Consider the following 53,040-nt stretch of genomic DNA (forward strand, 5'->3'; position numbering starts at 1 on the left):
TTTTCTTTTTAAACTTTTGTATGGATCTTAAACCTTCGCGACTTCTGCAGGAGCGTAATGCTCCTTCAGGTAACCAAGCGCCAACTCCGGCGGCAAAGGCTTGCTGAAATAGAATCCCTGAATCAGGCGGCAGCCTTCATCCTTCAGGAAGTTCAACTGCTCTTCGGTTTCAACACCTTCAGCAATCAAATCCAGATTCAAGGACTTGGCAATACCGATCACCATTCGGGCAAAGGCCGCATCTTCTTCATCCTCAGCCACGTGGTCCACAAAGGACTTGTCCATCTTCAAGGTATGAATCGGATAACGCTTCAGATAAGACAAGGAACTATAACCGGTGCCAAAGTCATCGATGGAAATCTGGAGACCCATGTTGGACAAAGCCTTCATGATTTCAATGGTCTTTTCAGCTTCGCACACAGCAGTGTATTCCGTAATTTCCAGTTTCAAATTTCTGGGATTCAGGTTTGTTTCCAGCAAAACCTTCTTGATGTCGTCGACCATGCTGTCCATGGCAAACTGCTTTGCAGAGAAGTTTACAGCCACCTGGATATCTTCAAAACCAAGATCCACCCACTGCTTTGCCTGAATGCAGGCCATACGCAAAATCAGTGCACCCATGGGAATGATCAAGCCAGTATCTTCGGCAATAGGAATAAATTCCGCCGGAGAAATATAACCCTGTTCAGACTGTTTCCAACGGACCAATGCCTCAAAGCCAGCAATACGGTTGCCCTTGGTAATATCGACAATGGGCTGGTACATCAGCACAAATTCCTGGGCCTGGATCGCACGGCGAATTTCAAATTCAAGCTTGTAAAGCTTCATGGCCTTTTCACGGATGCCACCGCTAAAGAACTGAATGCCACCATGGTTCACGCTCTTCTTCATTTCGCGAAGACTTGCAGTAGCGTTCGCCATAACATCTTCAACGCAGTCCACATCTCGATTCAAGGCCACAGCCATGGACACGCTGATGTAAAGATCACGGCCCTCAATCTGCACGGGCATCTTGACCGCATTGTGAATGCGGCGGACCAGCGGCAAGACTTCAGAGTCTGAATCCTTGCTTTGAAGGTTGTGAAGGACTACAGCAAAAACATCAGGTCCGATTCGTGCGATGGTATCGGTAGGACGGCACTGGGCCTTAATGCGGTCAGCCACAATACGCAACACGGAGTCGCCAACATTGATGGAGTAGGACGTATTGATTGCGCCGAAACTATCAATATCCAGGAGGGCTACGGCAAAAACATAATCCGGGCGCTGCAAGGCAACATCTACATCAATCTTCAGTTTTTCCAGGAAGAACTTTCGATTGTACACACCCGTGAGAGCATCCCTATAAGCATAGAAGTTCTGCTTTTCAGAAGTCGTATGATCGATACATTCATTGATAGCACCCACAATACGAACCGGGCGGCCATCTTCACTCTTCTGGACGTTACCAGTAATCTGAACGCGCTGTTCATTTGCGGAAGCACTCTGCAACAAGGAAACACGAACAGAGAAGTATTCACCATTCTCAAGAGACGTATTCAAGGCATCCTTGAAACGGAGCCAGTCACTTTCAAGAATATGGGTCTTCAGGAAATCAAACGAGTCGTCCACCTTCAAGGGATCAGCAAGCAAAAGTTTGGCAGCTCTTTGAGACCAGTACACCTTTCCTGTCGCCACATCAAAAGTCCAGAAACCGCTGGATGAAACATCAACCATCATCTGGAACAGTTCGTCCTTTTCCACCAGGTCCTTCTGGAAATCGCGGATCGGCAAGGCGCTGGTAGGCGGAGGCGGGACAAGGTCCACATCGTCACGCATCTTGCGGCGACTGCCAATAATCGGGAAGCGATATGTAATGGCGACAATAATCAGGAAAACATCCGCCATGGCATAAGGAACCACAAAGGCGACGTTATGGGAACTCTGGATAATTTCGGGGATGAATGCGGCAAAGAAAACCCCTGCAAACAAGAGCAGGAACCTCAAAATTTTCTTTTCGTCAAATAAACGCATGTATAAACCAATCCCTATCCAATCAATAATATATGATATATCTCACTTAATGCAACAAAAAATTTTCATTTCCTAAAAAAAATTGTAGATTGTCATACTTTTACGACGAACAAACGGAACAAAGAACCACAAAAAAAAGGAAATTATGACCACGATCCTTTTTCAGGGAAAAACACCCTAGACAAAAAAAAGCCCCAGGCCGTATGGCTTGGAGCTTTTTTATAGTGCCAGAGGGACTCTAGCTGCTACAATGTAATTAAACAAACACACGTACATCAAAGTTTAATTTTTACCGCGTTTTTATCGGCTTTTATTTCTCTTTTGATGTTGTTAGATTAATTACAATCTATTTTTAGTCACAATATTGTCACACACGTTTTGGTCACACAAGAGGTAGCGCCATTGAGTAAGGTCACAAAAACCCATCGCGTCACAGTGTACAAAAGACCCATGCCAACGGGAAACATATTGTTATACTACAACTATACCGTAGATGGCAAGCGTTTTCGCGAAGCCAGTGGGCTTTGGCTGATACCAGTCAAGACGTCCGCGGACAAGGCTAAAAATACAAACACAATGCGACTAGCGGAGGAAGTCGCCAGGCAAAAATCTGCCGATTTGGACGCCGCCGACAACGGGATCCAGCAACAAATTGAGAACACCCACATCCTTCTGATCGACTACATCCAGAAGACCATCGATGGCTACGACAATTACGAGTTCGTCAACAGCCGAACCAGCCTAATTTCACTCATCAGGGAATTCAAGGAATTCACCCGCGTTGTCGACATCAACAGGACTTGGTACGCCGAGTTCATTCAATTTCTATTCAACAAGGGGCACAAGACTAACACGGTCTGCGGTCGCTGCAACATTATCAAAGCTATCCTGCACAAGGCTCAGCTTGACGGCATAATCAAGCAACGACCAGACTTTTCTGGGCTCACCCCGACGCCGGAGCCCGGACAGCGCTGTTTTTTGACCATTGAAGAGCTAAGAAAGATGGCCGCAGCCGACTTCCCCTCCAGACTGAAAAATCCATTCTTATTCGCCTGTTTCACGGGTCTACGATTGAACGACGTAAGGTGCCTGAAATGGTCCGACATCCAAGACGGAATCATTTACCTGAGACAGCACAAGACAAAGCAACTTGTACAGGTACCCATCAGCAAGAACGCCGCTCAATTCATGAACGCAAGGACTTCAGATGAGCGAGTTTTTTACGACTTCCCCACTTGTGAAACCTGGTACGGGTCCAAAATCAAGCAATGGGCAAAGCTGGCTGGCATCGAAAAGAACGTCAGTTTCCATGTCAGCAGGCATACGTTTGCGACCCTGACACTAGGTAACGGGGCTGACCTTTTTACGGTCAGCAAGTTGCTCGGACACACCAAGATCACCACCACACAGATTTACGCCAAGGTTCTGGATGAGGGGCGTCGCAAGGCCGTCGACGCAATTCCTGAACTTTAAGGAGCGTTGTTTAGGCGCGTGAAATTATCTGGATCCACGGGTAACGAACGTGATTTAAATTTTGATTTATTGAAGCAACCAACGCAAATCCGGCAAAAGGCATGTACACACCTTTTGCATTCAGGCCATTCAGGTTCCATCAGACCTCGCTGGTTATTTCCAGGACCGTTCCGCAATTCTTGACTAGCTGCTTGAACGCCTCGGTGCTGTTTGATAGTTTGTTGGTCACAAGGCTGCAACCGTTCCCAACCAAAATGCACCCGGCGGACTCAGTGGACGCGTTATTCCCAGGATGAATACGGATTCCCCTAGAAGGCGGAACCTTGGCATTGTACAGGAGTGGCACATTGCTGTTCAGTTTCGGGGTAAACTTCGGGGAATAGCCAACCTCCACGTCATAGGCTCCTTCCGGAATCAAGGTCTTTGCGTTCTCAGCCGTAAAGTAAGTACCCCCGACGCAGTCCAACAAAACGCCAAGAACAACCTTGGACGTTTTCTTAAATCGAATAAGCTTCATCGTTTTTCCCTTTCAATGATGGCACCCACATAGTATCTATGCGGCCAACGTTCGCATAGCACCACTCGGTCTTCTTTGGAGGACCGTACCAGCTGTGAGACGATCCTACGGCAAATTCAACGAGCCAGGATTTCACTGGGCTGTACTTGCAGACGTCACGCAGGAAATAACGCAGTATTCGGTTTGTCGGCTTGAAGGTGAGCGACTGGCCGTAGCCGAGTGCGTCGTGCATCAGCCAGGCCACCCTTTCGTCAATGGAGCCCAGGTTCGGTACATAGCGGTCCACGATTTCAGGGCCGCTGCGTCCGTCAAATATGAAGCCGGCCAGGGTCTTCACGTGGAGGGTGCCGACGTCGGTCTTGACGACAAGGTGGATAGGCTCGTCCAGGTTATAGCGGCGGGCCTCCTTGCGGGTGGTCTCCAGCCCGGCGAGGCACTCGCGACCGGGTTCGCTGTCCACGAATTCGTAGGACAGGACCATCTTCATCTTCATAGGTTCAATCAGCGCGTTCTTCATGAGTCCCTCCGCGTAATGTCCTTTAAGGTCTCGCAAGGATGGACGATTTCCTCCGCATCCTTGTTAATAACATGGAAGAGCCGACAAGAAATCCAGCCCATAACGTAGGCCACAACGCCAAGGATGACCATAAGGATGAGCAAGCCCACGTCAATCATTTAGTTCCTCCCACTTGCAACTTGCCGTCAACGAGCAACTTGATTTGCGTTGTAAGTTCAATGAGTGTCTTGTCCACACGTTGAAGGTTTGCACTCAATTCCTTGGTGTTTGCGTCAAGTTTGGAATCGGTGCGGGCTTGCTCAATGGCAAGCTGCTGAATTTGGCGTTCATTGTCCTTTGCTTGGTAGCAACCATAGCCTCCAAGCAAGAGAGCGAGGAGTGCTATGGCAGGGAACAAGCCATATTTCGAAGCGATCTTTGAAAGTGTTTCAAGCATATTGTACATCCGTTTTTGAGTACCGTTGTTTAACACCAAATGAATAAAATTTTAAGCTTGCCGTATCTGGAAGAAAAAAGTTTGTAATTTTGAACTACCTTGCAATCTTTTCTGCAACAAGCAGCACTACCACGGCCACGGAGCCACCTATCATTATGTAAGGCACGAGCTTGTTCAAATCAGTACGCCATTTCCCGAAAGTTGTCATACTGGGCGATGATGGCTGCAGTGACATGGGACAGCTTGTTCTTGTCGGCGAACGCAACCATAGGGGCTACAAGACCATTCCTATCTACCGAGTTACCATGGCAAGTCACCCAATGCTTCACCCCTACGTACCATACGCTCAGTGTCTCGTTGTTAATTACGACAGTCTTGCCAGTCAACCGCATAGAAAACTCGGCAGAGTCATTGTATGTCGGGGTCCAGTACCCACAAAGGCCGAGCTTGTTTTCGTCATCATATTTTTCCACCAGGAAGACGCCCACAGGTTCGCACCCGTATGATGTAGCCACGAGAAACTCGCCATTCCACTGTACTGGGTTGTCGCGCTGTGAACCTGGTGTGAAGTAGTCAAAATATGTACCACCAAGGTAGCCTCCCGTGACTGGCACGGCAATGCCTGCGCTTTTGTCTGCCTGGGATGGCGTATACGAACGCCGATGAACCTTCTTGTCCCAGGCATCGTATACAATACCTTTGCCAAGTTTATCAGTCCTATAGTTATTGTTTGCCAATGCAAACGAGACTGCGCTCCAGTCCTTTGGTGCGAAAGCCCCTGTGAACTGGTTGACAACCCACACGCTTGATGCACCAATGCAGTTTTTTATCAAGTTGTTGCTGGAGTTGTTTTTGTCAAGGTAGTAGTATGGGTAATAGTCGAAATATCGGTTTCCACCGGGTACTACGTCCATATAGTCGACATAGCAGCATATACTCTTGTCTTTCTTGTAGAAGAAAGACTCACTTCGCTTGCTATAGGTATATCCAGGACGACCCCCACCTACATATACGATTTCACCATTGCTCGCTGACATTCCAGTGTTAGGGTCGATGACTCCGTTGCCAACAACTTTGTACTTGTGACCTGGGACAAGGTCCGTGTTGTTTCTCACCATATTGGCAAGTTTTGTGTAGGTCGCGTTCCCCTTGTCTACAACCGAAGGACTCTCCCATTCATCCGAAGATATATTTCCCGAATGCAGTATTTCGGGTTCATAGGTCACAATAGATGGAGTCGTGGACGTGGATTGGACACTCCTCAATGCCCATCCCGTATCGCTCCACAGGTTTGTACACTGTCTCAGGATACAGCCTCGGTCCCCGTTAGTCTTCCAAATCATATTACACCACCACAAAGCCGCAAGGCTTGAATTGCCCGTTTTCTTGGTATATGGGTGTATTTCCTGCACCGACGTCGCCTCCACTCCATTCTGACCATCCGTCAGTATCGTGAAGATGACGCACTCTAATTACGCTACTTTCATCCTCAAAAGCAATCTGCATACCGTAATTTCGAGTCCACGGGATACTTATGACAAACCCGTCTGTAAACGGAGACTTTGTTTTGTCAAAATTTGAACTTTTATCTTCGAAACGATATGCAGCAATATAAGCGGGGCCTACACCTCCAGATGTATCGGACGAAACATTTAGATTAAACTGTTCTGCATGCTTATCTGTAGTAGCGCCAGTAAAAACAAGCTTATCCTTAATTTGAAGCTTGTTCGAACTTCCTCCAATATCGACATCAGTGCTAGTGAGTTTTCCTTTGATGTAATTATCAAAGAACTCTTGCAACGTGTAGTACCATCCATTGCTGAAGTCTCCGTTGGCAACGAACATCTGCTCACCATCTTCGGGTTTGGTGCCATTTATGAGTCCGCGTGCAAGGTTGAGGAACGCCTCCTTCGTAGTAGCCTTGCCTGTTCCGCCTCTTGCGATTGGCAACGTGCCTGCGTTGATGTCGCTGGCATCGTGGTTGTGACTCTTTAGAGCAAACGTGTCCTTCAATTTGGCCCACAAGGTCTGCAGGCCATCAAGGTTGAGGTATTTAGCCATCTTGTAAAACCTCCGCTACGTGGTTAGGTCAATGCGCCGATTTCTTCGTCGGTGATCGCAGTCATCTTCGGCTCGTAGGTGTTGCCCGTGAACTCCTCGGTTGCCACCTTCTTGGAGCCACTATACAGGCATCCGTCAGTACCGACGTAGGCGGTGTCGTGGGAGTAGGTCTGCGGGTTCGCTGCCTGGCTTGTCGCGCCGACCAGGAAAATCTTGGAGCTGGTATCGGTAGAGCCTGCGGTGTTCTTGGTGTCGTGGTCGTTGTCCTGCTGGGTGAACGTGAAGGAGGTGCCGTCAAGACGGGTGGCCGTGAAGGTGGTTCCGTTACGGCTGATGTCCACGATGGGATTGTTGGCCGCACGGTCAGTTCCAAGGAGCTGGTACTGTGTTCCATCGTACATGAGGTACGCGATGTCGCCTGCGCCGATTACGCCAGCCGCGATGGCCGCACCCTTGTTGAAGATTGCCTTCGCGCCCTTGGAGTTGATGTTCAGGGTTGCGTTGGCGTCCACTGCATTGGTGAACTTGACCGCAACCACACCGCCCTTCACAAGTTCGTAGTTGGTGAGGGAGCCAACCTTTGCAGCCGTGCCGGTTGCGGTGCTGCAGGTTGCATAGCCCTGGCCGAGTTTCTCGTTCGTGTATGTGGTGTTGGAGTCGGGTGACCACAGGCCAGCGGAGGTTACGCCGACGATATGGCCCTTGGCGTCACGTTTCAGTCCGGTCACAACCTGGATGAGGCTTCCGCTGGATGCAGTGGGAAGCTGGGTAGCGGAGCCACCGGACGCGTTGATTGCAGCGCTTGTGTCCTCGGCGGGGGTGTAATGGTTGCCGACGCTAGTAACCTTGGTGTCGGTGTTGGGGTTGGCGGGGATCTTGCCGGAGGTTACGGACACCCCTACAACGTGGCCCTTTGCGTCCCTCTTGAGCTGGACACCCTTGACGACGTCGATGGACCATGCAGCGGTCGCTCCAGTGGCACTTGCGGAGAGCTGCGCGTCGGAGTCCTCTGCCGGGGTGTAGTGGTTGCCTACGGATGTCACCTTGGTATCGGTATCGGTGAACACGGCGTTGGACGGGACGCTCTTGCCGATGGTGAGCCCGCTGTCCTTGATCTTCTTGCCGGTGGTGCCGTCGAACACAGCGACGCGTGCATCGGTTGCACTTGCAGGGCCGATGACTACGCCGTCGAGGTTGCCCTGGATGAAGTCCCAGCTTGCGGCGATGGTTGCGTAGTTGTTGGCGGTTGCAGCGGCGGTGTTGTCGGTGTTACAGATGAGCATGTCGCCGATTTCGACGGCCACGCCATCGATGAAGCCCTTGGTGGTGACCTTGTATGTCCATCCCTTGCTTGCCGCAGGGGTCAACGAGCCGTAGCCTCCCGTACCCTTGGCTGCGCCAGCGAGGGTGCCCTTGTAGACCATGGCGTCAGCCTCCGCCATCTTGTCGGAGATGGCCGTGTTGACCCACGCGGTCGTAGCAATCTGCGTGGTGTTCGTGCCAGCGGCGGCTGTGGGAGCGGTAGGCGTGCCAGTCAAGGCAGGGCTTGCAAGGGGGGCCTTTTGGCCAAGGTGAGTGGTAAGGTTTGTGACCTGGCTCTCGCTGATTGCGATGTTGCCATAGGTAACCTTGCCGTCCTGATATCCGGTCACGGTCTTGCTTGCGCTCGGGCTGTTAGCCGTCACTCCGTTGCTGATGAATGTCTTTACTTTGGACCAGAAGGTCTGCAAGCCGGAAAGGTCTAGGTATTTTGCCATGGTTTGTTTTTCCTTTTGTGTTTAAAATTCTACGAGAACAGGGCCTCTATGTCGATGTCAGAGATTGGCTGCGGGTGGTTGGCGAGATATGCCATGGAACCCTCGTCGGTTTCGTTCCAGTCGGTCTGCGGAATCAAGTCGATACGGGCGTTGAGCGCGATGTCCTCCTGGATTCTCGCGTCTGCCTCGGCAGAAATCGCTTCGCTCACTTCCTCGCCTGTAACGAAATCGCCGGTCTTTGCCTCCAGGGCCTCGATAGCCTCGCGAAGCTGGTCGTCGTACAGCTCCCTTGCGTCGGACTCCTTCTTGATCTCGGCGTCCACCTCGTCCTTGGTGTATGCGCCCACCTGGGCTGCGGTCACATTGTGGGGGTTGTCCCGGTCGTTTACGTGGGCGGCGAGTTCTTCGGCAACCTTGGCCACGGACGCGGAGACCTTCTCCACGTCCTGCTTGGTGGCGTAGTCGCCGAGTTCAAGGTGCAGGAAAAGCTCCCATTCGGAGCCGTTGTAGCGGACAAAGTCCCCGGCGACAACATCAAGCCAGTCGGCGTTCTCGTTCCGGATTGTTCCTGAATCAAGGCAGGTCCAAATGTCACCTTCCTTCATATCGTCCATCGCATTGATTTCCGCGATGGTTGCGGAGCCCTTGAATACAATAGCCGATCCCTTGTCAATCGCGGCTGCGATGACCTCTGCGACGTTCTTTAGCGCCTCGTCGCGCGTGACGGGAGGGTCCACCTTGGCGTTTTCATTGCCAACGCGGATAAGCCCCTCGGTCAAGAATTCAACTAAAGATTCGGACATTTATCGCTTTGCTCATTAGGGGTTGAGTTCGGTCCAGCCGCTACCGGTGTACACGTAGAGTTTGAGTACATTGTAGGAGTTATTTGCAAATGCAAAAGAGCCGGTTTGGACGCCGTCTGTCGGAAGCTGGCTTGCGCTGGAGTAAAGGCCGGTAGACCAGCATCCTCTTACCTCTCCGGCTTCTATGACGTCAAACGAGGCGCCGCCTGCGTGCAGCTGGTCAGTCACTTTAAGGGAGTTCTGAATTTCCATTCTACCGGTAACGGCCATATCGTTCTGAACGATGGTCTTGACCTTGGAACGGACCTCTCCGTCCTTGACCACGAATTTTCCGTTAATAACATTAAGAAGGTCGGACACCTTTACAGAAGCTGCTTCAATCTGTGCCGTCTTCACGTGTCCGGAGCCGATTTCCGTGTTTACGGAAGTTCCGTCGGAATTTTCAAAAGCAATACCATTGTCGGAAATTTTAAGACCGTTTCCTTCGGAATCCTTGACTATTACGGACTTGTCTACATTGACGTTTCCCATCACGGACGCGTCGCCTTCAAATGTCACTGAATCGGTAAACGAGAACTTGTTTCCTTCGTTGAAACCAAAGGAAATGCCTGCGGAGCCTTCCGGGTCGTAGATACTGAAGGTTCCTTCGCGGCTATCAATTTCAATGGTATAGCCACCCTTCATCTTGATCTGTCGCAGCAAACCACTAGACATCGCCTGCAGCACAAGTTCCAGGACAGCTCGCAGCACTTGTCCATCATCATTTTCAGACAGAGCCATTCCAGCCTGTTCAACGATGTTGCAAAGCTCTCTCTGGATGGTATTGAACCAGGCAGCATTCAAACGGGTAGCTGGCAGGCCCGATTCCGGGACACCATCAGTAAATTCAGAATTAACAGCAGTATCTGTATCAATTTTATGCATAAGTTACCCCTTTTCTCCATAGGCATACAAACATCTTGTATGAGACGGAATCGATGCATTGATTAACTTTTCAAAAGCAGCCTTTTCCCACCAGCGAAGTGGCTTATTACACTCCGTTTGACAGTTAAAAAATCCCACATCACTCAACGGGATATTCTGCTTAATCATCCAATAAAAGTTGAGGCGTTCCGGAGTATCTTGAACGCCACCAAAACGTTCTGGATTTTTCCAATACTCATAGATTTCAACATCCATACCGAATAGCGCAGCGACCGACTTAAAATACGGAATAGTACAGTCACCCTTTTTACAGGCTTTTCTATAAACTTCAAGTAACCTCTTCTTCGATTGTTCGCTGTCGCTCCCTTCGTATTCAACGCCTTCTTCCGGCAAGCGGTACTCCGATTCAAAAACAGCAACCGAGTCTGTATGTGTAGGCGAAACATTTTTCCTATAAGCCGCTATCAAGCGATAAAGTTCTACAACTGTCCCCGCAATCCCAAGCATCAGACGACTAAATAAACCATCCGAACCTTTGTACCAAGAAAAGCCACGTGGCAAAAGTCCCAACAAAGACTGGCAGACATTCTGTTTAAAATCACTTTCCGGATGGTCAGCCACATTATCCAGAGCCAATCTTTTCGTATCATCCGTCACATCAACTTTTCCAACAAACTCACGATTTGCACCGGAGCCGCCCACATAAAGTTTCAAAATTCCCACTGTTTTGGGGGCCATCACCTGAATAAAACCATCGTCATAGTCATAGACAACAGCTTCGGAATCACCAAACCACGCTTTAGTACTGCCCGAGAAACCAGCTCCGTACACATACACAGAACCGCCCTGCACAACAACTTTACCAGCGTAATTACGAATCAGCATAAGAACTCCAAGTCACTTCGCCATCTACAACAGGCTGTTCATAACCGGACTCTTCAGATTTCGCAAGAGAAAAACCTTGCGTCGAACCGTTAACTTTATACACGGCCACTTCTTCCGCACTGGAGGAAGATTTTAGCTCCGCCGTCAAGGACGAATTTGTGACAAATTCTCCAGGTTTATAATTTCTTAATGCAATGCGCAAAGAATCCATAACAGATTTCTGCACATCGGAATTATTCGGTCTGATCTTGATTTCAAAATTCAAACGTTTTTCCGTACAGGAAACGACTCGAACATCGGCGGTAACAGGCCTTCGGACATCAGCGGTAACATAATCACGAACATCATCAACAACAGTTTCGTTGACCGCAATATGGTCATCATCGCCATAATGAGCCAAAACACAAGTTACAGCGCCGACATGAGGGCAGTTCCGCAGAGGAATGCAACGGGACACTCCTTCAAATCTTTCTGCCCAGTTCTTGTAATCATTATCAGAACCACCGCACGGCTGGTTTCGCTTGAAATTCAAAAGCCGTTCTCGATACTGTTCAACAGTTTCGCCCCAATACTCAACATTTCCGTTGACAAGGACTTCAATCCTAACACCACCAACAAACCCTTGATCATCGACAAAAACGGATTTTTCAACGCCATCGGGCACAATATCCCTAAAATTCAATTCAGTTCCTGCGGAAAGATTCCCGTTTTCGCCAGGTTCAACGGCAACAACACCAATAGGCGTTCCGCCTATCCCTCCGGAAAGAACAACATCGGCAACAACTTCAAATTCTTCGCCAGACGGAGTCGAGAAAATAGTTCCTTGCAAAACTCGTGCAGATACATTTTCCGATCTAACAATCACGCGGCCGCGAGCGTAACCTTCAGGCTTATTGGGCAAATCAAAATCCGCACCATTACTCTGGAGTGTCTCAACATCACAACTTGTCACAAAAGAATTTCGCCACATTTTCTGCAACATAAGCACAACGAGGTATGCCACCGCCGCAAATACACGGGCAATTACCTTCGTTACGCTTTTACGAAGAACAGAACTTTCGCCACCAAAAGCAGACGACATCTTATTTTCGGAAATACGAACAAATTCGTTAAGAGTCGGAACGGAAAAAGCCATCACAAAACCTCATTCCACAACATATTGAACCTGTAGTCTTTAACCTCTTCACCCTTAAGCACGGAAACATCTATATCGAGAGATTCGGCATCACAATGAACATCAACATTGACATCAGAAGCCACACCGTCATCAATCAGCCACTGTAGCGAATTTTTGACATACTGACGGGCAAGCAAGACCGCATTCGCATCACCACGCTTTTGAAAAAGAGTATGAACTAGAGAGCCCCATTTATCACCCTCAAAAGTCGGTTCACCCCACCATCCATCATCCTGAAGTTTTCCGGAGAAACCAGAGACTTTGCGGGCCATGGAACCGATAGACAGAAGCACAGCATTCTTGAGAGACTCACCCATCAGTAAGTCACCATTTTCAAAGCACAGGTCAAAAAAGCCGTCTTTTCTTCGTTCCAGCAGCAAGTCGCTCATAGGAACGAATATAGACAGCAACCATTATGAATTAAATATTTTCGTCACATTAAAATTAAGGACCTTTCGATGGTGATGTCGGGCCAACAGCCGACGGATGAACATGAAGCTGAAGATGTACTGCACCAGTATCAACCACAGTTCCTTCGACATCGGCGCAACCTGCAGCAACATCCTCGCAAGCCAAGACGCCTCCGGTCACATTCAAATTCCCTTCAACACGCACCTTGCCGGAACCGTCTTTCGACCGAAGTAATATAGACCCATCCTTTTTCAAGATAATTTCCGAACCGAACGGAGAATGCACGGCAACTTCACCTTCTTCAAGGTCAACATTCATTTCGGAATCTTCACCTCGACAAGCAACAACAGCACCGTTATCTCGAGAACCGCCAACGAACAACGCAATGGCTTTAACATTGCCCTTGGGCTTACTTGTAAAACCATACTGCTGATAAAAGTCAACATCTTCCCTGGATTCACCCGCAAGAAGGTCAATGTCAACGGAGGACCCTTTACAGGCACTTATGACAGCACGGGCTATCATAAGCCTAATCCTTGACTTGATTGGATTAAGAAGTCGATCCATCATTTCTTGGCCTCATACAATGCAGTCTTTTTACGAATGTCGGCCCACGGGTCTGCTTTTCTCTTGACTTTCTTTTTCGGAGGTTGCGAGTAATAATCCTTGCGGACTAATTCCAAATCAACTACGGAACCCGACGAATCGTAGGAGAGTTCAACAGAATTCACCAGAAGAGTCTGCACATTCTTTCCAAAGAAGGCGGGAATCAACACGTCCACAAGAACACCTGGACGCCACAATTTACCATTAGAACGTTTCCACCCAACCATACTGACATTCAGCGTGGTCGAACGGGCAGAACGACTAAGCGCCTCAAACGAAGCTTTCTGATTTGCGGAATCAACAGTGCCGTAACTTTCGTCAACCACCACCAGACAACGATTGCGAGTAATCTCGCCATCAAAGCCTTCGCCACGTCTCTTTGTTTTAGGGTCGCTTGAACAAAGAACAACATAATCGGAATAACGTTCCGAATTGTCAAATGTCACATTCGCAGAAACAACATTCACTCCCTGACGAATAAAATCTTCGGCATAGTCAAAATCATCGTTTACAAGTTTGACAATTCCGTCGCCGGCAGAAGTACAAACGACACATTTCTGTCTGCACACGTCGGAAATAATATCAGCTCCAGTACATCCAGGATCCGGACAAAACTTGGCGATGGTCCCATCCGTCTTAACGCCATTAGACTGAAACAATAGACCAAAGCAATCACACACGGACTTGATGATTTGCTCTGCAGTCTTGTTTTTCCAAGACAGTCCAAATTCCTTCAGAGAACAGTCAACAAGGTCACAAGTCTTTTCACGGCCGCTGATAGAAATGTCATGACTTCCAGAAGAAAACGACGATTCCATCTTGTCTACGAAACCTTCAATAAGCAGCTCCCCGTCAACTTCAATACGGACCTCATCGCCAGGAAACAACACTGGAGAATCAAAGTTATCCGCAACAAACTGACTCAGGTTGAATCCGTTGCACAGCGTCGAAAGCGACAAGCCGACACTTACGGATTTCCACCCTTGAATAGCCACACCATTTCTGATAATTTTAATCATTGCAAAGAACCAAACATCCGTCAGAAGGTTTAATCATTAAAGGGTCGCGATAGCCATTCCGTTCAAAGACTGATTCAACAAGGTCCAGACTCCCATAGACCCCATAAACAATGGACAGAAGATTATTCGTCTCAGGGATGTCAACATCAACTTCATAAGGAATATTGCTCAATCCATCACGAAGGTACTTGAGAGCCGAAGCTTCAAGTTCCTGGGCAACCACATAAAGTTCCGGATCATCCGTTTCGGATAGCATCTTTTCAAACGCATCATACACATCATCCTGGACTTGTTCTGCCTCATCAACACTTGAGAATTCGCATTCAACAAGATTTTCCGCTACAGAAGAAGCTGCCGTCATTCGAACAAGAGAGACCATCGCCATCTTATTCGCAGCGATTTGCGGATGATATCCGTCCACGAACGGAAGCGAAAAAGACATAAGATCAAGGGCGTTCTTTAGAGATTCTTTTTTATCGGCATCAATGCCGAGAATTTCAGCCGACATCGTCACCAGATTCTGAAAGCGAGCTACAAAATCACCCGGAGCAAGAATTATAGCCTGGATGTTAGACTTTATACGGCCAACCATACGAACGTATTCAGCAGCTCGCTGAACAACCTTACGGCAAGAATATGCGGCATCAACCGCCTTATTTGACATTTCGACAGCCTTGTCGAGAATCGACTTTTTCTTTCCAGATGTCTTAAAAGAATCCTGAAATTTCGCTGCAGAAACTTTGCGAAGTTCCCCGGCCTTTTGTCTTGTCTTTCCGGAAAGACTAACCTCGACATTTCTTATCTCGAAATCATTTTCCGGAACAAATGTGACGGATCCAGAAATGTATTCCTGAAGATTGTTGTAAGATAGGTTTACGCCACCTTCGCAACGTGCATTGAACACCCCGAAATACGGATGGACTAATTCGCCTGGACCAGCTTCATTACAAGCCTTCAGGAAATCATTCTTTTTGCTTTCGGCGTCTTCACCAAGAAAGTATATGTTGAAAGAATACTTGGCGACTCCCTTACCGGTATCCTCGTTTACATGATTGTCAGAAAACGGTATGCTGTTGGTCTGGACATTTCGACCACCGCCAGAATAACTGGCCTCTTCAAAGAAAAACGGCACCCCCTTGTAGGATGCAGCGACACACTCAACGGTAGAACCGTTTACCTGGATAGATACTTTCTGTAGAGAGTCGATATAAGCCAAAACAAGCCGCCATGTTTAACGATTTCTTCGTCAAACATACGATTTGCCGTGGCAAAATGCTAGTAAAACGTCACATTTAAAAATGGAATAATGTCTCGAGCAAACCAATCGCCATCCATTGAGGCAGGAAAGCACAAAGACCACTTAAACGACATATAAAAGAAAACAGCCGACGCCATCGCAAAAACAAACAAGAGCACAGTATTTCTTGAAAAGAAATGCACGATTGATGCAAAAACTGCAGACACAATGCTAACAACCATCGGCAACACCAACGGAAGAATCATCATCAAGGCAATTTCAATCAACGTTTTCATATATACCCTATGACAATATATACAAAAACACAAAAGATTGCAATATTTTTAAAAAGAGGGCATGATCATATTTCCATAAAGAACGTCTTTATAACCTTGACGTCTTACTTCAATTGAATCTTGCGGAAACCCCTTAAACAAAACTTCCATTGTTTGCTTGGTATTATTATTGACCGTTTTAGTGGTGCTAGTTTGAAACAAACTTGATTTACCAACACTTTTTTCAGGATTCGCCGCTTCAAACACCATAGAGCCCAAATCATCTTTGCCTATATCCGAAAAATCCGGACCGCCCAAAAATGCGTCAAAAATCTTATTTCCAACCGTACCTATTCCCTTAATAATGTCTCCGACTAGCCCAAGAGAATCCAGCCATTCATTGGTACATTCAACAACAATTTCGAGAGAGTGTATCAAACCATCAAAACTTGTAAAGCTCATTTCAGACCATCTTTCAGATATTTTATCCAACAAAGGTTCAAGAGCTTCGAAGGCAAACAAAACCCATCCTAACGGACCAAGAGCGGTTTTAAACGCCATACCAAACATTTTTACAGCAGGAGTCAAAAACTTGAACGATTTTGTAATCTTAGGAATAAAAGACAAAACTTTTCCTAAAAAATTCAAAACACGAACGCCAACAGGCTTCAGCTTACCAATCAAACGAAATACAAAATTAACAGCAGAAAAAATCAACTTTACCGGCATCCACAAAATTTTGCATATACTCGTAATTATGCCTAACAAAGGCATAACAATTCCGCCAAAAGCAACAGTAATAGTTGGTGCCGCAACTCCAAATCTATCAATCAGTCCACCAATAAAATCTAAAAATCCACCCAAAAAGTCAATTATTTTAGGCATATTTTTCACAAGTGAATCTACGAATCTAGGCACCGACTCCTTAAGCTTATCAAAAGCTTCCAAATACTTTCCACTATTCTTCTGAAATTCTTCAGTCAACGATTCGACCAGTTTAAGAAGCTCAGGAAGAAATTTCATCCCGACACTATTAACAAGAAGATCAAACGTAGCTTTCAATCTTGCCAACGATTGGGCATATTTTTTCGCTTGATCAGCTTGCTCTTTATCCATTAAACCAAATCTTTCACTTTCTTTCATCCATTTTTGAATTGCATCACCACCCTCATTAAGAAGAGCAATCATTTCCACACCAGATTTTCCAAAAATTGATGTAGCTATTTGAATTTTCTGAGACGATGTATACCCAGCATTCTTAAACTTATCAGCCAAATCAACAATCGCCTTTTGAGGAGACATCAAATCTGCTTTTATTTTTTTCGCACTAAGTCCAACTTTAGCAAACGCAACAGAACCTGCAACTGCATTTAATTTCATTTTTTTCAAACTATTGCCAACAGAATCCATTGACACACCAGCAATTTTAGACGCGTACTCTAGTTGTTGATAAACTTTTACGTCTATTCCAAATAAATCAGAATTTCCTTCAATTTCATTTAGTTTCAAAACAGCCTTGTTAAGTTTTGCAACTGCAAAGCCTGCGGCACCAAACACAATGCCAATACTCGTACCAAAATTCGTGAACGATTGCAAAGCATTTTTTGAATTTCTACCAAATTCTCTTACGCCATCTTTCAATGCATTAAAACCACTGACTCGGGCAAGCCTTTTCAGTGAATGTTCAAGTTTATGAACAGGTCTTAAGGCCTGTTCAACGCGCTTGTTAAAAAGCACAAAAGGAGCCGCCGTTTTATCGACAACAGAAATAACAGTCTCAAGAACTTTAGTAGCCATCACTTAATTCCTTTACTTTCAGCTTTGATATAGGCGTCAGCACACTTCGACCAAAAAGAAAGTTCGGCAGCATTCATCCGATAGATTTCAGATGGTTGCATACCGAACTTGAGAGCAAGAACCGCTACATCTCCGGCCCATCCGTTTCGCCAATCCCGAAAAAAGGCGTAATAGCCTCGGCAATGGCAAGAGCATCCGCAATAGGAATGCATGCCACCTTCGGAAGCGGCCAGCCGGTAGCAGCCACAAGCATGGCTCCGGTACGGTCACCATTACCGTTGGCGTTGGCAATACGGATCAAATCGCCTGCATTGTATTCTTCCTTGAGTTCCACGGAATCGACATTTTCGTTGCCGTAGCGGAAAGTTTTCTTAAAGTTGTATTTCATTTTTTCCTCGATTGTGGTTGGTTAAAAAAAAATGGATGAGGAACGTGCCGCAGCTAGATCAATCCTCAAGACTTCGCCACGACACGCTACCCCAACCAAGGAGAATTCTAGGACTTGATTTCGGTTGCGACGTCGCCAGAGAATTCAAAGCTGACTTCGCCTTCGGCACCACTCACACTCAGGTCGCCGGTAAACACGCAGTGAGGGAAACTCACCACCTTGCCATTCGGACAGTTGAGAGTGATTGTAGCATCCTTGGTAGAACGGAGTGCTGCAAGGTCCAGTTCAGAAGTATTGGTAGTAGTTCCAGAAATCTTACTGCCAACAATTTCCAAAGTGGTACCGTGCATCTTGCCATCCTTGCCGCGGATTACAGTACGCTTTTCGCCTCCGATATCATATTCCGGATCGCCTTTCAGCGGGAATTCAATGCCATCGACGTACATGGTGTAAAGACCACCGACATCGTCAAACTGTTCAGCCATCTTTCACCTCCTTACTTGAACTGAATCTTGCTCTTGCAAATCAAGAGCTGATCGATAAGGTCTGCAGGAATGAGGAAGTTCATTGCGGTATCGTCATCAGAATCACGTTCCACGACAACGTTTGCAGCGAACTCTTCGTAGTTCTGGACAAGACCCTTGCTCATCCAATACTTGTAACGGGTAAGAATTTCAGCCTTGCCCAAAGAAGGAGTCATCACAACCTGGCCAGGACCATATTCGTTGCCATCGTCAGCAAGCTTTGCATGGGGGTACTTACCGCCAAGGTAAGCATTCCAATCCCAGCGCAAGAAGCTCAAGGTATGAACCTTTTCGAGCTGCTGATAGCTGGTATCAGAAACATCTGCAGCATTCCGCTTGTAGGTGGTAACGCAGCGCTTGAGGTACACGGTACCGTCATCGCCTGCAGCAAGAAGAGCCACGCCAGACTTGAGCAAGGTATTCGCTTCAGCCATAATCAGACGGTCGTCTGCCTTCGGAGCGACAACTCCATAGACAGGCCAGTTGCTGAGCGGTACAGCAGGGTCATTGAGAGCGCACTGAGCGATGCAGCCAGCAGAAGCAGCCGCAACGACGCAGGGCTGAGACGGAGTCTTCACGAGACCCGGAATGCAAATCAACTGGGAATTGCGTGCGTTACCTGCAGTGGTATACGCAGAGAGGGTACCTGCCACGGAATAGTAAAGAACGCCATCACGCTGGACGGTAGCACCCCAAAGATCATCCAGGAGTTCCTTGATATAGGCAACGCCGCCTGTTTCAGTATTGTCACCACAGCCAACTACAACGGCCTTGAACCATTCGCCGGCGATTTTCGCACCAACGGAAGTTTCGTTGTAAGCAGCGTCCTTTGCGCCTCCGGAAAGTTTTCCGGATTCAGGGAGAGTAACCGTCAAGCCGCCCGGCGTCTTTTCTCCAGCATTGAAGTTCGCGAGAACACTGATGTCGTTACCTGCGGTACCCTTGTTCTTTGCGGTAATAGTTACAACGCCGTTAGACGCAGAAGCCGTTACAGGGAGATTCTTGACTTCATTGATTGCTGTTGCGATGTTGGAAGCCACACCAGGAGTCCCATCAGCATCCTTAGCCTCATCACCGGAGACAACAGTCACGGTCACGGCCTGGCCACCAATCAAAAGGTAAATCGGGGCGGATTCTGTTGCAGTACCGGTTACGGTAATGGAACCAGTTGCAGCGGCACCATCAGACGCATCCTGCAGAGCAAGGCAGTAAAGTTCCATGTTCTTTGCATTCTTGCGGAACGCACGAGCCATAAGAGCAATCTGGGAACCTTCGCCAAACAGGGAATCGGCTTCGGCATCAGAAAAAATCTGGGTCACACCTGTAGGAGCGCCAGCTTTCGTTGCCTGACCAATCAAAAGGTTTTTCCAAGGCATCGGGCCCGCCTTGGCTGCGCGGGAATTGTCAAATTCCGTAGCAAAAATCGGCACGAGATTATTTGCCGGAATTTTCTGGAACTGAATAGACATCAGTCACCCTCCGTATTCTTGTTGATTTTAACCTCAGACACCTTGGCAGTTTTAACTTCTACCAATTCGCCATCAGCAATTCTGCGAGCCACATAGGCGTCAACAGCAATGTTTTCGCCATCGGGCAGAACATTACGACCACGAGCAGGCAGATAAACTGCCAGGCCTACGGCCGGTTTCAAAAAAAGTTTGTTAGCCATTCATCGCCTCACTCTCGTAGTAAACTTTTGCTTGTTTCCGGAACCCTCGCCCATGGAGATTTCGTTATTAGCAGAAATAAATTCATCTGCAGGTCCACCAACAGATATCGTCACATTAAATTCCGTAGAGAACGTAATTCGCTGACAACCTCTGTTCATTTCGCCAAGAGCGGTCAAGTTGTTTTCAATCCCAGTCAGTACAAACCGCTTAGTAAGCCCTCCGAAAAAGCCTTCCTTAGGCATTAGCGGTTGGAGTGCAGCGATAACGGAGTGAGTCATGTCATCGAGCATATCATTGACAGAATCACATTCATCCTGGCAAACAACATCAACAACAACGCTACCAGAGCACTTGTAAGCTTTCGGACTTGTGCGCTGATCATCAAAACTAAAGGAATCTGTATACACAACGGCAAAGGAACCTTCCTCAGGCCAGGCATCATCCTTGCGAGCCTCAAACACATTCTCACCAATGCCATCGATATTGGCATTGATAATCGTATCGATTACCGCATGGCGAAGCTGCTTAATTGCTGACAAAGTTCTTAGAGCCACTTGCACGATCCTTCAGGTAGTAAACCACTACACCGTCTTTCGGGAATTCAACATCCTTAGCCACAACGCGTTTTGCTTCGTGGAATTCATTTTCACCCAAAACAAAAACATCGCCCTTGCAGGGTTTTCCACCTGGCAAAGAGGACGCAGAAACAAAAAGGCGAGGATTATGGGAAATGGCATCCACGCCACCACCCATATTCTCACCTTGCAAAGGAAGTTCATCATACAAGCCGTTCAAGGAATATTCCTTACCGTCTCTCACGAGGGTAACAATCTCCCCGAACTCGTCTTCATTAAAAAACGAGCCGGAAAGATCATCGATGAGGTCATCCTTGAAAGACATTGTTTACACAACCTTACGAGAAATGATTGCGGCACCGTTCATCGGGACAAACAACGGGCTGGATTCTTCTTCAAGAATCTTGGACTTGCCGTTCTTAATCCAGGTGTAAACGTAGGACTGGCAAACATTCAGGGTGCCGTCGGTACCATCTGCGATAGCGCCGTAATGCATCTTGAAGCCAGCACCATTACCAATCATGATAATGGAATCCTTGGGAATCAAGTTCAGATCCTTCTTCTGCTTTTCGTCATAGAAGAATTCATCGTAGGTAACGATGTCCATGCCAAGGATGTGAGCGGCACGAGTAATGCCTTCCGGATCGGTGTCCTTCGGGTCAATTTCGCCGAACATCATGTGACGCTTGTCCATGTATTCCTTGACTGCATCATTCTGAATGAAAGCGTCGAAAGCGTCGTTACCCATGATGGTCAAACCGACATTGCCACCACCATTCTGCGCGACCAGACGTTTCTGGTTCAGAAGATAGAGAATCGGATTGGAACCATTCGCATCAAACTTATCACCAGAAGCTGCGGGAGAAAGGTTTGCAGAAGGGATGTTCAGGTTGATGGTTCGCATCAGATTGTTATCAACCTTAACATCAACCTTACCAGTAGTGATCGCTTCAACAATCTGCTGTTCTTCACGACGTTCGATAGACTGACGAAGTTCGAGAGCGTCATTCATCAAGCTCTGGAACTTAATCTTTTCAGAACTTTCCTGGCCACCATAGGTAACAATACCGTCTGCCTTAGCAGCAGTTTCGACATCGCGCTTGGAAAGATCGCGCCACGGATGCACGGTAGGAGCAGTCACCACAAGGCGTTCAAAGCCATCACGGGCAAGAGCCTTGCCATTTTCGTCATCATCGGCAACATAGGAAGCAATGAGACGGGTCTTCTTATTCTGCTGAAGAATAAGAGTCTTAGTCTTGTGCAGTTCAACAGCGCACATACGGCGAAGGAACTGAGAAGGCTTAAAGTTTTCGCTGGTAAGCTTAGTCAGCTCGTAGCGAGAATCAATATTGAGTTCACCAGACATTCTGTTCTCCTTTCATTAGTCCTTTACGCCGTCAACAGCCTTAAAGAAAAGGCAACGTGCGGCAAGTTCATCCTTAACGGTCTGCACATTGGCACCTTCGCCAATCACAATAGAACCGTCAGCAAAGCAACCTGTGCGGGCAACGAGAGCATAGCCGCCATTAGCACCAGTATTTACATCCGCCATAAGGCGAGCAACCGGTTTAGCATCACCGGCAACAAGCACAAGGCCCTTGTCGGCACCAGCGGAATTCACCGCAAGGATTGCTCCGCGCTTAAGGTTCTGATTGGCCCCGATCTTTACAACTTCGCTGTGAATCGGGAAATCACCTGCGATATCGTTGTCGAAATTGATCTTAGTCGACATTGTTTACCCCTTTTTGTAGAATTTGTTTGCAGCTTCCTTGGCCCAATCGGAATGCTTAGAAGCAGAAGTTTCTTCCTTTTCGCCATCCGGAGTCACGCTGTTTGCGGCAGAGGCACTCTTTTCAAGTGCGGAAATAGCACGATCCTTTTCAGATGCGGCAGACGGAACTGTTTCAGCCTTAGCCTTGAATTCGTCACGTTCAGCAGAAACCTTCTTCAGTTCTTCTGCCTGGGCAACGATCTGCTCCTTAGCTTTGGAGAGAGCGAACTCATTCGCGTCAGCGACGGTCTTAGATTCGTCTTCCATAAAGTTTTTCTTGTCTTCTGCAGAGATTTCAACACCCGCAAAAGCATCTTCGAAGGAAGCAACACGGGCCTTGTAATCGGCAATAGCCTGAGCCTTGACAGCTTCCAGATCAACTTCAGCAGAACCTGCTTCAGTCTTCTTAACGGTAGTGGCCATGACGGCACCTCCATTGTAGTTGCTTCCCTTAGTCATATTTTCACACAAGGCGTCAAGGGAAATAACGCCATCTGCGAGACCAGCCTTTACAGCATCGGCACCGATAAACACGGCACCCTTACCGTAATTGTTGAGTACATCCTGGTAAGTCGTTCCACGGTTACGTGCAACAGTTTCAATGAAAACGCTGGCAAGATCGTTCAGTTCTTTTTTGACAAGAGCCAATCCTTCCGGAGTGTCGGGCGTTGCAGCTTTGTCTGGAGACAGGTCAGAAACAACTACCTGCGTCTTGACCAAATCCTCGCTCCACTTCGAGAAGCAGCACAGTACACCAATAGAACCAAGAGTGCCGTTATCGGCGCAATAAACTTTTTCACAACTGGATCCCAACCAATAGGCAGCAGAACACATCATTCCACCGGTGCGAGCAACAATGCCATACGGCTTTTTACCGCGGGCTTCAAAAATCTTGTTTCCAAGGTCAGCGCATCCGTTCACTTCGCCGCCAGGAGAATTGATGTCGAAGACGATACCTTTGATATCATCATCAGCCATGCACTCTTCAAATGCGGCACGAATGGAATCGTAAGTATCTTCTTCAAACCATTCTGTCAAAGAATCAGAACGATAGCTCAAAGCACCATCAACATGAATAACAGCAATACCATCTTCACGAATTGTCACGCAGTTCTTTTGAGAGCTTTCACCATCAGGTTTGCGATTAGTCCATCCGTTTTCTTCGGAATATTTCCAACCATTAGTTTTAGTAGATGCCAGGATAGAAGCATCTTCGGAGCGCATAGCCCACTTTGTACCGATAAACTTCGCCAAAAAATTCATTCCTATTTTCCTAGTTCAAAGAACTTTCGTTCGTATCATCAGTCGATACAGAGAAACTTTCAGTCTTAGTTACGCTACCAGGTTCGCCAAGACCCTTTGCCTTGCGCATATTCAGTTCCTTTGCAAGTTGGTCTGTAATCACATCGTATTCGCCGCCATTGACCATGGCGCAAGCAGTATCACGGTCCATAAGCTGTTCGTCAATCTGCATCTTGATTGCCTGAGTTTCACGAAGCGGGTCAAGCAAGAATGCTGCATCAGAAATCCAACGGCAGCCACACCACAGCGCACGCTTCATCGGATCATCAAAGAAACCTGGAGCTTCAATTTCACCAACAAGTACAGCCTGGGCCAACCACTTTTCGTATATGGGCTGACAGAAGTCGCTGATAAAATCCTCACGCATACGATTGAATGTCTTACGGCTTTCAAGAACAGCTGCACGAACAGAGTTATAGTTTGATGTATGGAAATTTTTCAGGATAACTTCATAGCTGGCACCAGTAGCGGCACCTGCTTCGCTGAAAATCGATTCCACAAACGGCTGATAGTTTACGTTCGGTCGAGCCGGGTTCAGCAAGTCCGCCTTAAACTTGTTCGGCAAAGACCAAATTCCACCAGGCTTCATGGAAAGTTCAAGTTCGTTCCTTCTTGCAGGAACTTCATTTCCATAGGAATCCACCTGCTGTTCCTCATTGCCACCGCCACCAATACCAGTCATTCCGCTAAGGTCATCAGCTTCTTCGTCATCATTGCTGGTAACAACGGCTGTTACACAGGCACTGACAACAGCGGCCATGAGTTCTGCATCCTGGTATCGTTCCAGTTGCTTCAACTGCATAATCAACGGGGCCAACAAAGGCACACCGCGACGCTGATCTGTGCGATCCACAGAAAGAATGTGGATTACATTCGGATTACCTAAAGCGTCAAATGCAGGAACCCTTACAGTATCCACGTTATCGGTATAACTATCAATACTCCAAGCCGGTCTCGATGTAAAATAATAGGCGGCAGGGGTTCCGTTCTTGTTTGTTTCAACGCCATGTAAAAGAGCGTCGGAATCCATCACTCCAAACGGATTCTGGCAGCGTTCGCTTTCAAGAATCTTAATGCAAAGGCCAAAAGGACTATTCTTGTCGTAGCAAGCCAAACCAAAACTATCACCGCCAATTTTCGCAGACTTGAAAGCAAGATGCTGAAGCTGGGCGAAGGTATTCTTCTTTTCGGCATCACAATTCTTGGAATTTGCCCAAAGTTCAAAAAGGCTCTGGGTATTTTTTGCCCACTTTTCAGCTTCTTCCTGAGTCATTCCAAGACGGTCCGGCATTCTGATATTCGGACGGCACTTGCATCCAGTACCAACAACATTCGTCGTAAAACTTTCAATCATTGCCCGACTGAATGTGTTGTTCTGGAAAAGCTGACGGCTACGGAGCCTTAAAATATCAAGGTCAAGAGCAAGGTCTCTATCCGCAGAACTCGGAAGCGCAACAAAGTTACGCAAAGCCTCGGTAATAACCGAAGCCGCTTTCCAGGCAGTACCTCTAGGACCCATCATACGAGACATTCAAAACCTATACAGGAACGGCAGTAAAAATTTTGGACTTACCCTTCCGAACACCTTTGGCAGCGGCCAAGCGGCTCATCCACAAGTCATAAGTCTTTTGGCAAGACTCAACGGACGCGCGACTCAGGGAACGGCCGCCAATGGAATAGCTCTGGGCTTCCATAGCCTTGAGCAACGCCTTTTCAGCGGCGTCAACCATCTTCTGACAAAGTTCGACGGAGTAAATCTTTTCCACGCCAACAAAATAGACGAAGTACGATGCGATTCAAATAAAATCGTCACATCATTTTTTGCGGACTAAAGAGAATGGTTAAACTTTTAACCTTGATTAACTTTTAGTTTAACCATTTGGTTAAAAAGAGTGTATATTTAGAGCATGAAAAAGCAGAAAAATAAAATCCTCGACATCGTACTGAAGCAGATCACATTCTTCTGCTTGTACTGGGGATTTTACGCCATCGGCTGGCACTACTGCACGACAATTAAAATTGGCAGCGTATCAACTCTATTTTACGACGCTTCTTTTTTCGTACCAGTTTTTTCAACTTTATTCTACTTCGTTTCGGCTATAGCTTTTCAACTGAATATCACTTCGCCGTCTTCACAGCCTTCTGATAAGCAGTCATAAAGTCGCTTTCGATATACTTCTTATAGAAAAATTCTACAATTTTCTGCCAGTTCCAACGAGCTGGCACTTCTACTTTCGGGTACATGGCGTACATCCATTCCAACTTCCTGGATCCCGCAATGTGACGGGCGATAAATTTCACGCCATCGGCACGCTCCATTTCAAATGGTTTGTACTTTGAAATCTTTCTGGCGGTAGGTCTACTTTCGGAGTATTCGCGTCCCTTACGGATTCGCGACTTTTTACCACCATTCTTGGCATCAGCAAGCAAAGCCGATACATAATAACCAGGCTTGATAGCACCCTTCACTGTCATACCTTTGGAGGTAACGCCTTCGCGAGGAACAGGAACAGACTTCCCGGGCTTTGCTACCTTTTCGCCGCCATATTCCTGACGGACCATGAATAGCTTGTCCAGATAAATCCTTGCTGCAGGAACATTCTTATCAGCCTTGTCAATGCGAATCAAGTTCGGAAGCCCCTTGTTTCGCATGGTGAACTTTCGCGGATAATCCTTAATGAGCGCTCGGCGGGAACGGAACGCATTCATGTTCACCGCTTCCTTCATAGCGAACGGCAACTGCTTTTCACGCACATCATCAATTTCCTTTAGGAACTTATTGATGTTGCAAGACACATGGAAATCCATCATAGACTCAACCCCTGATTGATAACTCTGGCAGGCTTCCGCACCATTCTTTGCGCCGGATTCCTGGTAAAAGACATTCCAAGACTAGCCAACTTATCTACATCAAGGCCGGTCAAGTTGATTGCCGCACGGGCGTACACACGACAGTCCAGCGGCTCATTTCGTTCGTAAACCTTCTCATAGGCATAGGTCAAGAAACCGCGGCTCATACGTGACTTTTTCACTTCTGCAGTCAGTTGCCTAAAATGTTCGCCATCGTAATTTTCGCTAATGGGAAAATGGCAAAATCCTGGACCAGGCTTGTCATAGTTCAACACATTGAAGAACCAATCCTTTACGGTATCGGTTCCGACGGTAATGAGTTTTGCATTTTCGGCGCTTGATTTTTTCGTGGATCCCGGACGGCTAATCACCGGACGGTTAGGACCTCGGGCACCTATACTCGCGTAAATTTTTCGCCATTCTCTCTTGGAGCAGTATTTATACACGGCAGAAGTTTTATGGCCACCAGAGTCCACAAGCCCTGCAGCAACATAAAGCTGCTGCCCGTCCGCCTTGCTGTATGGCGCATTCAGGATTCCATCAAGAGTCTCCCAGACTTCTTCCAAGTCAGGGTCTCCGGGAATCATCCAATAGCCAATACTCCAGCTTTCAAGTCCCTTGCCCCATCCTACAATCTCGCATTCAAGACGATCATCCTGAGTGTCGACGCCAGCCGTCAACAGAACAACATCGTCAGGAACCTCACAACCATAATCTTCACATCGAAGTTCAAGGTCCGAATAGTCACGCTTCACCTGGTTGTCTTCATCCCACGCTTCACCCGCAACGTTGTTGGTCCACACCTTCATCTTTTGCGGGTCGCCCTTTGCTTCAAGGAACTCGGAGACAGCTTCTTCCCAGGAATACCACCCCAGCGGACTATAGAACGCACTCAGATGATAACTAGGATACGCCCCGTTTTCGTTTGTCGGGACCCACTGGCCAAGAGCCATCAGTTCAGTCTTACGCCATTCCTGATACTCACCGCCACAATGAGGGCACTTCATGCGAACTGTCCATGGCAAATGATTACCGTTTTCGTCACGGTCCCACACCATGTACCCAAACTTCCACACATGAAGTTCACCGCAATGCGGGCAGGGAACATTGTAATAACGCTGGTCGCCAACTTCAAATTTCTTTGTGATACGGCACTTGCCACGAACCGTAGGGGTACTGTTCCAAAATCTCTTCTTTCTCGGGAAGTTCGTCGTTCGGCGCTTCACCAGGTCGCACGGATCACCTTCGCCATTGCAGTCAAGGGGCCATCCTGAAATTTCATCACAAAGAACAACTTGCAACGGCTTTGAACGCAACTGAGAAGCGGATCCACCTGATCCAAGGAAAAATATACCGCCCGGATATTCCTTGCAGCCAGCAGTATCGTTGGTAAAATACTTATCCATCTTCATGGCCGTAAATGTCGGGGCAAGGCGCTGCCGCTCAAAATCAGCAGCAGCGTCATCCGTAGTCTGATAAAGTCCAATCGGGCACGGACTTTGAAGCATATAATAAAGTGCCGTATTTATCATGCATTCCGTACCGCCAATCTGGGAGCCTTTCATGAAGGCCACATCGGCGCATGGATTCTGCGGGGAAAGCATATCCATGATTTCCACAAGGTAAGGCGTCCTGTCGTTAGTCCACTTACCCTTGGATGCAGAAGCTTCACCGGCAAGCAGGCGCGTTTCAGCAGCCCACTGGCTAATGGTCAAATCCTTTGGTGGCGTAAGCCCTTGAATAATTCCAGCAAGACAAAAAGACACGTTCTCATGCAACACCTGGGAACGTTCCGCCTTTTGTGCCACGGCGCGAGGTTCTGTCAATTCTTCAATCGCCATCAGACAAAGAAATTGTCAACAGTTCTTTCGCTAAGGTCTTTCAGTACGATAATGGATTCCTTGCGGATAATTTCTCCAATCTCATGGTTGGAATCCTTCATGGCCAAACGGAGTTTTTCCGGTTCAATACCGGCATTCGCCAGCTGTTCCTGAAGATGGCCACAAATCTTTGGAGCCAGCTGCACATACATGTTCATGACCTTTTCCTGGATCATGGCGCCCATCTGGTAACCCTTCAGGAATACGGTCTGCTTATCCACAAGACTACCTTCTTTTTCGTCAGCCTTAAGCTTCGCAAGGCGCGCCATGTGGTATTCCTTTTCAGCCCTGGAAACTTCCAGTTCCTGGCGTTCCTGCATGACCGCACCAAAATCCATTCCCTGGATAGGAGCCGAAATAGGTTGAGGGGCCTGCGGATTTTCGCCACCAATCACATGGGCCACGGCCTGGGCATCCATGTTATCGTAACCAGCGGCCATCTGGCCACGAGTTGGAGTAGTAACCTTGCTGCGATCCTTCTTCAGATAGAACTGCTGCGGACTTACAACCTTGTGGTAACATTTCTCGCCGCGTGAATTCCGGAAAGTATCCATTCGCCCAGTCGAAGTGGCCTTAGAAACGGCAGCGCCGGAAACACCCAACTGCTGCGCAATTTGACGCCCATTTACAAGATCATCGTCGCTGTAAGAATGTTGGTGACGCGCATAGTCCATTTTTTAAACCTCGTTTAACCAAAGTTAAACGGAATTAGTTAAAACGAGTTAATAAACGTCACAACAAAAAAGCCAGGCAAACCCGGCTGTAAAATTATTTCTTTGAACCTTTTATAACGGATATTGCAGGAATAATCAAACCTACAATAGTCGACACCCAGCCATAACTATCTTTTTCTGTAAAAATTATGACAAGAGCTCCACAAATAATCAGAGCAAAGCTTATCAAAAAAGAAAAACAAGACGGAAGTATTGATGCAATTCCCCTCAGCCAAACCTCGGTCTTAGCATTTTTCAAATTCATCTCATGAAGCTCTGCATTTCTTTTGTTGTCTTCATGAATATAATCTAGCTGCTTCGACTGATTTTGAGCAGCAATCTTTGAATTTTCACTAGCAACATCACCCCATCTAAGAAAATGAGTTTTGATGTCTTCATCCTTTGAAACGGCTTCAATTATTTCTGGAGTAACAAGGGATTTGTCAGCATACAGATTAGCCTGGTTAAACTGTATAGTGGCCTGCATTGTAGCAGGCTGTTCTTGTTCAGATCCATTTAAAGGAATATTATCACCCATGAACAAGTTCCTTATTGGCATTACAAAGGACCGCGCCAACAGAACCAAAATTCACATCTAGGCTTTCTGAAAAAGTTGGGATTCGAACCAAATCAACATTGCTCTTACCAACGTATCTTTTTTTCAAATCAACATGAACTGTTGGATTACCAGAAACAACATTCAAAGATCCAATGGAGAATACGCTTGAAAGAGCAATCTTTGCAAGATCTTTCTTATTCATAAGACAACCTCCGTTTGAATTCGTTGCCAAATCTACAAAGAAAATACCTAATTGACTTTAGTAAAGCAAATAAAAGTATTCCAAATCATAGCATTTTTTACCATTTCATTGCAGTTTATATCGTTTTACTGCATTTTATATCATTTTCGTTCAATTAGCGTCATCTACACTCTTTTATCGTTTTTCAGCTGCGATTTGTCAAACGAACCGCCCATCGTGGTCCACCCAGGAACCCGTTAACCCACCCGAAAATCTCAAAAATTTGCGGACGAAGTCGCGCGCGCCACCCCATGAGCCGATTCCGGAGAGCAACAAACCTTTTTGACAGGGGGCCTACCCTACCCCTCCACGCCCGTTAACACAGGTTTAACCGATTAACCAACGTTAACCAACGAGACCGAACCGGTACCCACAGCCCCCTGCACATCGCCCGTAATCAAGCGGTAAACAACGATTAACTAGCATTAACCTAAAAACATTCAAGTTAAACGAATTAAGCGATTGTGGAGCGAATGTGAAGCGAATCTAACAGGCGTTAACCCAACACCAGACATACCGCCCCACCATCCAAATTAACCAAAACATTCAACATTTAGACGCAAAAAGCCAGAGAGAATCACTCCCCTCCGGCTTGGTGTTGCCTAACCACTAAGGTCTAGACAACGGATTTTTTCTGCATGCACTGAATCTCGTGCATATCGCGAACACTCTGGAGCAAGTCCTTCATGTCGTCAATCTGCTGAGAACTGGCAAAGCCATTGGCATCGTCAGACTCGTTGCAGATGACTTCGAGATGAGTCATGCAGCGTTTTTCCAATTTAGCGAACAGTTCGCCCATATTAGCCTCCCATGCGAGCCATCAGCTTGGCAGCATCATCGGCGGAAAAGGTGAATCCCATCCAGGAAACCTTAGGCATATTGCTGAAGGCCTCGTTCAAGGCGGCACGAACATTATCCTCATGAACCATGGAGCCGTCTTCAGACAGCACCCCAAAAGACTTAAGGACAGATTCGTAAGGCTTAATGAATGATGCAGGATTGTTCCGCATCGCACCAACAGCCATAAGAGCAATGAACTTGCTCATGGAATTAGGCATAGCGGCAATCACATCCTGAGTGGCGAACATAGTCAATCCGTCAAGTGCCTGCTGTAAAGTGATCATAGCTCAGCTCCTTGTTATGCCGCCGGAGTTTCAGGGGCGATAGCCACAGGGCCCCAACCAGGACAAACGCTGGAATTCGGGACAACAGTCTTTGTAATGCCCGCAAGAGTTGCCTTAAGATTGTCGATAGCGGCGTTTGCGGCGTTGCAGCAGCAAGTCATCGTATCGGCGACGCGAGCAATCTTCTGATCCACAATCTGTTCCTTCAGAGGAGCAGCAGTTTCCAGAGCCAGAACACGACCGTCAATGCCAGCAATCTTAGCATTCATTTCCTTGTCGTTGCGGAACAGAGCATTGTAGACTTCCACCAGCTTCTTGTCAGTTTCCTGACCGGCCTTAAGAAGTGCAATCTCCGAATCCTTCTGGGCGAGAGCCAAGGTAGTCTGTTGATTGCCGCCGCCAAAGAGCGAACCAAGACCACCGTTCTGCATGAGGGCAAGTGCAGTACCTGCAATGCCAAGACCAAGACCAGCTTTAGCGGTGCTGGAAGAACCTTCGTTAGTGTAAGTAGCCATCGGATTACCCAATTACCCTTTACTGTTCGCCGGGCGGAATTGCCCGACAAGCAAAATCTATGAAGGAAAAACGGCAAATACAATGGCAAGTGTCCAACGGCTCCAATCAGTCCGAACTGTCCACAAAACACGTCCGTGTTTGTCCAAGTTGTCCAGATAAGCCTAATTAGTCCGTCAAGCAATCTATACAAAATACAAAACAATTATAATTTTATTACAAGAATTTAGGAGAAACCGCATGAGGCACCTAACCGTACCCCCGAAGACGGTCGCCTTCTACTGTGAAAGATCCGACAGGACCATTCGAAGAATGTGCGAGCGTGGAGAACTGGAAGCCGACCTGGTCGGCAACGAATGGATAATCAGCTCTGCCGGAGTCAAGCGACGATTCTGGAAACTCGGAAGAGCTTTATGGCAGAAGGTTCTGCACGACATCTACTCCGACCCGAAGGATTATGAGGAAGCCTATCAGGAATTCCTAGAAATCGAAGCCGAAGAATCGGCTAAAGAAAAAGCTCTGAAAAAGAAGCGGAAGTAAACCCACCAAACATCCACCAAACAAAAACGAGCCCGCGAACGCAGGCCCGGTTATCTACTCATCATCCTCAATCAGGAACTTTTCATGATATTTCAAGATCCTATAGGCAACGACACGGTCTCCGGCCCTTTCAACCTCGATGTCGACAATGTACCCATAATCAAAGAAGTTTTCCTTGGAATCAAGAACTTCCTTCTTGAAAGAGTCATCCAGGGAAATAAGCTTTTTAGGACTCTTGGAAACAGAAGTCACAATTCCCCTATCCCCAGGATTTCCAGACTTGCCGTCATTACGGACCTGGTTAAGATACAAGATTTCCTTTTCAAGCAAAGCTCTGCCAGGCATCATCATACGCTCGGAAACATTGACAGCCCTGTTAGAAATTCCGGAGCATTCTGCAGAAGTCTTGTCGACATAAACGCTGATATTATTGTTGTCACCAATGACAGAGAAAGCGACACTGCCATCGGAATCCTTTACGCAGGGATTCAGAACACGACCGACATTTCTAAGAGTTTTCGCATCGGCCCCATCAGGGAGATTTTCTACAGAGACAGGCTTGGAAAGAGACTCAACGACCGACTTGAAAAACTGGGCAAACTGAATAATTGAACTTGCATTTTCCACGATAGGCATAAGTGCGCCGGCAGTAGAAGCCAGGTCGATGATTACGCTACCCTTGCGCACCTCCTTGACATACAACTCTGCTCCATGGCCCGGATCTGTACGTTCACAAAACGAAGAGTACATCTCGGCCAGCGCGTTCATTGAATCGGCAAGATCAACAAGCCGGACCATCTTGGAATTTTTCAAATGAACTTCAAAAATATCTTCAGTCATACCCCCAAAGATACACAAAAGTTTGGCCAGGGTCAAGGCGGGGCCCGCGCGGGTCTTGAAAGGCTCAGAAGGGGCGTGGTGGTGGCGCTTGGGGGCCGGGGAATAAGAGACCATCCTAATTATGCCACAAGGACTTGGTGTGCGCCTGGAGCCGGTTCAGGGAGCAGGGGGCTGTGTGCGCTTGGACGGGCGGAAGCCCGCGGCGGTGCCTTGCGACGGACTCTCCCGAGTTAGCAGCACGCTGCACAGGCGTGGCGTTGGCGTTGTTTTGGGGTTGGGGCTAGTATTGGCACCTTTGCCCATAAAAAGGGCCGTGACGGCTGTTTATGGCGGGGTTTTGGCTATTGACAGGCGGGAATCAAGAATGTGTGTTTGTTCTGAAGGACTGAAAAAGATTTAAGATGTCTTATAAGCGTACTTATAAGAATGATTGTAAGACATCTTACCTTAACATATATGTATACATAAAAAGGATGTTTACACGTAAGAAGGATGTATAGTGTAGAACTTTTTCTTTCTTGGTTCTTCTTTCTTTTTAACCAACGAGGAAAATATGATTAAATCCGTTATGCAGGCCGTAGGGTACTGCTTTGCCATCATCGAGCACGAACACGACGCAAAAAAGGCCAAGGACCTTATCTACAGGAGGATCCTTGACCTTAAAAAGGAGCTGGGGTTCTAGAAAAAAGATGGGGCAATTTTGCCCCGTCAGTAAAAACATTGGTTTAAATTAAACCCATGAGTCTAAAGAGTGAATTCAGCAAGGCGATTGAAGCGAACTACAAAGGCGAAGCTTCTATCAAGTTTCCATACAGGTTTCTAAAAAGGACCATCGGTCAAGAAGGCGTTGACCAGGTAATCAACGCAGCCATTGAATCCGCTGTTAGACGGCTCCGAAGCTTGTCACCACAGTGCCACTACCAGTTTTCGGCAAGGACTTCAAACCGCAAGCACGCTGATACTCTGCTACTGCTAAGAGAACCTCCTGACGAGTCAGCGGACGGTAAGAAATAACGTGAAGAACGAATTTCCCGGACTTGACTAAAGTTTCAATCTTTTTCATAAGACCTACTTTTGAGGGGGCTTGGGGCCGTCGGACTTGAGCTTCTCCAATGTCTGGCTCATGCTGTCTATCAGCATTTGGCGGGCTATGTCACGAACATCAGCTGAATTTACCGAATCATTAGAAGATTCATTTTTCCGAAGCGCTTTTGCGGCGACTTCCTCACCAAAAATTTCTTCCAAGAACATTCCCGCACTCAGGAGTTTACCAATATTCTCACGAGTGACATCGCTTCTACCGGTATTCCAGGCAGCAACAAGTTCCCTTTTCACCCCTAAAGCATTCGCAAGAGACTGCTGTTTATACCCCTTACGATCCATAAATTCCTGAAGTCTAATTCTATCCATGGCAAGGAATATAAAAAAGAATAAAAAAAAGTGAAAAATTTTACCACAACCTATTGACAATGGTAAAATTTTTATCTGTTTATGGTAATATGATTAACAATAGTGGTAAAAATATCAACAATACGGCTAGTGGTTACAATGTTCGCGTAACCCCTAAAACCAAAGAACTTCTTGATTCCATCCAAAGTCAAATCAGCAACACCACCGGATCAAACAAGCCTTTAAGCGCTATCGTCGGTGACCTGGTTTATGACAAGGCAGTAGAACTCGGAGTCAATGGTTAAAAAATGGCTCGCCCCAAAAACGACATTCCAAGATTCATCTCTTTTGATATGCAAGAAATGGACGCAATTCAATCAACAATGACCAACGAAGAACTCGGTTCTTGGTGGAGAAAAGCCATTAGAGATGTTCGCTCTGGATGTCGTTCAAACGATGTTGACGATTTCATTAAAGAACAGTACAAAGTTACTGAATCAAGGATGCAAAAGCGCCAGCAAACCAACCAGGCATATTACAACAAGCATAACGACCAAGTGACCGTTCCCAGCGCAAGTGTAAACGCAAACGGATCACAGCAGGAAGCCGCGAACGGCAACACAGCGGACGATTGTAAAGCACAACCTTCCTGCACGAATTTTGCAGATGGCGACACCCGCGAGGGCTCGCTGAACATCGCTAACACGGGCAACCGTGCGCATCTGGAATCTGGTACATCTGCAAAAACCTCTGGCTCCAAAGTGGACGCCCCTACCGGTAACGCTGGGGAGAACAACCACAGCCCGCAAGGGTCGATTCTGGAATCCGCAACGTCCACCGCGGTAGCCAAGCCCTTGAAAAAGCCCTATGGCGAAAACAAGCACGTGCTCCTCACCGACGAAGAGGGGGCCAAGCTCAGGGAACTGTACGGCCACGATCTCGCCGTCGCCATCAACATCCTTGACGGCTACATCGAGAACAACGGCAAGGCAGCCAAGCGCTACAAGAGCCACTACATGGTGCTTCGCCGCGGCAACTGGGTGTGGGACAAGGTCCAGAACATGAAGCTCACCGAGAAACGCCTGGAGAACGCGGGCGGCAAGGCAAAGAACTTCAAGGCGGAGGAGCGCGAGGCCATGGCCCGATTCATCCGCGGGGAATCGGTCAATCACGATTCCAAGGTCAACGATTCGGAACTTTCAATGGAGGAGCTGAAGCAGCTGTATGGATGATATGCAGAAAAAAGTGAACCATCTGTGCCTATTGCTCAGGCTCCAGGTCATCGAGTACCTACTGAAGGTGGACCGCATCGAGTACGGCGCCCCGGCGCTCTCCGACGAGGAGATGGTGGTGACCAAGGCCATGATAAACGCATTGCCCTGCTGCACCAAGCGCCTGAAGGGCCTGTTCGAGGACGCACACCAGGCTCAGCGCGAAATGGGAATGTTCCCCCACGCCGTGAATCCGGGCGAACTCAAGTGGTGCCTCAAGAACCGCCACATCGGCTACAACTGCATCCAGCAGGTAAAGCATTCGTGGCTCCCCTTCAAGGAAGACAAGGACCTGCGTTCGCTCCCCGCCTTCAGGGCCCTCACCGAAGTCTACCGCCCCCTCATCGCATCGGGCAAGGGCATCATCCCGCCCATCGACGAAGACAAGGTCCAGGAAGAAGCCCTCGCCATCGTCAACCAAGTCACAGAAAAACTCATGGAGGAAAAGTGATGTCCTGGCTTATCAGAAAAGCAAAGAAAAAAGTCCTTGTCGATTTAGGCTCATGGCTCATCGCTCAATTCGTCACAAGAAGCATTCTCATGAGCAGAAACTTGTCGGACCATGGAAGTACCTACTGCAAGCTGAAAAACGGTTACAACGTTTTCGCCGTAGTGTCCAAGAAAGACATCACACTTTCCGACTTTTGTGATTGCACAAAATCTTCAGGCACGTATCATGATCTCGATCCCGATAAAGCTCAAGCCATTCCTCGCGAGTCACATCGTAAACCTGAACCGCACCAGTGAACGCCCCATAAAATTCAAGGTACGGATCAAACCACTTAGCTTCAAAGTAAACTGGGCTATCAAGATCTGTAATCGTGTCATCAATAATCATAGAAACCTCATGTTTTAAAGGGAACTTAGCAAATATGAACTTCAACGAATTCAAGAGCGCAGCCTTCTGGCAGCAGGAACGCAACCGCAAGGAAGCCGAAGAGCGTCGCGACAACTTCGCGGGAGCACTGGTCGCAACAGCCATGTTCGCCCTGTTCCCGTTCCTCTACTGCATCGCATCTATTCTCGACGGGTAGCTTATGAACGTACACGAAGCAGTCAGACGAAACAACTACAAGAACGCCCTGCACATGCTCTGCATCAAGATGGGATGGACCAAGGAATACTCCTGGTACATCATGCGCAGGGAACCGGATATGTGCAGGAACGGCGGTAGAGAAGCCTTCATCAAGAAGGCCACCAGATTGCTTGCGTTCAACTACGATGGCATCCACACCGGGGCCGAGCCGTCACTTTCGCCAAGGCTTTTGCCAAGCGAACATCCATTGAGTCAACCGATCCGTTTTCCACCTGAATTTGAAGAGAAGTCTAAATGAGTTTGAATCACGCTATTTTTCACGGTCGCCTGGGCAACAATCCAGAGATTACCACAATGCCCAACGGCAAGGAACGAGTCCGTTTCAGCATCGCCGTTGACCGCAACTACAAGGACCAGGACGGCAACCGCCCTACCGACTGGATTTCGGTCGTCATCTGGGGCAGTGCAAATTACGTCCGCAAGGTAAACCTCGCCAAGGGCGACAGCGTTATCGTCAGCGGCCGCATGGAGAACCACACCTGGACCGACAACAATGGTGTCCAGCACAACGCCAACTACCTGAACTGCAGCGAGATTCACTTGACAGCAAAGAAGGGTGACCGCAAGAGCGACAAGGACCAGGCTGCCGAAGCTGCGTTCCAGAACACTACACCGCAAGACGATGACGACTTGCCGTTCTAGGGGGATGATATGACCAACGCAGTAATCAGGCTCCAGGGAAAGACCCACAACGAAACGAATTATGTGGTATCCATATTCATCGATGGCGAAGGCAAAATCAGCCATACCGAAGTATGCGGAAAACCTTGCCGCGCCGTAAAAGAAACCATCGACAACCTCGGCGCAATCAAGTCCAGCAATGTCAACGGAATTTGCGACGCAATCCGACTCAAAATGGCAACGCACAACGAATATGTCAAAGGATAAGAATCATACACCGTGGACCACTTCTGAAGTCGCCATTCTAAAGGCTGGCGTGATTCCGGAAGGGCGTACAATGCGAGCCTGCAGGACCTTCTGCTGGAGGCACGGAATCTTTTGGGCCGGCAAGAAAACTTACGACAACAACATGAACCTCTTACAAAGGATAAAGAAAAATGCGAAACATCCTCATGATTGATATCGAGACCACCGGCACCAAGCCTGGCTGCAAGGTGCTTTCCATCGGAGCCTTCGGCTTCAACGAAGACGGCCAGCAGGTAAGTTTCTATGAACGAATCAATCCGGAACAGCTTGCCAAGGAAATGTTCTTTGACGAACCCTCCACCATGGAATGGTGGCGCAAGCAGGACGAATCCGTAATGCTGGAAGCCTTCGGCGGCGAGAAGGGCCCTGCAGAAGTCCTGAGCGAATTCAAGCAGTTTTTCTACAAGAACTTCAACCCCGGCCGCGGCAGCTGCAAGTTCACTGTGTGGAGCTGCGGCATTGATTTCGACTTCCCGATCCTTGGCGAACTTTTCGCAAGAACCGGCGTCTCTCCCCTGTGGAAGCTCTGGCAGCAGCGCGACTACCGCACCATCAAGGAACTGTTCCCCGAAGTAAAGGCCAACGAAGGCAACGTCGAGAAGCACAATGCCCTGGAAGACGCCAAGGCACAGATGCGCGGACTCCGTCATTTCTTTGGTCTGCAGCTCGCTCCCGCAAAGAGCATCCAGTAGAATATAGCCCTGGCGGGCACAACACAACAACAAAACAAAAACACACTAGATGTCGGCGCCCTGCAACTCAGGCCCCAGCATTGAATTACACACCCCGCCAGGGTTTCAATTTAGCCCGATGGACGCATCTGATCTAAGTCATTGAGTCCTCCTATTGGTTGTGTTGTACCGCGTCCGGAGGGCAATTTTTTCAACAAAAGGAACCCAATCATGAACAGTGCAAAAGAAAAGCACATGAACGAAATCATTCACGAGACCGCCAGCAAGTTCGCTGCAATGAGCAAGGTCATGAGCAACGATATCAAGAGCGGATACGCAAAACTTTGCTGCATCTGGATTGAAAACGGTAGCAAGACCGCCACTGCATTTTCCCACCACATCGGATGTGCAACCAAAATCGAGCGTTTCTGCCAGGAAGCCGAAAACGATTACAACGAATGCATTGAGCTTACCGCGAACCACGCAGGCCTTATGCACATCCAGTATGCCAACGGCTACGCTCTGGTAACCAGCAAGAACTACGACGAATTCCTCAGCAAGAATGGACGCCCTATTTCCGAAGATGGCGAATGGAAAAACTTCGAGTACATCAACTGGAAAAATGTACTCCCGGAAATGGCGGTTTGCAGCAAGGCCATTGATCACGGAAAGATGTTCGACCCGAAGCTCCTCGTAATCCTTGACAACGTCAAGAAAACCTGCCCGTACAACGATTTCTATGCAAGCGTCCAGGAACGCATGGTCTGCAGCGAAAACATGGAAACCTGCGTTGCAGCATACCCTGACATGATCCTTGTCGCATACCCCATCAAGCACGGCTCGGACGAAACGAGTTCTGATCCCTCCATCGACATGAAAGAAGAATACCGCTTCTTCAAGGACTAGGATGCGAAAGGAACGCACGAAGTACGGCTGCAAGACTTTCACGGTCAAGGAACTGCAGGATTTGCTTCCAAGGCTCGACTGCGACCGTGAAGAAGCCTTGAAAATCGGCGAAAGCATCGGAATGACAAAGCATGCAGTCGATACGCTCAGGAGCCTGCTCGGTTTCACAAAGAAGACTCCAGACATCATTCCGGAATCCACCCTGGACAGAGTAGTCGAAATATTCCTGGACAATCCAGACAAGAGCGCCTACGAACTGTTCAGGGAGTACAACGGCGAACTGAAACTTGCCTGCTACCAAAAGTTCTACGAAATCCTAAGGCGTCGTGGAATCGAGAGCAACCGTAAACGAGACTACTGGTCCGTTTTCAAGGACAAGAAACTCCTGGACCTTAGGGACAACAAGAAAATGACATATCCGCAGATCCACGAGATCATGCCAGAAAGAACCATAAGCGCCCTTCAACTCCGATACGCAAAACTAAAAGGTTATATCGCACCAAGCAAAAGGAACAAAATCAATGAAAACGCAGCTTGACATGAGAACTATCGCAGTCGCGAAAATCATCCCCAACCAGAACAACCCCAGATCCGAAATCGGTGACGTTTCCGATCTTGAAGCAAGCATCAAGGCCCACGGCCTTATCTCCCCGCTGACCGTCCGCTGGAACGGTACCCGTTTCGAAGTGGTAGCCGGTTCCCGCCGCCTCAAGGCTCTGCAGAATCTCGGCATCGAAAATGTAGCCTGTAACGTGATTGACGGTCCCGAAGACAAGCTCTTCGAAATCGCCACCGCCGAGAACGTGAGCCGTAAGAACATGAGTGCAGGTGACGAATGCCGCGCGGTCCTGCAGATGGTCAAGAACGGCACCGACATCCGTTCCATCGCAACCAACTTCGGCCACAGCGTGCGCTGGGCCCTTGGTCGCCAGAAAATGGCGGAGCTGGGCGACGATATCATGAAAATGGTAGACGAAGGCGAAATCACCCTAGCCCACGCAGAAGTGCTGACCATGTGCAACAACGATGATGAAGTCAAGAAGTTCGCTGATCAGTGCCGCTACACACATCCGGAAGACCTGAAAACTCGTATCATGAACGAGAAGAAGAACCTCTCCAAGACTCCCTTCAACACAAAGAAAATCTGCAAGGGATGCGACAAGCAGACCATCACCCAGCAGGACATTTTCGGCGACGTTACCGACAGCTACTGCCAGGACGGAGAATGCTATCAGAATAATCTGGACAAGTTCATTGAAGGCAAGGTTGCTGAACTGAAGAAAAACGGCTACATCCAATGGGAAGGCAATTACGATTGGAATTTCATCCATTCCTACAGTTTCATTGATCCGGACAAAATGAGCGAAAGCGACGTTGAAGTCGTTGAACGCATCAAGGAAAACGGTGGACATCTCTGGTTCTACGTCAAGAAGGACGGAGAGGTGGTTTTCCGCTGGAAGCGCTCCGAAGCACCCAAAGACCCTGAAGAAGAGGAAGCCCAGGAACAGGAACGCGCAGAACGCGAACTGAACAGCAAGGTACATCAGCGCAAAAATGAACTGGAAAAGGCTGACTTTAAGGAACGCGTCCAGAACATCGTAGACAGCATTAATTCGAACGCCGTAGCCCTTATCTTCGACACACTGAATACCGAGTGCTACGACAACGAAACCTTCGGCGAAAGCAGTACGGCAGACGCCGATGAAGAATACGACGAAGGAGCCGTAGCCAACATCGATGAACCTACCGCCAATGGCGATTCCCAGCGCGACTACATCGTTGCAAAGATCGTAGACATTCTCACCGATTACGACGGCGTCATCTACAAGTCTGAAGTCGAACGCGCTTTCTTTGACCTTAAGGAACATTCCTGGTATGAAGCCGAAGCCCGCCGGCAGATTGAAGAAGAACCCGAAACTGAAATCGAAGAAGAGCAGGAGTAGAAAATGAATTACTTCAAGCTCGCCAGGGAATGTGAAGCAAAGGTATTCCTTGGCGACAGCCCCAACCTTTTGGCAACCTGCTACCGTTGTGGCCACAAGTTCAAAATCAAAGACATGTTCGAAGTAGGCCTGAACGTGTTCAAATGCGCCCAGTGTGTCAAAAAGTAAATCATAAAGCAAGGACTGATATGCCTGTTGAAATTGTCACCAAAGAAGATCTTGACCAGTTGCAAAGCAAGCTCATTGCTGCTCTTGAAGAAATCAAGAGCGTTCCCGGTCGTCGCAAGTGGATGAACATCCTGCAGGCCACTGATTACATCGGGCGTAAGCACACCCGCTACCTTGCAGAAAAGGCCCGTAATCACGAAATCACGGTTCATCGCGACGGCAAGGAAGTGTTTTTCCTTGTCGATGACCTGGACCGCTTAATGATGCAGTTCCGCATCCCCAGCAACGACGAAATTAAAAGCAACGCATTTGTGAGGAAATAATATGCGAAAGAAAAAAATCGAAAATCCGCTAAAAAACAAAATTGCCAAGCGCGGCATGGAAGCTCTCGAAAAACAGTGGGAAGATTTCAAGCCCACCGACAAGCCCGTCTCCAAGCGCGGCCGTAAGAAGAAGACTGCAACCACCGAGGAATCCTCGGCAGTTGTTTCCGAAATGGAAAAGACTCAGACCGAGTTCATTCCCAACTTTTGGACACACCCCGACAAGGAACCGTTCAACATTCCGAATCAGTCCGCAAAAGCCGACTGCGGCAAGCCCCAGCTTTCCCTTGTCCCGACGAAAATCCTTGAAGCAATCGCCCGCGTCCGTGAATACGGCAATCGCAAATACAAGTCCAAGGACAACTGGAAGACCGTAGAAATCGAACGCTACCGCGATGCAGCCTTCCGCCATTGGGCACAGTACATTGACGATCCCCAAAGCCGTGACGAAGAATCCGGCCTCCCCCACCTCTGGCACGTCGCCTGCAACATCTCATTCCTGGTAAGCCTGGAGGATTATGATGTCTTACAACATTAAAACAACTCATCATGAATTAATCAATAATGTCTTAACCGAAATCAAGACCGACGCTACCGTTTATGAAATGAACGAAGTCAAGGATTACATCCAGGAATTCATCGAACAGTTCACGGACTACTCCGACGAAGGCCTGATCAAGGTCGCCGTTTTCCACACCGACGATTACGGCAAGATGGACCTGAGAACGTTCTACACCTACAAGGAAAAGGACATGATCAGCTTCAACAAGGACCACGGCCGTCCAAAAATTTTGGAAACCTCAGAGGTGCAGGAATGACGTTAGAAGAATTCGCCAACACAGAACTGGGAAAAAAATTCCTGCAAAACAAACCCGCTGCAACAGTCAAGGATATCGCCGACAAGTATCCTGACCCACCCAAAGAAAAGATCGTTGAAACAACATGTCCTTGCTGCCAAAAACGGCTAAGGCTCAAAATAAAGGTGTAGAATAATGAAAACTTTGACGCTACCCTTGAAGCGCAAGTGGTTCGAGACGATTCGCGACGGCGTGAAGCTGGAGGAATATCGAGAAATGTCGGACTACTGGAAAAAGAGGCTTTTTTCGAATAAAGTTTTTTGCAAAGGCGTTTGTAAAATATGCAATGTAAAAAACTGCCCAAAAGAAATTTTTAGTTCCTACGAACGCCTAATATTCACTTTAGGCTATCCGAAGGCCGACGACACCAGCCGACGCATGGAATTGAAGAACCCCAAAATCCGCATTGGCGAAGGTCGCCCTGAATGGGGTGCGGAACCAGGAAAGAAATACTTCATTATCACTTGGGATAAAGAATGACCAAAAGACAGTATGAAATTTTAGCAAAAATGCTAAGCAAAGAAGAAGCTGCTATTAGTTTGGCCGTTTATGAATCGGAAGGTGAATGGGACGAAGAACTTTTAAAAGAAGACCTGAACGACATAATTCAAATTAAAAAAGAAATTCGCCAAACAATAACAATCCAAGAATCAATGTTTTAAAAAATGACGACCAGGCAATTTAATCATTTAACGCATTTGATCGATGACGAAATTGATAAATGCGAAACCAAATTGATGAACAAACACTGCATGAATATCGAAAAAATTAACAAAATAAAAGCACTTCAAAAAGATTTGCTGGCAATCAAAAAAGAATTGACAGAAACGTTTTCTGCATAATAATTTAGGATAAACGAAATGAGAGGTTTTACTTACACTTACTATGGATTACTATTCCCTAACGGAATACTCAAATTCAAAACCAAAACAAGCAAAGACGCTTTTGCCAGAGCATCTGCAAAAACAAGCATTTACTTGTTCAGGATTGGAGACTGCATAAAACAAGTCGAATCCTACAGCATTACATACAAGGAATGGCTCCGCGAATTGAACGGACTCCCGCAAGAACTTCACGAAGCCGCACAAAATATCATTGACAAAGAAACTCAAAAATAACATAGGAGACATAAAATGAAAAAGACAATCATCGCAATCATCATCGCACTCGCATTCGTTGGATGCGCTCAGATCGACCAGACCGAACGCGGAATCGGTATTTTATCATGACCATCAACCACGATCACCTGCACGGCACAACCGACAAGGCCGTGAGCCTTGAAGAAGACTATCGCAAGATCAGCGCGATGTACATCGACGCCATAAACAAAAGCGACAAGCTCGACATGAAGAACGCCGAACTCAAGTGGGACATTATTTCCTATCGTTTTGAAAACAAGGCCCTCCGTATTGAACTTTTGAAATGGAAGTTGTCATCCATCAGAAAAACAAGATTTTTCAGCATGGACCACAATTACAACAGACGCAAGGCATCCCAGAAGTACAGGATCATGCTTAAGCTTGAAGAACGTATCCAGAAGCTGGAGAAGATATAATGGAAATAATCAGTTGCATAATCGCATACACAATCGGTTTGATTGGTGGCTACCTTGCTGCAGCCGGAACCGACAACATCCCGACCATAAAACAAGTGGGATTCCTTGCAATAGCCTTGGCTTTGGTAATGACCCCCGTCATCATTTTCATCATCATTTCAGGAACAAAATGAAACGTATCGATCGAATGAAAAACATGATCATGCAAATCGACAACATCCTCACCGGCCTGGGACCATCACAAGCCAATGAGCGAGATATTGCTGCAATACTATCAAATCTCGCTTTGAGCTATGACGTACCCGCCCACATCTACAACGAAAAAGGTCGAAGGAAAATGGTATGAAGAACAAAAGGCTTTTTGAAATCGAACAAGATATCCGCCAATTTGGAGGCATAACAGTTTCTTTTTGTATCGAAGCTTCCGACCTGAACGAACTCTATTTCCTTCTCTATCAAAAAGGATATAAAAAAGGAACATACACCGTAAAAGAATTTCTCCCTGAAAGCACAATGCCCACAGAAGTCACCCCAGAGCCCCAAATGTCATTATTTGGATAAAAGCCCCATGAAAGAATGCCAGGAACTACTTCGCCAATACGGCCTAAACTTCAAGGAGGAAGCGTAATGACCGCAGAAGAATTCGACGCATTAAGCTTTCACAAAGGAATGGTCGTTCATTTCCTGGAACCAAAGACGGTGACCCGCCCTAATCCAACAAGAATTATGGGAGCCTTAATCAGACATGTGATTTTCAATGACGATACCGACGGTGGTGGTGGTGTCCAATACCATGACGAAAAAGGACGCCAAACCTTTGTACACTACTCTCGAATCGTAAGCATCAAGTAATTGACAATGCAGGACAAAGAGACTCAGGAAAAATCCTGAGCCTTTTCTTTTTTATCTAGATCAAGAGAACGCGGCTTGCAACACTTTTCTGGCGACAGCCTGATATGGCATTCCAAGCTCCGCAGCCTTCTTCTTCATGTTTTCCACCGTCTGTGGATCCAGGCGAAGAGAAACCATCTTAAGGCTCGACTTTTCCCCAGAAAGAGCTGTCTTGGCCTTTTCAACAAGGACCTTCAGCCTAGCATCGTCAATTCCAACCGATTCGTCAAGCTCTCGCTCCACATCTTCAAGTTCTTCAGCGGAAAGCGTATTTTCCACAATCTTGTGGCCGGAGGCAATGAGCGCGGCCTTCAATTCTTCCTTATCCATTTTCACCTCCATGTGACCTTCTGACCGTTACTATGGTGTACATGTCTGCTTCTACGATAATCGTCCACGACACGCCGTCAACAGTTCCAATCATCTTATATCTTCCGGAATTCGCAGCTTCAACTTTATAACCGGAAGAAAGAAACTTTCCCAACATATCGGGAGTAAATCCTCTTTCTGCCATTCTTTCGATTGCGTGTTCCGTGATATTCATGTTCTAAATATAAATTTGTATTGCTATTTTGTCAATACTAAAAGTGAAAACAAACTCGAAATCAATTCCGTCACAAACCAAAGGACACTAAACACAATTCTCAGCACGGCAAAACCGTCTAATTTTCGATTTCAGTCACAATTTAGTCACACAAACAATTTTCAAACGATAAAGAAAAAGCCCCAAGCCCTTTATTTATAAGGCTTGGAGCGTCATTGGTTAGTTTAATAGTGCCAGAGGGACTCGAACCCTCGTTGCCGGCGTGAGAGGCCAGTGTCCTAGACCACTAGACGATGGCACCGAATTGTTTGCTATTTCAGGAGCGGGCCTAATATAGCAAACTGAGTCAAATTTGACTAGTCTCTGTAGAAGAGATCCAGGTTGTTGACAACCGGGGTGCCAGCTTCGAGGTTTGCAATGTAGTCGTTGAAGAGAGTTGCGCCAACATAGCTGCCAGCATTTGCAACTTCGTTCTTGACTGCAGCCTTGAGGGCTTCTTCTTCCGGAGCCTTCTTGCTTTCAACCTTCAGCATCACAGCACCGTTTTCGGTAGCGATGGCAGAAGTCCATTCACCAACCTTAGCGTTCTTCACAGCCTTTGCGAAGTTAGCGTTGCTGTAGCCAAAGCCCGGAACGTAACCGTCAACAGAAGTGGTCTTGGATTCCACAGAAACCTTTTCAACAGCGGTGGTAGAATCTTCCGGATTGACAGCCTTCACCTTTTCAGCAACAGAGTTCAGGTATGCTTCTGCAGCAGCTGCAGCCTTTGCGCGGAGGAGGTTTGCCTTGATGCTGTTGAAGAAGAGATCCAAGCTACGGTCACCAGCCTTGAGGTCACCGACCTTTTCAGCAATGGCAACCCACTTGTTGCTCTTCATGACCGGGGAAACCTTGCTTGCTTCCGGCGGGAGATTTTCGTTGGGCCAAGCGTAAGCGGAAAGACCCTTGAGGTAACCCATACCTTCGATGTCTTCGCCACGAGAGAGCCAGTTGGAAGTCTTGGCTTCGAGGCCCTGTTCCTTGGCAGCGTCAGCAAAGGACTTGCCTGCATCGACTGCAGTCTTGATGGTGTTCAGGACAGCTTCGAGGCTATCGATGGTTTCAGAGGAAGCATTGACAACGAGGAGGATGTGACCGACCTTAGCCAGTTCAGCACCGGTGGAATCCTTGGACTTGCCGTAGGACTTGATGAGGTGGTAGCCGTACTGAGAGCGAACCGGTTCAGAGATTGCACCGGAATCGAGAGCGAGGGCTGCCTTTTCAAATTCAGGAACATAGAGACCACGGCCAGCTTCACGATCGAGAGTACCGCCATTTTCTGCAGAACCCGGGTCTTCGGAAGAAATGCGAGCCATGTCTTCAAAGGAGGTAGTTGCAGAAGAATCAGTCAACTGGTAGTAGAGGGTCATTGCGTATTCGCGGATGCGAGCGTCATCACCAGTGGTAGCTTCAACCGGGAGGTAAGCATAAACGAACTTAGCCATATCCTTGGTAACGAAGAAGCTGTCACGATGAGCGTTGTAGTAGCCAGCCACCATGACACTGTCAACAGTCTTGTCTTCGACAGCGAAATCTGCACCGTTAGCAACAGCAACCTTAACATCGTAATCGGTCATACGACGATCCACAGACCAGTTTGCTTCGAGAGAAGTGGTGTGGACAGAAGCGCCGACCAGAGCCTGCAGTTGGCGGACCGGAATGGTGGTGTTCTTGAGGTCTTCTTCAAACTGAAGCATCACGCCCCACTTGAAAGCTTCGGGAGTCTTGAGCCAAGCTTCGTAGTCTTCCTTGTTAAAGGTAGAGTCAGTGAGGAACTTCGGCAGACTGGCAATGTAGGCCTGAGAGCGCTGCATCAAGTCTTCCTGGGAGGTAGCCTGCTGCTGGATGGCATAGAGGCGACCCTGAGCTTCCTGGACCAGACGGCCACGAACGGCGTCCGGATTGCGGGAGAATTCAGATTCAAGTTCTGCGACTGAGGCCTGAAGTTCGGCCTTTTCGAACTGTTCGCCAAGGAGGATCTGGCGGACAAAGGAACGGAACACGTCGGAACGAAGCTGGGTGTACTGTTCATCTTCGAGGTGCTGACCCTGGTACTGGTTCTGGACGATATTCTTGATGCGGGAGTCGAATTCAGCATAAGAAATCTTCTTGTCGTTCACAACTCCAACCGGATAGCTGTGTCCCTGGTTCGGAACACGGTCCATGGCCAGAAGGCCCACTGCGATACCTGCAGCAAAGATTACAATAATCCACTTGGCTTTTTCATTAATCCACGTTAACATGAGTAGACTCCATTAGAATTTTATGGCTGCAAATTTAGTCAAAAAATTCCAATTTGTTTTATTTTTCCTTTATTTAATGCCGAAATACTCCTTTTTTTCTATTTATTGGGTATCCAAAATCGAAGATTTAAAACGGAGTTTAATCATGTACGATATTTTGGTCCTTGGCGCCGGCATTTCCGGTTTGAGTGCAGCACTCCATGCCGCAGAAAAAGGTCTCTCTGTTGTCATCCTCACGAAGGGTGCAAAGCCGGACGGATCATCAAACTACGCCCAGGGCGGTATCGCTACAGTCACCGAAAAGACAGACAAGTTTAAATTCCACATTGATGATACCTTGGAAGCTGGCGCAGGCCTTTGCAAGAAGGAACCGGTGAACATTCTCACCAAGAGCGGTCCTGCCACCATCAAGCAGTTGGTCAAGTGGGGCGTCCAGTTTACACCTTCTCCCGTGAACCGTGAAGAATTCGACCTTCACCTGGAAGGCGGCCACAGCCATCACCGTATCCTTCACGCCGCAGACCTTACCGGCAAGGAAATCATGCGCGCCCTCCTCTGCGAACTCCACAAGCAGAAGAACATCGACTATCTGGAAAACTGCTACATCAAGGATTTGATCTGCAACGGTGAAGGCAAGGACAAGCGTTGCGTCGGCGCAAAGATTATTCATCAGAAGTCTGGCGAAGTTGAAAACATTTACGCAAAGGCCACCATCCTTTCTACTGGCGGTGCCGGACGCATTTGGCAGTACACCGTTTGCCCGCCGGACAGCTGCGGCGACGGCATGGCTATTGCAGCCCGCGCAGGTGCAGCTCTGCAGGATATCGAATTCATGCAGTTCCACCCCACCAGCTTGTACGCCCCCAGCCTCAAGAAGCCGTTCCTGATTTCCGAAGCCGTACGTGGTTTCGGAGGCATCCTCAAGAACGACAAGGGCGAAGAATTCATGAACCAGGTTCATCCTCTTCATTCTCTCGCTCCCCGCGACATCGTGGCTCGTGCCATCCATCGTGAAATGCAGCGTCTGGGCAAGCCACACATGTACATCGACTTAACTGGCCACACCCCGAAGGATATCCGCAGCCACTTCCCCAACATCTATGCAAAGTGCATGGAAGTTGGCGTGGACATGACCAAGGAATGGATTCCTGTTGTTCCGGCAGCGCACTACATGTGCGGCGGCGTACTGGTTGACACCTGGTCCCGTACCGAAATCAAGGGCCTTTACGCCTGTGGCGAAGTTGCTGCAACCGGCGTTCATGGTGCAAACCGTTTGGCATCCAACTCCTTGTTGGAAAGCGTCGTCTACGCAATCCGCGCTATCGACAACATCGAAACCAGCGGCCTCCTGAAGGAAAAGATTTCTACCTCCCGCTCCTCCAAGAAGGAAAAGGTCTCCTACACCAAGGCAGCCTACTGGCGCAAGCGCCGCAAGATGTTGCAGGACATGATGTGGACCCACTGCGGCATCGTCCGTACCGTGGCAGGCCTCAACCAGGGCCTCAAGGTTATCGAATCCTTGGAAGCAGACATCGCAACAGCCATCAAGAACAAGGAAACCGAGAATTTCTACTTCATCGAATTCCAGAACGCACTTCAGGTGTCCAAGATGATTCTTATTGCAGCACTCCGTCGCAAGGAATCCCGCGGCCTCCACTACATTCTGGATTACCCCAATCCCGACCCCAAGAGCAAACACCAGAGCATTTACCTGGGCGACAAGAAGTAATCATACTTAGGGACTAGGGATAAGCGTGGTAGCAAAAAGCGACAAGCCGACAAAGATTGGCGGATATAAACCGACCCAGGAACTGAGTTCCGGAGCCATGGGAAATCTGTGGCTCTGTCACGATCCTTCTTTGGACCGTATGGTGGTCGTCAAGCAGATGCGCGAAAATTTGGAAGAAAACAGCGATGCCGTCAAGCGTTTCATGCGTGAAGGCAACATCCTCGCCCACCTGAACCATCCGGCAATCATTCAGCCCCACGCCCTCTGGAAGGAACGCGACGGAAAGCTTTCGCTTTCCATGGAATTCGTCAACGGCATCACGCTGCGCCAGCTTCTTGACAAATGCAAGCAGCCGCCCCTGTGGGTTGTCATGGCAATTCTTTACGACGTACTTGGTGCATTGGGTCACGCCCACCGCGCAGGCGTTGTACACCGCGACTTGAAACCAGCCAACATCATGATTGACGTGGATGGCCGCGTACGCCTCCTGGACTTCGGCATTGCCCACACGGACAACCCGCTGAACGATTCCGAGGACAGCCTCACCATCACTGGTGCAATCCTCGGTACCGTCACCTACATGAGTCCGGAACAGACCCTTGGTGAAGACGCCTCCCCCGCCTCCGACCTTTTTGCGGTGGGCGTGATTGCAAGCGAAATGCTTATGGGCGAAAACGTTTTCCGCGGCGAGAACTTTGCAGATACAGTCAAGCGCGTCCAGAAACTCCGCATTACCGACAAGGCTTTCGACAAACACGTACCGAAGCCTCTCCGCAAGTTTGTCATGAAGCTTCTGGCAAAGAAGCCGAAGAACCGTCCGCTGACCGCATTCGACGCAGCCAACGAACTTTCTGAGCAGATGAAGAACCTTCCCCGCGACCTCAGCCCATATATGGGCATGTGGACTGCAGCACTTAAGAGCAGCGACGAAAACGCAGGCGAAGATCTTTTCACAGAACCTCCCGTTTACAAGACATCAAAGAAGGTCCCGTTTGTTCTCGGGCTTTTGTCCGGTGCAGCTATTTCAGCAGCGGTTGCAAGTCTCATTCTTTTTGTTCTATAGTTGTCTATGAATACCATTGATATTGTCAGCCTCGCTCTTATGACCCTTCTCGCCTTGATTGGCGTTTGGCATGGCCTGCTTCGAGGCATTTTCCGTTTGATTGCCTGGGCATCCGCAGTCATAGGGGCATACCTTACCAACGCACACTTTGCGAATACGGTCGTGGAGAATCTTGGTTGCAGCAATTTCTCGGCTACCATCGTTTGCCTCTGCATCGGTTTTCTCGTACCGTTCCTCCTGTTCCTTTTCATTGGCCACGTCATCAACAGGGCTGTCAGCGATACCGTCGTCAACAAGTTCGACAGAATTCTCGGAGCTTTGTTTGGCGTAGTCAAGGCTGTGCTGATCCTCTTTGCTCTGCTGACCATTATGCACGTTCTGCCTTTTGGCGGGGTCATCAAGGAAACCCGCGACACAGCCGTTGCATACAAACTTTATCAGAGCACTTTGGAATCCTTAGGTTATTCCTCCGACCCCATCGACTTGGTGGACGTTGCAGAAAAGAAAGCCACCGAATTCACCAAGAATATCACCGACAAGGCTGCAGAAAAAGCATCTGAAGTCGCAAGCGAAGCTGCAAGCAGGGCAGCCACCGCAGCCAAGGATGCCGCAGACAAAGCCCTGGAAGAAGCTAAAGACGCAGCAAAGGCCGCCGTCGACCAAACACAAAAAAAGGCAGCTGACGCCGCCCTTAATAAGAAAGATTCTGCAGAGTCCGCAAAAGCAGACACTACTCGCAAAAACTAGCAACGAGACGCAATAGACTTGGCGCAGGCTTCCGCCTCGCGAACAATGTCTTCTTCACCGTCGATATGGCGGTTCTTCATCACAAACTTGCCATCGCAAATGACCGAGTGAATGGCGCGGGAATCTGCAGCGTACACCCAGTTGCTCACAAGGTTGTGGCAGGGGTTCAAGCGTTCGTTCCTTAAATCCACCAACAAGGCATCGGCAAGGAAACCTTCGGCAATAACGCCGGCTTCTACACCATAAGCGGTAGCGCCGCTTGCTGTAGCCATCTTGAGGACATCATCAGCGTTCAAGGTATCGGCCTTTCCCAAAGCCTTCGCCAACAAGGAAGCCACCTTCATTTCCTCATGCATATCCAAATTATTGTTGGAGGACGCGCCGTCAGTTCCAAGAGCCACCAGCATGCCACTATCCAGCATCTTCGGGATCTTGGGAATGCCACTATTAAGCTTGAGATTGGAGCAGGGATTCAAAACTGCAGCAGAACCGGATTCAGCCATCAAGGCCATATCCTGTTCAGACAAATGCACGCAATGGGCGGCGACAAAGTTATCGCCCAGCACGCCGTAACGGGCCATCAGTTCCACAGGAGAACAGCCGTCTTTCTTTTTACAATCCTTCACTTCCTTTGCTGTTTCAGACAAATGAGTATGAAGAATCATTTCTTCTTCGCGGGCAATCTTTGCGCAACGCTTGAAAAGATCCTCCCCAACCATGTAGATGGAATGAGGCATCACCGCAAGCTTTACACGATCAGATTCAAACTTATGGTCCTTAATGAACTTGAAGTTGTTCTCAATGGCTTCGTCAGTCATAAGGCCTTGTGCAAAGGTGACACCAATGGAGGCGCGAATTCCCATTTCCTTTACAACCTTCATGGTCTGTTCACGATGCCAGTACATATCAGCAAAGAAAACCGTACCAGACTTTATCATTTCAAGAACCGCAAGGCGTGAGCCAATTTCAATATCCTTAGGAGTCATCTTGCCTTCAAAGGGCCAGATATGGTTCTGCAACCATTCCTGCAGAGGCATGTCGTCGGCGTAGCCGCGCAAGAGGGTCATGGCGGCGTGGCAATGTCCATTATAGAATGGAGGCAAGATAGCCAAGCCAGAACAGTCCACAATTTCGGCCTTATCGTAATCCTTGGAAGTCAGGGGACGAACCACCTTGGAAAAACGTTTTCCGGAAATGAGGATATCTCTCACCTGACCTTGGAACATTACGGACTTTAAAACAATTTTGGACATTTTAGCCTCTTGAATTCGTTGTTTTGA

The 53,040-nt window shown here is 48.0% G+C and carries 74 protein-coding genes and 1 tRNA gene; 31 read left to right on the plus strand and 44 right to left on the minus strand.

Annotated features, from left to right (window positions below):
* Window positions 1-27: 27 nt before the first annotated feature.
* Entirely contained in the window at window positions 28-2,013 is a 1,986-nt protein-coding gene (locus tag MJZ25_05030; GenBank protein MCQ2123532.1) for a GGDEF and EAL domain-containing protein, read from the minus strand.
* 576 nt (window positions 2,014-2,589) lie between these two features.
* Between MJZ25_05030 and MJZ25_05035 the strand changes: the two genes are divergently transcribed.
* Window positions 2,590-3,486 (plus strand): site-specific integrase, encoded by an 897-nt coding sequence (locus MJZ25_05035; protein ID MCQ2123533.1) that lies wholly within the window; start codon window positions 2,590-2,592, stop codon window positions 3,484-3,486.
* Between the two features lie 139 nt (window positions 3,487-3,625).
* Here the strand turns inward: MJZ25_05035 and MJZ25_05040 are convergent, their stop codons facing one another.
* The 27 genes from MJZ25_05040 to MJZ25_05170 form a co-directional block, all read right to left on the minus strand.
* Window positions 3,626-4,003 (minus strand): DUF5675 family protein, encoded by a 378-nt coding sequence (locus MJZ25_05040; protein ID MCQ2123534.1) that lies wholly within the window; start codon window positions 4,001-4,003, stop codon window positions 3,626-3,628.
* Window positions 3,984-4,520, minus strand: a complete 537-nt coding sequence (locus MJZ25_05045; GenBank protein ID MCQ2123535.1) for a hypothetical protein — start codon at window positions 4,518-4,520, stop codon at window positions 3,984-3,986. Before MJZ25_05045 ends, MJZ25_05040 begins: the two co-directional genes overlap by 20 nt.
* A 154-nt stretch (window positions 4,521-4,674) precedes the next feature.
* The gene (locus MJZ25_05050; protein ID MCQ2123536.1) at window positions 4,675-4,956 is read right to left on the minus strand and encodes a hypothetical protein; all 282 of its coding nucleotides are present in this window, start codon (window positions 4,954-4,956) and stop codon (window positions 4,675-4,677) included.
* 179 nt (window positions 4,957-5,135) lie between these two features.
* A complete protein-coding gene (locus MJZ25_05055) occupies window positions 5,136-6,074 on the minus strand; it encodes a hypothetical protein (GenBank protein MCQ2123537.1) in 939 nt (312 codons plus the stop codon).
* Between the two features lie 226 nt (window positions 6,075-6,300).
* Window positions 6,301-7,017, minus strand: a complete 717-nt coding sequence (locus tag MJZ25_05060) for a hypothetical protein (GenBank protein MCQ2123538.1) — start codon at window positions 7,015-7,017, stop codon at window positions 6,301-6,303.
* 23 nt (window positions 7,018-7,040) lie between these two features.
* Window positions 7,041-8,774 carry a hypothetical protein gene (locus tag MJZ25_05065; GenBank protein MCQ2123539.1) on the minus strand — a complete coding sequence of 578 codons (1,734 nt, stop codon included), beginning with the start codon at window positions 8,772-8,774 and terminating at the stop codon, window positions 7,041-7,043.
* Between the two features lie 29 nt (window positions 8,775-8,803).
* Window positions 8,804-9,577: a hypothetical protein gene (locus MJZ25_05070; GenBank protein MCQ2123540.1), complete on the minus strand. Its 774-nt coding sequence runs from the start codon at window positions 9,575-9,577 to the stop codon at window positions 8,804-8,806.
* Window positions 9,578-9,592: 15 nt separating this feature from the next.
* Window positions 9,593-10,501 (minus strand): hypothetical protein, encoded by a 909-nt coding sequence (locus MJZ25_05075; protein MCQ2123541.1) that lies wholly within the window; start codon window positions 10,499-10,501, stop codon window positions 9,593-9,595.
* Window positions 10,502-10,504: 3 nt separating this feature from the next.
* A complete protein-coding gene (locus MJZ25_05080) occupies window positions 10,505-11,386 on the minus strand; it encodes a DUF2313 domain-containing protein (GenBank protein MCQ2123542.1) in 882 nt (293 codons plus the stop codon).
* Window positions 11,373-12,521, minus strand: coding sequence for a baseplate J/gp47 family protein (locus MJZ25_05085; protein MCQ2123543.1), 1,149 nt, complete (start codon window positions 12,519-12,521; stop codon window positions 11,373-11,375). The genes MJZ25_05080 and MJZ25_05085 overlap by 14 nt, the downstream gene beginning before the upstream one ends.
* The gene (locus tag MJZ25_05090; protein MCQ2123544.1) at window positions 12,521-12,952 is read right to left on the minus strand and encodes a phage GP46 family protein; all 432 of its coding nucleotides are present in this window, start codon (window positions 12,950-12,952) and stop codon (window positions 12,521-12,523) included. Before MJZ25_05090 ends, MJZ25_05085 begins: the two co-directional genes overlap by 1 nt.
* A gap of 55 nt (window positions 12,953-13,007) precedes the next feature.
* On the minus strand, window positions 13,008-13,499 hold the full coding sequence (locus MJZ25_05095; GenBank protein ID MCQ2123545.1) for a phage baseplate assembly protein: 492 nt from the start codon (window positions 13,497-13,499) through the stop codon (window positions 13,008-13,010).
* Window positions 13,500-13,540: 41 nt separating this feature from the next.
* A complete protein-coding gene (locus MJZ25_05100; GenBank protein MCQ2123546.1) occupies window positions 13,541-14,599 on the minus strand; it encodes a hypothetical protein in 1,059 nt (352 codons plus the stop codon).
* Window positions 14,592-15,815 (minus strand): DNA circularization N-terminal domain-containing protein, encoded by a 1,224-nt coding sequence (locus MJZ25_05105; protein MCQ2123547.1) that lies wholly within the window; start codon window positions 15,813-15,815, stop codon window positions 14,592-14,594. The genes MJZ25_05100 and MJZ25_05105 overlap by 8 nt, the downstream gene beginning before the upstream one ends.
* A gap of 59 nt (window positions 15,816-15,874) precedes the next feature.
* A complete protein-coding gene (locus tag MJZ25_05110) occupies window positions 15,875-16,132 on the minus strand; it encodes a hypothetical protein (protein ID MCQ2123548.1) in 258 nt (85 codons plus the stop codon).
* 48 nt (window positions 16,133-16,180) lie between these two features.
* Window positions 16,181-17,908, minus strand: a complete 1,728-nt coding sequence (locus MJZ25_05115) for a phage tail tape measure protein (GenBank protein ID MCQ2123549.1) — start codon at window positions 17,906-17,908, stop codon at window positions 16,181-16,183.
* Window positions 17,909-18,032: 124 nt separating this feature from the next.
* Window positions 18,033-18,296, minus strand: a complete 264-nt coding sequence (locus MJZ25_05120) for a hypothetical protein (protein MCQ2123550.1) — start codon at window positions 18,294-18,296, stop codon at window positions 18,033-18,035.
* Between the two features lie 107 nt (window positions 18,297-18,403).
* A complete protein-coding gene (locus tag MJZ25_05125; protein ID MCQ2123551.1) occupies window positions 18,404-18,781 on the minus strand; it encodes a phage tail tube protein in 378 nt (125 codons plus the stop codon).
* Between the two features lie 11 nt (window positions 18,782-18,792).
* Complete coding sequence (locus tag MJZ25_05130; GenBank protein MCQ2123552.1) at window positions 18,793-20,289, minus strand: phage tail sheath subtilisin-like domain-containing protein; 1,497 nt, start codon at window positions 20,287-20,289, stop codon at window positions 18,793-18,795.
* On the minus strand, window positions 20,289-20,489 hold the full coding sequence (locus tag MJZ25_05135) for a DUF2635 domain-containing protein (GenBank protein ID MCQ2123553.1): 201 nt from the start codon (window positions 20,487-20,489) through the stop codon (window positions 20,289-20,291). Before MJZ25_05135 ends, MJZ25_05130 begins: the two co-directional genes overlap by 1 nt.
* Window positions 20,490-21,044: a hypothetical protein gene (locus MJZ25_05140; GenBank protein ID MCQ2123554.1), complete on the minus strand. Its 555-nt coding sequence runs from the start codon at window positions 21,042-21,044 to the stop codon at window positions 20,490-20,492.
* On the minus strand, window positions 21,016-21,390 hold the full coding sequence (locus MJZ25_05145) for a hypothetical protein (protein ID MCQ2123555.1): 375 nt from the start codon (window positions 21,388-21,390) through the stop codon (window positions 21,016-21,018). Before MJZ25_05145 ends, MJZ25_05140 begins: the two co-directional genes overlap by 29 nt.
* A gap of 3 nt (window positions 21,391-21,393) precedes the next feature.
* Window positions 21,394-22,431 (minus strand): major capsid protein, encoded by a 1,038-nt coding sequence (locus tag MJZ25_05150; protein MCQ2123556.1) that lies wholly within the window; start codon window positions 22,429-22,431, stop codon window positions 21,394-21,396.
* Between the two features lie 15 nt (window positions 22,432-22,446).
* Complete coding sequence (locus MJZ25_05155) at window positions 22,447-22,797, minus strand: hypothetical protein (GenBank protein ID MCQ2123557.1); 351 nt, start codon at window positions 22,795-22,797, stop codon at window positions 22,447-22,449.
* Window positions 22,798-22,800: 3 nt separating this feature from the next.
* Complete coding sequence (locus MJZ25_05160) at window positions 22,801-24,099, minus strand: S49 family peptidase (protein MCQ2123558.1); 1,299 nt, start codon at window positions 24,097-24,099, stop codon at window positions 22,801-22,803.
* A 10-nt stretch (window positions 24,100-24,109) separates the two neighbouring features.
* Window positions 24,110-25,660, minus strand: a complete 1,551-nt coding sequence (locus tag MJZ25_05165; GenBank protein MCQ2123559.1) for a phage portal protein — start codon at window positions 25,658-25,660, stop codon at window positions 24,110-24,112.
* A gap of 16 nt (window positions 25,661-25,676) precedes the next feature.
* On the minus strand, window positions 25,677-25,904 hold the full coding sequence (locus MJZ25_05170; protein ID MCQ2123560.1) for a hypothetical protein: 228 nt from the start codon (window positions 25,902-25,904) through the stop codon (window positions 25,677-25,679).
* Window positions 25,905-26,045: 141 nt separating this feature from the next.
* On the opposite strand from MJZ25_05170, the gene MJZ25_05175 reads away from it, so the two are divergent.
* The gene (locus MJZ25_05175) at window positions 26,046-26,297 is read left to right on the plus strand and encodes a hypothetical protein (GenBank protein ID MCQ2123561.1); all 252 of its coding nucleotides are present in this window, start codon (window positions 26,046-26,048) and stop codon (window positions 26,295-26,297) included.
* On the opposite strand, the gene MJZ25_05180 is transcribed toward MJZ25_05175, so the two are convergent.
* The 8 genes from MJZ25_05180 to MJZ25_05215 form a co-directional block, all read right to left on the minus strand.
* Complete coding sequence (locus MJZ25_05180; GenBank protein ID MCQ2123562.1) at window positions 26,257-26,949, minus strand: hypothetical protein; 693 nt, start codon at window positions 26,947-26,949, stop codon at window positions 26,257-26,259. The two genes, MJZ25_05175 and MJZ25_05180, sit on opposite strands and share 41 nt — an antisense overlap.
* On the minus strand, window positions 26,946-28,829 hold the full coding sequence (locus MJZ25_05185; protein ID MCQ2123563.1) for a phage terminase large subunit family protein: 1,884 nt from the start codon (window positions 28,827-28,829) through the stop codon (window positions 26,946-26,948). Before MJZ25_05185 ends, MJZ25_05180 begins: the two co-directional genes overlap by 4 nt.
* Window positions 28,829-29,542 carry a hypothetical protein gene (locus MJZ25_05190; protein ID MCQ2123564.1) on the minus strand — a complete coding sequence of 238 codons (714 nt, stop codon included), beginning with the start codon at window positions 29,540-29,542 and terminating at the stop codon, window positions 28,829-28,831. The genes MJZ25_05185 and MJZ25_05190 overlap by 1 nt, the downstream gene beginning before the upstream one ends.
* A gap of 94 nt (window positions 29,543-29,636) precedes the next feature.
* A complete protein-coding gene (locus tag MJZ25_05195) occupies window positions 29,637-30,119 on the minus strand; it encodes a hypothetical protein (GenBank protein ID MCQ2123565.1) in 483 nt (160 codons plus the stop codon).
* Window positions 30,112-30,342 (minus strand): hypothetical protein, encoded by a 231-nt coding sequence (locus MJZ25_05200; GenBank protein MCQ2123566.1) that lies wholly within the window; start codon window positions 30,340-30,342, stop codon window positions 30,112-30,114. Before MJZ25_05200 ends, MJZ25_05195 begins: the two co-directional genes overlap by 8 nt.
* Window positions 30,343-30,997: 655 nt before the next feature.
* Window positions 30,998-31,180 carry a hypothetical protein gene (locus MJZ25_05205; protein MCQ2123567.1) on the minus strand — a complete coding sequence of 61 codons (183 nt, stop codon included), beginning with the start codon at window positions 31,178-31,180 and terminating at the stop codon, window positions 30,998-31,000.
* Window position 31,181: 1 nt separating this feature from the next.
* The gene (locus MJZ25_05210) at window positions 31,182-31,505 is read right to left on the minus strand and encodes a hypothetical protein (GenBank protein ID MCQ2123568.1); all 324 of its coding nucleotides are present in this window, start codon (window positions 31,503-31,505) and stop codon (window positions 31,182-31,184) included.
* A 14-nt stretch (window positions 31,506-31,519) separates the two neighbouring features.
* Complete coding sequence (locus tag MJZ25_05215; GenBank protein MCQ2123569.1) at window positions 31,520-32,020, minus strand: hypothetical protein; 501 nt, start codon at window positions 32,018-32,020, stop codon at window positions 31,520-31,522.
* Between the two features lie 310 nt (window positions 32,021-32,330).
* On the opposite strand from MJZ25_05215, the gene MJZ25_05220 reads away from it, so the two are divergent.
* Window positions 32,331-32,558 (plus strand): hypothetical protein, encoded by a 228-nt coding sequence (locus tag MJZ25_05220; protein ID MCQ2123570.1) that lies wholly within the window; start codon window positions 32,331-32,333, stop codon window positions 32,556-32,558.
* 54 nt (window positions 32,559-32,612) lie between these two features.
* Here the strand turns inward: MJZ25_05220 and MJZ25_05225 are convergent, their stop codons facing one another.
* From MJZ25_05225 to MJZ25_05235, 3 genes are all read right to left on the minus strand, one after another.
* Window positions 32,613-33,398 (minus strand): hypothetical protein, encoded by a 786-nt coding sequence (locus MJZ25_05225; GenBank protein MCQ2123571.1) that lies wholly within the window; start codon window positions 33,396-33,398, stop codon window positions 32,613-32,615.
* Window positions 33,399-34,281: 883 nt separating this feature from the next.
* Window positions 34,282-34,461: a hypothetical protein gene (locus MJZ25_05230; protein ID MCQ2123572.1), complete on the minus strand. Its 180-nt coding sequence runs from the start codon at window positions 34,459-34,461 to the stop codon at window positions 34,282-34,284.
* A gap of 5 nt (window positions 34,462-34,466) precedes the next feature.
* Entirely contained in the window at window positions 34,467-34,808 is a 342-nt protein-coding gene (locus tag MJZ25_05235) for a helix-turn-helix domain-containing protein (protein ID MCQ2123573.1), read from the minus strand.
* 89 nt (window positions 34,809-34,897) lie between these two features.
* Between MJZ25_05235 and MJZ25_05240 the strand changes: the two genes are divergently transcribed.
* The 25 genes from MJZ25_05240 (at window position 34,898) to MJZ25_05360 (ending at window position 45,356) form a co-directional block, all read left to right on the plus strand.
* On the plus strand, window positions 34,898-35,092 hold the full coding sequence (locus tag MJZ25_05240) for a hypothetical protein (GenBank protein MCQ2123574.1): 195 nt from the start codon (window positions 34,898-34,900) through the stop codon (window positions 35,090-35,092).
* A gap of 57 nt (window positions 35,093-35,149) precedes the next feature.
* Window positions 35,150-36,019 carry a hypothetical protein gene (locus tag MJZ25_05245; GenBank protein ID MCQ2123575.1) on the plus strand — a complete coding sequence of 290 codons (870 nt, stop codon included), beginning with the start codon at window positions 35,150-35,152 and terminating at the stop codon, window positions 36,017-36,019.
* A complete protein-coding gene (locus tag MJZ25_05250; GenBank protein ID MCQ2123576.1) occupies window positions 36,012-36,509 on the plus strand; it encodes a hypothetical protein in 498 nt (165 codons plus the stop codon). Before MJZ25_05245 ends, MJZ25_05250 begins: the two co-directional genes overlap by 8 nt.
* Window positions 36,509-36,805 (plus strand): hypothetical protein, encoded by a 297-nt coding sequence (locus tag MJZ25_05255; GenBank protein ID MCQ2123577.1) that lies wholly within the window; start codon window positions 36,509-36,511, stop codon window positions 36,803-36,805. Before MJZ25_05250 ends, MJZ25_05255 begins: the two co-directional genes overlap by 1 nt.
* A 125-nt stretch (window positions 36,806-36,930) precedes the next feature.
* Window positions 36,931-37,092 (plus strand): hypothetical protein, encoded by a 162-nt coding sequence (locus tag MJZ25_05260; GenBank protein ID MCQ2123578.1) that lies wholly within the window; start codon window positions 36,931-36,933, stop codon window positions 37,090-37,092.
* Between the two features lie 3 nt (window positions 37,093-37,095).
* Window positions 37,096-37,392, plus strand: a complete 297-nt coding sequence (locus tag MJZ25_05265; GenBank protein MCQ2123579.1) for a hypothetical protein — start codon at window positions 37,096-37,098, stop codon at window positions 37,390-37,392.
* Window positions 37,389-37,796, plus strand: a complete 408-nt coding sequence (locus tag MJZ25_05270; protein MCQ2123580.1) for a single-stranded DNA-binding protein — start codon at window positions 37,389-37,391, stop codon at window positions 37,794-37,796. The genes MJZ25_05265 and MJZ25_05270 overlap by 4 nt, the downstream gene beginning before the upstream one ends.
* Window positions 37,797-37,805: 9 nt before the next feature.
* Window positions 37,806-38,042 (plus strand): hypothetical protein, encoded by a 237-nt coding sequence (locus MJZ25_05275; protein MCQ2123581.1) that lies wholly within the window; start codon window positions 37,806-37,808, stop codon window positions 38,040-38,042.
* 170 nt (window positions 38,043-38,212) lie between these two features.
* Window positions 38,213-38,773: a 3'-5' exoribonuclease gene (locus MJZ25_05280; GenBank protein MCQ2123582.1), complete on the plus strand. Its 561-nt coding sequence runs from the start codon at window positions 38,213-38,215 to the stop codon at window positions 38,771-38,773.
* 210 nt (window positions 38,774-38,983) lie between these two features.
* Entirely contained in the window at window positions 38,984-39,658 is a 675-nt protein-coding gene (locus MJZ25_05285; protein MCQ2123583.1) for a hypothetical protein, read from the plus strand.
* 1 nt (window position 39,659) lies between these two features.
* Complete coding sequence (locus tag MJZ25_05290) at window positions 39,660-40,196, plus strand: hypothetical protein (GenBank protein ID MCQ2123584.1); 537 nt, start codon at window positions 39,660-39,662, stop codon at window positions 40,194-40,196.
* The gene (locus MJZ25_05295; protein MCQ2123585.1) at window positions 40,180-41,601 is read left to right on the plus strand and encodes a ParB/RepB/Spo0J family partition protein; all 1,422 of its coding nucleotides are present in this window, start codon (window positions 40,180-40,182) and stop codon (window positions 41,599-41,601) included. Before MJZ25_05290 ends, MJZ25_05295 begins: the two co-directional genes overlap by 17 nt.
* Before the next feature lie 3 nt (window positions 41,602-41,604).
* A complete protein-coding gene (locus tag MJZ25_05300) occupies window positions 41,605-41,769 on the plus strand; it encodes a hypothetical protein (GenBank protein MCQ2123586.1) in 165 nt (54 codons plus the stop codon).
* A 20-nt stretch (window positions 41,770-41,789) separates the two neighbouring features.
* Entirely contained in the window at window positions 41,790-42,092 is a 303-nt protein-coding gene (locus MJZ25_05305) for a hypothetical protein (GenBank protein MCQ2123587.1), read from the plus strand.
* 1 nt (window position 42,093) lies between these two features.
* Window positions 42,094-42,630, plus strand: coding sequence for a DUF5664 domain-containing protein (locus MJZ25_05310; GenBank protein ID MCQ2123588.1), 537 nt, complete (start codon window positions 42,094-42,096; stop codon window positions 42,628-42,630).
* Window positions 42,614-42,910, plus strand: coding sequence for a hypothetical protein (locus MJZ25_05315; GenBank protein ID MCQ2123589.1), 297 nt, complete (start codon window positions 42,614-42,616; stop codon window positions 42,908-42,910). Before MJZ25_05310 ends, MJZ25_05315 begins: the two co-directional genes overlap by 17 nt.
* Window positions 42,907-43,080 carry a hypothetical protein gene (locus MJZ25_05320; protein MCQ2123590.1) on the plus strand — a complete coding sequence of 58 codons (174 nt, stop codon included), beginning with the start codon at window positions 42,907-42,909 and terminating at the stop codon, window positions 43,078-43,080. The genes MJZ25_05315 and MJZ25_05320 overlap by 4 nt, the downstream gene beginning before the upstream one ends.
* Window positions 43,081-43,084: 4 nt before the next feature.
* Complete coding sequence (locus tag MJZ25_05325) at window positions 43,085-43,429, plus strand: hypothetical protein (protein MCQ2123591.1); 345 nt, start codon at window positions 43,085-43,087, stop codon at window positions 43,427-43,429.
* The gene (locus MJZ25_05330) at window positions 43,426-43,611 is read left to right on the plus strand and encodes a hypothetical protein (GenBank protein ID MCQ2123592.1); all 186 of its coding nucleotides are present in this window, start codon (window positions 43,426-43,428) and stop codon (window positions 43,609-43,611) included. Before MJZ25_05325 ends, MJZ25_05330 begins: the two co-directional genes overlap by 4 nt.
* Before the next feature lie 36 nt (window positions 43,612-43,647).
* A complete protein-coding gene (locus MJZ25_05335; protein ID MCQ2123593.1) occupies window positions 43,648-43,791 on the plus strand; it encodes a hypothetical protein in 144 nt (47 codons plus the stop codon).
* A gap of 383 nt (window positions 43,792-44,174) precedes the next feature.
* Window positions 44,175-44,504, plus strand: a complete 330-nt coding sequence (locus MJZ25_05340) for a hypothetical protein (protein MCQ2123594.1) — start codon at window positions 44,175-44,177, stop codon at window positions 44,502-44,504.
* The gene (locus tag MJZ25_05345) at window positions 44,504-44,677 is read left to right on the plus strand and encodes a hypothetical protein (GenBank protein MCQ2123595.1); all 174 of its coding nucleotides are present in this window, start codon (window positions 44,504-44,506) and stop codon (window positions 44,675-44,677) included. The genes MJZ25_05340 and MJZ25_05345 overlap by 1 nt, the downstream gene beginning before the upstream one ends.
* A complete protein-coding gene (locus MJZ25_05350) occupies window positions 44,674-44,850 on the plus strand; it encodes a hypothetical protein (protein MCQ2123596.1) in 177 nt (58 codons plus the stop codon). Before MJZ25_05345 ends, MJZ25_05350 begins: the two co-directional genes overlap by 4 nt.
* Window positions 44,847-45,065, plus strand: coding sequence for a hypothetical protein (locus MJZ25_05355; GenBank protein MCQ2123597.1), 219 nt, complete (start codon window positions 44,847-44,849; stop codon window positions 45,063-45,065). Before MJZ25_05350 ends, MJZ25_05355 begins: the two co-directional genes overlap by 4 nt.
* A 66-nt stretch (window positions 45,066-45,131) precedes the next feature.
* Window positions 45,132-45,356: a hypothetical protein gene (locus tag MJZ25_05360; GenBank protein ID MCQ2123598.1), complete on the plus strand. Its 225-nt coding sequence runs from the start codon at window positions 45,132-45,134 to the stop codon at window positions 45,354-45,356.
* A gap of 60 nt (window positions 45,357-45,416) precedes the next feature.
* Here MJZ25_05360 and MJZ25_05365 read toward each other — a convergent pair whose 3' ends face one another.
* The 4 genes from MJZ25_05365 to MJZ25_05380 all read right to left on the minus strand — a co-directional run bounded on the left by MJZ25_05365 (window position 45,417) and on the right by MJZ25_05380 (window position 48,221).
* On the minus strand, window positions 45,417-45,725 hold the full coding sequence (locus MJZ25_05365; protein MCQ2123599.1) for a BrnA antitoxin family protein: 309 nt from the start codon (window positions 45,723-45,725) through the stop codon (window positions 45,417-45,419).
* The gene (locus MJZ25_05370; protein ID MCQ2123600.1) at window positions 45,718-45,939 is read right to left on the minus strand and encodes a DUF4258 domain-containing protein; all 222 of its coding nucleotides are present in this window, start codon (window positions 45,937-45,939) and stop codon (window positions 45,718-45,720) included. Before MJZ25_05370 ends, MJZ25_05365 begins: the two co-directional genes overlap by 8 nt.
* 228 nt (window positions 45,940-46,167) lie before the next feature.
* Window positions 46,168-46,240: transfer RNA gene (locus MJZ25_05375), tRNA-Glu, on the minus strand.
* Window positions 46,241-46,295: 55 nt separating this feature from the next.
* Window positions 46,296-48,221, minus strand: a complete 1,926-nt coding sequence (locus MJZ25_05380; protein ID MCQ2123601.1) for a peptidylprolyl isomerase — start codon at window positions 48,219-48,221, stop codon at window positions 46,296-46,298.
* 145 nt (window positions 48,222-48,366) lie between these two features.
* Here MJZ25_05380 and nadB point away from each other — a divergent pair, with 145 nt between their 5' ends.
* Genes nadB through MJZ25_05395 form a run of 3 tightly spaced genes read left to right on the plus strand, consistent with a single transcriptional unit; the run spans window position 48,367 to window position 51,760 of the window.
* Entirely contained in the window at window positions 48,367-49,950 is a 1,584-nt protein-coding gene (gene nadB, locus MJZ25_05385; GenBank protein ID MCQ2123602.1) for an L-aspartate oxidase, read from the plus strand.
* A 25-nt stretch (window positions 49,951-49,975) separates the two neighbouring features.
* Window positions 49,976-51,013 (plus strand): serine/threonine protein kinase, encoded by a 1,038-nt coding sequence (locus MJZ25_05390; protein MCQ2123603.1) that lies wholly within the window; start codon window positions 49,976-49,978, stop codon window positions 51,011-51,013.
* Between the two features lie 6 nt (window positions 51,014-51,019).
* The gene (locus tag MJZ25_05395; protein ID MCQ2123604.1) at window positions 51,020-51,760 is read left to right on the plus strand and encodes a CvpA family protein; all 741 of its coding nucleotides are present in this window, start codon (window positions 51,020-51,022) and stop codon (window positions 51,758-51,760) included.
* Here the strand turns inward: MJZ25_05395 and MJZ25_05400 are convergent.
* The gene (locus MJZ25_05400; GenBank protein ID MCQ2123605.1) at window positions 51,757-53,013 is read right to left on the minus strand and encodes an amidohydrolase; all 1,257 of its coding nucleotides are present in this window, start codon (window positions 53,011-53,013) and stop codon (window positions 51,757-51,759) included. The genes MJZ25_05395 and MJZ25_05400 overlap by 4 nt on opposite strands.
* Between the last annotated feature and the right edge of the window lie 27 nt (window positions 53,014-53,040).

It is taken from the genome of Fibrobacter sp. (genome assembly GCA_024399065.1).
GTDB lineage: Bacteria > Fibrobacterota > Fibrobacteria > Fibrobacterales > Fibrobacteraceae > Fibrobacter.

What these genes read in the sequence shown, in the direction of transcription:
- MJZ25_05030 (MCQ2123532.1), bottom strand. Translation starts at nt 2,013, where the DNA reads ATGCGTTTATTTGACGAAAAGAAAATTTTGAGGTTCCTGCTCTTGTTT.
- MJZ25_05035 (MCQ2123533.1), top strand. Translation starts at nt 2,590, where the DNA reads ATGCGACTAGCGGAGGAAGTCGCCAGGCAAAAATCTGCCGATTTGGAC.
- MJZ25_05040 (MCQ2123534.1), bottom strand. Translation starts at nt 4,003, where the DNA reads ATGAAGCTTATTCGATTTAAGAAAACGTCCAAGGTTGTTCTTGGCGTT.
- MJZ25_05045 (MCQ2123535.1), bottom strand. Translation starts at nt 4,520, where the DNA reads ATGAAGAACGCGCTGATTGAACCTATGAAGATGAAGATGGTCCTGTCC.
- MJZ25_05050 (MCQ2123536.1), bottom strand. Translation starts at nt 4,956, where the DNA reads ATGCTTGAAACACTTTCAAAGATCGCTTCGAAATATGGCTTGTTCCCT.
- MJZ25_05055 (MCQ2123537.1), bottom strand. Translation starts at nt 6,074, where the DNA reads ATGGTGAGAAACAACACGGACCTTGTCCCAGGTCACAAGTACAAAGTT.
- MJZ25_05060 (MCQ2123538.1), bottom strand. Translation starts at nt 7,017, where the DNA reads ATGGCTAAATACCTCAACCTTGATGGCCTGCAGACCTTGTGGGCCAAA.
- MJZ25_05065 (MCQ2123539.1), bottom strand. Translation starts at nt 8,774, where the DNA reads ATGGCAAAATACCTAGACCTTTCCGGCTTGCAGACCTTCTGGTCCAAA.
- MJZ25_05070 (MCQ2123540.1), bottom strand. Translation starts at nt 9,577, where the DNA reads ATGTCCGAATCTTTAGTTGAATTCTTGACCGAGGGGCTTATCCGCGTT.
- MJZ25_05075 (MCQ2123541.1), bottom strand. Translation starts at nt 10,501, where the DNA reads ATGCATAAAATTGATACAGATACTGCTGTTAATTCTGAATTTACTGAT.
- MJZ25_05080 (MCQ2123542.1), bottom strand. Translation starts at nt 11,386, where the DNA reads ATGCTGATTCGTAATTACGCTGGTAAAGTTGTTGTGCAGGGCGGTTCT.
- MJZ25_05085 (MCQ2123543.1), bottom strand. Translation starts at nt 12,521, where the DNA reads ATGGCTTTTTCCGTTCCGACTCTTAACGAATTTGTTCGTATTTCCGAA.
- MJZ25_05090 (MCQ2123544.1), bottom strand. Translation starts at nt 12,952, where the DNA reads ATGAGCGACTTGCTGCTGGAACGAAGAAAAGACGGCTTTTTTGACCTG.
- MJZ25_05095 (MCQ2123545.1), bottom strand. Translation starts at nt 13,499, where the DNA reads ATGATAGCCCGTGCTGTCATAAGTGCCTGTAAAGGGTCCTCCGTTGAC.
- MJZ25_05100 (MCQ2123546.1), bottom strand. Translation starts at nt 14,599, where the DNA reads ATGATTAAAATTATCAGAAATGGTGTGGCTATTCAAGGGTGGAAATCC.
- MJZ25_05110 (MCQ2123548.1), bottom strand. Translation starts at nt 16,132, where the DNA reads ATGAAAACGTTGATTGAAATTGCCTTGATGATGATTCTTCCGTTGGTG.
- MJZ25_05115 (MCQ2123549.1), bottom strand. Translation starts at nt 17,908, where the DNA reads ATGGCTACTAAAGTTCTTGAGACTGTTATTTCTGTTGTCGATAAAACG.
- MJZ25_05120 (MCQ2123550.1), bottom strand. Translation starts at nt 18,296, where the DNA reads ATGAAATACAACTTTAAGAAAACTTTCCGCTACGGCAACGAAAATGTC.
- MJZ25_05125 (MCQ2123551.1), bottom strand. Translation starts at nt 18,781, where the DNA reads ATGGCTGAACAGTTTGACGATGTCGGTGGTCTTTACACCATGTACGTC.
- MJZ25_05130 (MCQ2123552.1), bottom strand. Translation starts at nt 20,289, where the DNA reads ATGTCTATTCAGTTCCAGAAAATTCCGGCAAATAATCTCGTGCCGATT.
- MJZ25_05135 (MCQ2123553.1), bottom strand. Translation starts at nt 20,489, where the DNA reads ATGGCTAACAAACTTTTTTTGAAACCGGCCGTAGGCCTGGCAGTTTAT.
- MJZ25_05145 (MCQ2123555.1), bottom strand. Translation starts at nt 21,390, where the DNA reads ATGTCTTTCAAGGATGACCTCATCGATGATCTTTCCGGCTCGTTTTTT.
- MJZ25_05150 (MCQ2123556.1), bottom strand. Translation starts at nt 22,431, where the DNA reads ATGTCTGGTGAACTCAATATTGATTCTCGCTACGAGCTGACTAAGCTT.
- MJZ25_05155 (MCQ2123557.1), bottom strand. Translation starts at nt 22,797, where the DNA reads ATGTCGACTAAGATCAATTTCGACAACGATATCGCAGGTGATTTCCCG.
- MJZ25_05160 (MCQ2123558.1), bottom strand. Translation starts at nt 24,099, where the DNA reads ATGAATTTTTTGGCGAAGTTTATCGGTACAAAGTGGGCTATGCGCTCC.
- MJZ25_05165 (MCQ2123559.1), bottom strand. Translation starts at nt 25,660, where the DNA reads ATGATGGGTCCTAGAGGTACTGCCTGGAAAGCGGCTTCGGTTATTACC.
- MJZ25_05175 (MCQ2123561.1), top strand. Translation starts at nt 26,046, where the DNA reads ATGAAAAAGCAGAAAAATAAAATCCTCGACATCGTACTGAAGCAGATC.
- MJZ25_05180 (MCQ2123562.1), bottom strand. Translation starts at nt 26,949, where the DNA reads ATGATGGATTTCCATGTGTCTTGCAACATCAATAAGTTCCTAAAGGAA.
- MJZ25_05185 (MCQ2123563.1), bottom strand. Translation starts at nt 28,829, where the DNA reads ATGGCGATTGAAGAATTGACAGAACCTCGCGCCGTGGCACAAAAGGCG.
- MJZ25_05190 (MCQ2123564.1), bottom strand. Translation starts at nt 29,542, where the DNA reads ATGGACTATGCGCGTCACCAACATTCTTACAGCGACGATGATCTTGTA.
- MJZ25_05195 (MCQ2123565.1), bottom strand. Translation starts at nt 30,119, where the DNA reads ATGGGTGATAATATTCCTTTAAATGGATCTGAACAAGAACAGCCTGCT.
- MJZ25_05200 (MCQ2123566.1), bottom strand. Translation starts at nt 30,342, where the DNA reads ATGAATAAGAAAGATCTTGCAAAGATTGCTCTTTCAAGCGTATTCTCC.
- MJZ25_05205 (MCQ2123567.1), bottom strand. Translation starts at nt 31,180, where the DNA reads ATGGGCGAACTGTTCGCTAAATTGGAAAAACGCTGCATGACTCATCTC.
- MJZ25_05210 (MCQ2123568.1), bottom strand. Translation starts at nt 31,505, where the DNA reads ATGATCACTTTACAGCAGGCACTTGACGGATTGACTATGTTCGCCACT.
- MJZ25_05215 (MCQ2123569.1), bottom strand. Translation starts at nt 32,020, where the DNA reads ATGGCTACTTACACTAACGAAGGTTCTTCCAGCACCGCTAAAGCTGGT.
- MJZ25_05220 (MCQ2123570.1), top strand. Translation starts at nt 32,331, where the DNA reads ATGTGCGAGCGTGGAGAACTGGAAGCCGACCTGGTCGGCAACGAATGG.
- MJZ25_05225 (MCQ2123571.1), bottom strand. Translation starts at nt 33,398, where the DNA reads ATGACTGAAGATATTTTTGAAGTTCATTTGAAAAATTCCAAGATGGTC.
- MJZ25_05230 (MCQ2123572.1), bottom strand. Translation starts at nt 34,461, where the DNA reads ATGAAAAAGATTGAAACTTTAGTCAAGTCCGGGAAATTCGTTCTTCAC.
- MJZ25_05235 (MCQ2123573.1), bottom strand. Translation starts at nt 34,808, where the DNA reads ATGGATAGAATTAGACTTCAGGAATTTATGGATCGTAAGGGGTATAAA.
- MJZ25_05240 (MCQ2123574.1), top strand. Translation starts at nt 34,898, where the DNA reads ATGATTAACAATAGTGGTAAAAATATCAACAATACGGCTAGTGGTTAC.
- MJZ25_05245 (MCQ2123575.1), top strand. Translation starts at nt 35,150, where the DNA reads ATGGACGCAATTCAATCAACAATGACCAACGAAGAACTCGGTTCTTGG.
- MJZ25_05250 (MCQ2123576.1), top strand. Translation starts at nt 36,012, where the DNA reads ATGGATGATATGCAGAAAAAAGTGAACCATCTGTGCCTATTGCTCAGG.
- MJZ25_05255 (MCQ2123577.1), top strand. Translation starts at nt 36,509, where the DNA reads ATGTCCTGGCTTATCAGAAAAGCAAAGAAAAAAGTCCTTGTCGATTTA.
- MJZ25_05260 (MCQ2123578.1), top strand. Translation starts at nt 36,931, where the DNA reads ATGAACTTCAACGAATTCAAGAGCGCAGCCTTCTGGCAGCAGGAACGC.
- MJZ25_05265 (MCQ2123579.1), top strand. Translation starts at nt 37,096, where the DNA reads ATGAACGTACACGAAGCAGTCAGACGAAACAACTACAAGAACGCCCTG.
- MJZ25_05270 (MCQ2123580.1), top strand. Translation starts at nt 37,389, where the DNA reads ATGAGTTTGAATCACGCTATTTTTCACGGTCGCCTGGGCAACAATCCA.
- MJZ25_05275 (MCQ2123581.1), top strand. Translation starts at nt 37,806, where the DNA reads ATGACCAACGCAGTAATCAGGCTCCAGGGAAAGACCCACAACGAAACG.
- MJZ25_05280 (MCQ2123582.1), top strand. Translation starts at nt 38,213, where the DNA reads ATGCGAAACATCCTCATGATTGATATCGAGACCACCGGCACCAAGCCT.
- MJZ25_05285 (MCQ2123583.1), top strand. Translation starts at nt 38,984, where the DNA reads ATGAACAGTGCAAAAGAAAAGCACATGAACGAAATCATTCACGAGACC.
- MJZ25_05290 (MCQ2123584.1), top strand. Translation starts at nt 39,660, where the DNA reads ATGCGAAAGGAACGCACGAAGTACGGCTGCAAGACTTTCACGGTCAAG.
- MJZ25_05295 (MCQ2123585.1), top strand. Translation starts at nt 40,180, where the DNA reads ATGAAAACGCAGCTTGACATGAGAACTATCGCAGTCGCGAAAATCATC.
- MJZ25_05300 (MCQ2123586.1), top strand. Translation starts at nt 41,605, where the DNA reads ATGAATTACTTCAAGCTCGCCAGGGAATGTGAAGCAAAGGTATTCCTT.
- MJZ25_05305 (MCQ2123587.1), top strand. Translation starts at nt 41,790, where the DNA reads ATGCCTGTTGAAATTGTCACCAAAGAAGATCTTGACCAGTTGCAAAGC.
- MJZ25_05310 (MCQ2123588.1), top strand. Translation starts at nt 42,094, where the DNA reads ATGCGAAAGAAAAAAATCGAAAATCCGCTAAAAAACAAAATTGCCAAG.
- MJZ25_05315 (MCQ2123589.1), top strand. Translation starts at nt 42,614, where the DNA reads ATGTCTTACAACATTAAAACAACTCATCATGAATTAATCAATAATGTC.
- MJZ25_05320 (MCQ2123590.1), top strand. Translation starts at nt 42,907, where the DNA reads ATGACGTTAGAAGAATTCGCCAACACAGAACTGGGAAAAAAATTCCTG.
- MJZ25_05325 (MCQ2123591.1), top strand. Translation starts at nt 43,085, where the DNA reads ATGAAAACTTTGACGCTACCCTTGAAGCGCAAGTGGTTCGAGACGATT.
- MJZ25_05330 (MCQ2123592.1), top strand. Translation starts at nt 43,426, where the DNA reads ATGACCAAAAGACAGTATGAAATTTTAGCAAAAATGCTAAGCAAAGAA.
- MJZ25_05340 (MCQ2123594.1), top strand. Translation starts at nt 44,175, where the DNA reads ATGACCATCAACCACGATCACCTGCACGGCACAACCGACAAGGCCGTG.
- MJZ25_05345 (MCQ2123595.1), top strand. Translation starts at nt 44,504, where the DNA reads ATGGAAATAATCAGTTGCATAATCGCATACACAATCGGTTTGATTGGT.
- MJZ25_05350 (MCQ2123596.1), top strand. Translation starts at nt 44,674, where the DNA reads ATGAAACGTATCGATCGAATGAAAAACATGATCATGCAAATCGACAAC.
- MJZ25_05355 (MCQ2123597.1), top strand. Translation starts at nt 44,847, where the DNA reads ATGAAGAACAAAAGGCTTTTTGAAATCGAACAAGATATCCGCCAATTT.
- MJZ25_05360 (MCQ2123598.1), top strand. Translation starts at nt 45,132, where the DNA reads ATGACCGCAGAAGAATTCGACGCATTAAGCTTTCACAAAGGAATGGTC.
- MJZ25_05365 (MCQ2123599.1), bottom strand. Translation starts at nt 45,725, where the DNA reads ATGGATAAGGAAGAATTGAAGGCCGCGCTCATTGCCTCCGGCCACAAG.
- MJZ25_05370 (MCQ2123600.1), bottom strand. Translation starts at nt 45,939, where the DNA reads ATGAATATCACGGAACACGCAATCGAAAGAATGGCAGAAAGAGGATTT.
- MJZ25_05380 (MCQ2123601.1), bottom strand. Translation starts at nt 48,221, where the DNA reads ATGTTAACGTGGATTAATGAAAAAGCCAAGTGGATTATTGTAATCTTT.
- nadB (MCQ2123602.1), top strand. Translation starts at nt 48,367, where the DNA reads ATGTACGATATTTTGGTCCTTGGCGCCGGCATTTCCGGTTTGAGTGCA.
- MJZ25_05395 (MCQ2123604.1), top strand. Translation starts at nt 51,020, where the DNA reads ATGAATACCATTGATATTGTCAGCCTCGCTCTTATGACCCTTCTCGCC.
- MJZ25_05400 (MCQ2123605.1), bottom strand. Translation starts at nt 53,013, where the DNA reads ATGTCCAAAATTGTTTTAAAGTCCGTAATGTTCCAAGGTCAGGTGAGA.